This is a genomic window from Sulfitobacter dubius, assembly GCF_027214245.1.
In the GTDB taxonomy this organism is placed as follows: domain Bacteria; phylum Pseudomonadota; class Alphaproteobacteria; order Rhodobacterales; family Rhodobacteraceae; genus Sulfitobacter; species Sulfitobacter dubius_A.
In genome coordinates this window covers 1-55265 of the sequence record NZ_JAPWHM010000005.1, presented here as the reverse complement: position 1 = coordinate 55265, position 55265 = coordinate 1, and the positions used below count along the sequence as shown (strand labels likewise).

General features: G+C 61.8%; 59 protein-coding genes (1 of these 59 running past the window's edge). 34 read left to right on the top strand and 25 right to left on the bottom strand.

Annotation, left to right across the window (positions count from 1 at the left end; all coding sequences use genetic code 11):
• Positions 1–673: the 3' end of an SLC13 family permease gene (locus tag O4H31_RS13145; RefSeq protein ID WP_269346466.1), read on the top strand. It extends 1100 nt beyond the left edge of the window; 673 of the gene's 1773 nt are visible here — the last part of the coding sequence; its start codon lies beyond the left edge, outside the window; its stop codon occupies positions 671–673.
• Position 674: 1 nt separating this feature from the next.
• On the opposite strand, the gene O4H31_RS13140 is transcribed toward O4H31_RS13145, so the two are convergent.
• Positions 675–1709 carry a hypothetical protein gene (locus O4H31_RS13140; RefSeq protein WP_269346464.1) on the bottom strand — a complete coding sequence of 345 codons (1035 nt, stop codon included), beginning with the start codon at positions 1707–1709 and terminating at the stop codon, positions 675–677.
• A 320-nt stretch (positions 1710–2029) separates the two neighbouring features.
• Here O4H31_RS13140 and O4H31_RS13135 point away from each other — a divergent pair, with 320 nt between their 5' ends.
• Entirely contained in the window at positions 2030–3214 is a 1185-nt protein-coding gene (locus O4H31_RS13135) for a hypothetical protein (protein ID WP_269346462.1), read from the top strand.
• Positions 3215–3284: 70 nt separating this feature from the next.
• Here the strand turns inward: O4H31_RS13135 and O4H31_RS13130 are convergent, their stop codons facing one another.
• Positions 3285–4142, bottom strand: a complete 858-nt coding sequence (locus tag O4H31_RS13130) for a bile acid:sodium symporter family protein (RefSeq protein ID WP_269346460.1) — start codon at positions 4140–4142, stop codon at positions 3285–3287.
• A 79-nt stretch (positions 4143–4221) separates the two neighbouring features.
• The gene (locus O4H31_RS13125; protein WP_269346458.1) at positions 4222–5994 is read right to left on the bottom strand and encodes an SLC13 family permease; all 1773 of its coding nucleotides are present in this window, start codon (positions 5992–5994) and stop codon (positions 4222–4224) included.
• 119 nt (positions 5995–6113) lie between these two features.
• Between O4H31_RS13125 and O4H31_RS13120 the strand changes: the two genes are divergently transcribed.
• On the top strand, positions 6114–6854 hold the full coding sequence (locus tag O4H31_RS13120) for a YebC/PmpR family DNA-binding transcriptional regulator (RefSeq protein ID WP_093926813.1): 741 nt from the start codon (positions 6114–6116) through the stop codon (positions 6852–6854).
• Here the strand turns inward: O4H31_RS13120 and O4H31_RS13115 are convergent.
• Positions 6851–7732 carry a LysR family transcriptional regulator ArgP gene (locus tag O4H31_RS13115; protein WP_269346457.1) on the bottom strand — a complete coding sequence of 294 codons (882 nt, stop codon included), beginning with the start codon at positions 7730–7732 and terminating at the stop codon, positions 6851–6853. The genes O4H31_RS13120 and O4H31_RS13115 overlap by 4 nt on opposite strands.
• Positions 7733–7820: 88 nt before the next feature.
• Here O4H31_RS13115 and O4H31_RS13110 point away from each other — a divergent pair, with 88 nt between their 5' ends.
• From O4H31_RS13110 to O4H31_RS13085, 6 genes are all read left to right on the top strand, one after another.
• On the top strand, positions 7821–8420 hold the full coding sequence (locus tag O4H31_RS13110; RefSeq protein WP_269346456.1) for a LysE/ArgO family amino acid transporter: 600 nt from the start codon (positions 7821–7823) through the stop codon (positions 8418–8420).
• 55 nt (positions 8421–8475) lie between these two features.
• Positions 8476–9405: a DMT family transporter gene (locus O4H31_RS13105; RefSeq protein ID WP_269346455.1), complete on the top strand. Its 930-nt coding sequence runs from the start codon at positions 8476–8478 to the stop codon at positions 9403–9405.
• A gap of 93 nt (positions 9406–9498) precedes the next feature.
• Positions 9499–10074: a choline-responsive transcriptional repressor BetI gene (gene betI, locus O4H31_RS13100; RefSeq protein ID WP_093926810.1), complete on the top strand. Its 576-nt coding sequence runs from the start codon at positions 9499–9501 to the stop codon at positions 10072–10074.
• A gap of 76 nt (positions 10075–10150) precedes the next feature.
• The gene (betB, locus tag O4H31_RS13095; RefSeq protein ID WP_269346452.1) at positions 10151–11608 is read left to right on the top strand and encodes a betaine-aldehyde dehydrogenase; all 1458 of its coding nucleotides are present in this window, start codon (positions 10151–10153) and stop codon (positions 11606–11608) included.
• Between the two features lie 86 nt (positions 11609–11694).
• Positions 11695–13353 carry a choline dehydrogenase gene (gene betA, locus O4H31_RS13090; protein WP_269346449.1) on the top strand — a complete coding sequence of 553 codons (1659 nt, stop codon included), beginning with the start codon at positions 11695–11697 and terminating at the stop codon, positions 13351–13353.
• A gap of 61 nt (positions 13354–13414) precedes the next feature.
• Positions 13415–14089, top strand: coding sequence for a thermonuclease family protein (locus O4H31_RS13085; protein WP_269346447.1), 675 nt, complete (start codon positions 13415–13417; stop codon positions 14087–14089).
• Here O4H31_RS13085 and O4H31_RS13080 read toward each other — a convergent pair whose 3' ends face one another.
• Positions 14090–15490 (bottom strand): helix-turn-helix domain-containing protein, encoded by a 1401-nt coding sequence (locus O4H31_RS13080; protein WP_269346445.1) that lies wholly within the window; start codon positions 15488–15490, stop codon positions 14090–14092.
• Positions 15491–15575: 85 nt separating this feature from the next.
• On the bottom strand, positions 15576–16790 hold the full coding sequence (locus O4H31_RS13075; RefSeq protein ID WP_067935149.1) for a multidrug effflux MFS transporter: 1215 nt from the start codon (positions 16788–16790) through the stop codon (positions 15576–15578).
• 169 nt (positions 16791–16959) lie between these two features.
• Between O4H31_RS13075 and O4H31_RS13070 the strand changes: the two genes are divergently transcribed.
• The 7 genes from O4H31_RS13070 (at position 16960) to O4H31_RS13040 (ending at position 22747) form a co-directional block, all read left to right on the top strand.
• Positions 16960–18492, top strand: coding sequence for an acyl-CoA carboxylase subunit beta (locus tag O4H31_RS13070; protein ID WP_067630221.1), 1533 nt, complete (start codon positions 16960–16962; stop codon positions 18490–18492).
• Between the two features lie 105 nt (positions 18493–18597).
• Positions 18598–18852: a DUF7218 family protein gene (locus tag O4H31_RS13065; RefSeq protein WP_269346439.1), complete on the top strand. Its 255-nt coding sequence runs from the start codon at positions 18598–18600 to the stop codon at positions 18850–18852.
• Positions 18853–18884: 32 nt separating this feature from the next.
• Positions 18885–19250 (top strand): DUF6497 family protein, encoded by a 366-nt coding sequence (locus O4H31_RS13060; RefSeq protein WP_269346437.1) that lies wholly within the window; start codon positions 18885–18887, stop codon positions 19248–19250.
• Positions 19251–19464: 214 nt separating this feature from the next.
• Positions 19465–19605: a hypothetical protein gene (locus tag O4H31_RS13055; protein WP_162931863.1), complete on the top strand. Its 141-nt coding sequence runs from the start codon at positions 19465–19467 to the stop codon at positions 19603–19605.
• Positions 19606–19686: 81 nt separating this feature from the next.
• On the top strand, positions 19687–20034 hold the full coding sequence (locus O4H31_RS13050; RefSeq protein ID WP_067630248.1) for a hypothetical protein: 348 nt from the start codon (positions 19687–19689) through the stop codon (positions 20032–20034).
• Positions 20035–20356: 322 nt separating this feature from the next.
• The gene (locus O4H31_RS13045) at positions 20357–20563 is read left to right on the top strand and encodes a hypothetical protein (RefSeq protein ID WP_067630227.1); all 207 of its coding nucleotides are present in this window, start codon (positions 20357–20359) and stop codon (positions 20561–20563) included.
• Between the two features lie 138 nt (positions 20564–20701).
• On the top strand, positions 20702–22747 hold the full coding sequence (locus tag O4H31_RS13040; protein ID WP_269346433.1) for an acetyl-CoA carboxylase biotin carboxylase subunit: 2046 nt from the start codon (positions 20702–20704) through the stop codon (positions 22745–22747).
• A 42-nt stretch (positions 22748–22789) separates the two neighbouring features.
• Here the strand turns inward: O4H31_RS13040 and O4H31_RS13035 are convergent, their stop codons facing one another.
• Positions 22790–23245 (bottom strand): DUF4174 domain-containing protein, encoded by a 456-nt coding sequence (locus tag O4H31_RS13035; RefSeq protein WP_269346431.1) that lies wholly within the window; start codon positions 23243–23245, stop codon positions 22790–22792.
• Between the two features lie 165 nt (positions 23246–23410).
• Here O4H31_RS13035 and scpA point away from each other — a divergent pair, with 165 nt between their 5' ends.
• The 5 genes from scpA to O4H31_RS13010 all read left to right on the top strand — a co-directional run bounded on the left by scpA (position 23411) and on the right by O4H31_RS13010 (position 28250).
• Entirely contained in the window at positions 23411–25552 is a 2142-nt protein-coding gene (scpA, locus tag O4H31_RS13030; RefSeq protein ID WP_269346429.1) for a methylmalonyl-CoA mutase, read from the top strand.
• Positions 25552–26073 carry a GNAT family N-acetyltransferase gene (locus O4H31_RS13025; RefSeq protein ID WP_269346427.1) on the top strand — a complete coding sequence of 174 codons (522 nt, stop codon included), beginning with the start codon at positions 25552–25554 and terminating at the stop codon, positions 26071–26073. Before scpA ends, O4H31_RS13025 begins: the two co-directional genes overlap by 1 nt.
• 52 nt (positions 26074–26125) lie before the next feature.
• The gene (locus O4H31_RS13020; protein WP_269346425.1) at positions 26126–26806 is read left to right on the top strand and encodes a molecular chaperone DjiA; all 681 of its coding nucleotides are present in this window, start codon (positions 26126–26128) and stop codon (positions 26804–26806) included.
• The gene (locus O4H31_RS13015; protein ID WP_269346423.1) at positions 26806–27807 is read left to right on the top strand and encodes an endonuclease/exonuclease/phosphatase family protein; all 1002 of its coding nucleotides are present in this window, start codon (positions 26806–26808) and stop codon (positions 27805–27807) included. The genes O4H31_RS13020 and O4H31_RS13015 overlap by 1 nt, the downstream gene beginning before the upstream one ends.
• A 77-nt stretch (positions 27808–27884) precedes the next feature.
• Positions 27885–28250 (top strand): hypothetical protein, encoded by a 366-nt coding sequence (locus O4H31_RS13010; RefSeq protein ID WP_269346421.1) that lies wholly within the window; start codon positions 27885–27887, stop codon positions 28248–28250.
• Positions 28251–28256: 6 nt separating this feature from the next.
• On the opposite strand, the gene O4H31_RS13005 is transcribed toward O4H31_RS13010, so the two are convergent.
• From O4H31_RS13005 to O4H31_RS12990, 4 genes are all read right to left on the bottom strand, one after another.
• A complete protein-coding gene (locus O4H31_RS13005) occupies positions 28257–29840 on the bottom strand; it encodes a Ppx/GppA family phosphatase (protein WP_269346419.1) in 1584 nt (527 codons plus the stop codon).
• 84 nt (positions 29841–29924) lie between these two features.
• On the bottom strand, positions 29925–32099 hold the full coding sequence (locus tag O4H31_RS13000; protein ID WP_269346417.1) for an RNA degradosome polyphosphate kinase: 2175 nt from the start codon (positions 32097–32099) through the stop codon (positions 29925–29927).
• Positions 32100–32160: 61 nt separating this feature from the next.
• On the bottom strand, positions 32161–32841 hold the full coding sequence (locus O4H31_RS12995; RefSeq protein WP_269346415.1) for an HdaA/DnaA family protein: 681 nt from the start codon (positions 32839–32841) through the stop codon (positions 32161–32163).
• A 1-nt stretch (position 32842) separates the two neighbouring features.
• On the bottom strand, positions 32843–33925 hold the full coding sequence (locus O4H31_RS12990; protein ID WP_269346413.1) for an AI-2E family transporter: 1083 nt from the start codon (positions 33923–33925) through the stop codon (positions 32843–32845).
• A 245-nt stretch (positions 33926–34170) separates the two neighbouring features.
• Here O4H31_RS12990 and proS point away from each other — a divergent pair, with 245 nt between their 5' ends.
• From proS to O4H31_RS12970, 4 genes are read left to right on the top strand one after another with little or no spacing between them, the layout of a single operon-like run.
• On the top strand, positions 34171–35511 hold the full coding sequence (gene proS, locus O4H31_RS12985) for a proline--tRNA ligase (RefSeq protein WP_269346412.1): 1341 nt from the start codon (positions 34171–34173) through the stop codon (positions 35509–35511).
• An 8-nt stretch (positions 35512–35519) separates the two neighbouring features.
• Positions 35520–36026, top strand: a complete 507-nt coding sequence (locus O4H31_RS12980; protein WP_269346411.1) for a DUF2937 family protein — start codon at positions 35520–35522, stop codon at positions 36024–36026.
• A gap of 54 nt (positions 36027–36080) precedes the next feature.
• Positions 36081–37376, top strand: coding sequence for a lipoprotein-releasing ABC transporter permease subunit (locus tag O4H31_RS12975; RefSeq protein ID WP_269346410.1), 1296 nt, complete (start codon positions 36081–36083; stop codon positions 37374–37376).
• Positions 37369–38052: an ABC transporter ATP-binding protein gene (locus O4H31_RS12970; RefSeq protein WP_269346409.1), complete on the top strand. Its 684-nt coding sequence runs from the start codon at positions 37369–37371 to the stop codon at positions 38050–38052. Before O4H31_RS12975 ends, O4H31_RS12970 begins: the two co-directional genes overlap by 8 nt.
• 1 nt (position 38053) lies before the next feature.
• Here the strand turns inward: O4H31_RS12970 and O4H31_RS12965 are convergent, their stop codons facing one another.
• From O4H31_RS12965 to O4H31_RS12940, 6 genes are all read right to left on the bottom strand, one after another.
• Positions 38054–38731: a hypothetical protein gene (locus O4H31_RS12965; RefSeq protein WP_269346408.1), complete on the bottom strand. Its 678-nt coding sequence runs from the start codon at positions 38729–38731 to the stop codon at positions 38054–38056.
• 207 nt (positions 38732–38938) lie between these two features.
• On the bottom strand, positions 38939–39631 hold the full coding sequence (locus tag O4H31_RS12960; RefSeq protein ID WP_269346407.1) for a hypothetical protein: 693 nt from the start codon (positions 39629–39631) through the stop codon (positions 38939–38941).
• Positions 39624–41579, bottom strand: coding sequence for a DNA topoisomerase IV subunit B (gene parE, locus O4H31_RS12955; protein WP_269346406.1), 1956 nt, complete (start codon positions 41577–41579; stop codon positions 39624–39626). The genes O4H31_RS12960 and parE overlap by 8 nt, the downstream gene beginning before the upstream one ends.
• 96 nt (positions 41580–41675) lie before the next feature.
• On the bottom strand, positions 41676–42053 hold the full coding sequence (locus O4H31_RS12950) for a type II toxin-antitoxin system death-on-curing family toxin (protein ID WP_269346403.1): 378 nt from the start codon (positions 42051–42053) through the stop codon (positions 41676–41678).
• Positions 42050–42298, bottom strand: coding sequence for a hypothetical protein (locus O4H31_RS12945; RefSeq protein WP_067263649.1), 249 nt, complete (start codon positions 42296–42298; stop codon positions 42050–42052). The genes O4H31_RS12950 and O4H31_RS12945 overlap by 4 nt, the downstream gene beginning before the upstream one ends.
• A 47-nt stretch (positions 42299–42345) precedes the next feature.
• Positions 42346–43233, bottom strand: a complete 888-nt coding sequence (locus O4H31_RS12940; RefSeq protein WP_269346400.1) for an alpha/beta fold hydrolase — start codon at positions 43231–43233, stop codon at positions 42346–42348.
• A 148-nt stretch (positions 43234–43381) separates the two neighbouring features.
• Between O4H31_RS12940 and O4H31_RS12935 the strand changes: the two genes are divergently transcribed.
• On the top strand, positions 43382–44737 hold the full coding sequence (locus tag O4H31_RS12935) for an MATE family efflux transporter (protein WP_269346399.1): 1356 nt from the start codon (positions 43382–43384) through the stop codon (positions 44735–44737).
• A gap of 3 nt (positions 44738–44740) precedes the next feature.
• Here O4H31_RS12935 and O4H31_RS12930 read toward each other — a convergent pair whose 3' ends face one another.
• Both O4H31_RS12930 and O4H31_RS12925 read right to left on the bottom strand, forming a co-directional pair.
• On the bottom strand, positions 44741–45142 hold the full coding sequence (locus O4H31_RS12930; RefSeq protein WP_269346397.1) for a hypothetical protein: 402 nt from the start codon (positions 45140–45142) through the stop codon (positions 44741–44743).
• Positions 45143–45151: 9 nt separating this feature from the next.
• On the bottom strand, positions 45152–46354 hold the full coding sequence (locus O4H31_RS12925; protein WP_269346394.1) for a pyridoxal phosphate-dependent aminotransferase: 1203 nt from the start codon (positions 46352–46354) through the stop codon (positions 45152–45154).
• An 85-nt stretch (positions 46355–46439) separates the two neighbouring features.
• Here O4H31_RS12925 and O4H31_RS12920 point away from each other — a divergent pair, with 85 nt between their 5' ends.
• From O4H31_RS12920 to O4H31_RS12910, 3 genes are all read left to right on the top strand, one after another.
• Positions 46440–46841 (top strand): helix-turn-helix domain-containing protein, encoded by a 402-nt coding sequence (locus O4H31_RS12920; protein ID WP_067622907.1) that lies wholly within the window; start codon positions 46440–46442, stop codon positions 46839–46841.
• Positions 46834–47100: a succinate dehydrogenase assembly factor 2 gene (locus O4H31_RS12915; protein ID WP_067941403.1), complete on the top strand. Its 267-nt coding sequence runs from the start codon at positions 46834–46836 to the stop codon at positions 47098–47100. Before O4H31_RS12920 ends, O4H31_RS12915 begins: the two co-directional genes overlap by 8 nt.
• 84 nt (positions 47101–47184) lie before the next feature.
• Positions 47185–47685, top strand: a complete 501-nt coding sequence (locus tag O4H31_RS12910; protein ID WP_067622903.1) for a MarR family winged helix-turn-helix transcriptional regulator — start codon at positions 47185–47187, stop codon at positions 47683–47685.
• Here the strand turns inward: O4H31_RS12910 and O4H31_RS12905 are convergent.
• Positions 47679–48425, bottom strand: coding sequence for a DUF1194 domain-containing protein (locus O4H31_RS12905; protein WP_269346390.1), 747 nt, complete (start codon positions 48423–48425; stop codon positions 47679–47681). The two genes, O4H31_RS12910 and O4H31_RS12905, sit on opposite strands and share 7 nt — an antisense overlap.
• Positions 48426–48576: 151 nt before the next feature.
• Positions 48577–49011 (bottom strand): VOC family protein, encoded by a 435-nt coding sequence (locus O4H31_RS12900; RefSeq protein ID WP_269346389.1) that lies wholly within the window; start codon positions 49009–49011, stop codon positions 48577–48579.
• A gap of 260 nt (positions 49012–49271) precedes the next feature.
• Here O4H31_RS12900 and O4H31_RS12895 point away from each other — a divergent pair, with 260 nt between their 5' ends.
• The 4 genes from O4H31_RS12895 to O4H31_RS12880 all read left to right on the top strand — a co-directional run bounded on the left by O4H31_RS12895 (position 49272) and on the right by O4H31_RS12880 (position 52200).
• Complete coding sequence (locus O4H31_RS12895; RefSeq protein ID WP_269347201.1) at positions 49272–50105, top strand: thymidylate synthase; 834 nt, start codon at positions 49272–49274, stop codon at positions 50103–50105.
• Positions 50105–50584: a dihydrofolate reductase gene (locus O4H31_RS12890; RefSeq protein WP_269346388.1), complete on the top strand. Its 480-nt coding sequence runs from the start codon at positions 50105–50107 to the stop codon at positions 50582–50584. Before O4H31_RS12895 ends, O4H31_RS12890 begins: the two co-directional genes overlap by 1 nt.
• 42 nt (positions 50585–50626) lie before the next feature.
• Positions 50627–51811, top strand: a complete 1185-nt coding sequence (locus O4H31_RS12885) for a cytochrome P450 (RefSeq protein ID WP_269346386.1) — start codon at positions 50627–50629, stop codon at positions 51809–51811.
• 83 nt (positions 51812–51894) lie between these two features.
• The gene (locus O4H31_RS12880) at positions 51895–52200 is read left to right on the top strand and encodes a hypothetical protein (RefSeq protein WP_269346384.1); all 306 of its coding nucleotides are present in this window, start codon (positions 51895–51897) and stop codon (positions 52198–52200) included.
• Between the two features lie 54 nt (positions 52201–52254).
• Here the strand turns inward: O4H31_RS12880 and O4H31_RS12875 are convergent, their stop codons facing one another.
• The gene (locus O4H31_RS12875) at positions 52255–52461 is read right to left on the bottom strand and encodes a cold-shock protein (protein WP_067262111.1); all 207 of its coding nucleotides are present in this window, start codon (positions 52459–52461) and stop codon (positions 52255–52257) included.
• Positions 52462–52629: 168 nt separating this feature from the next.
• On the opposite strand from O4H31_RS12875, the gene O4H31_RS12870 reads away from it, so the two are divergent.
• Positions 52630–52950 (top strand): ArsC/Spx/MgsR family protein, encoded by a 321-nt coding sequence (locus tag O4H31_RS12870; protein WP_269347199.1) that lies wholly within the window; start codon positions 52630–52632, stop codon positions 52948–52950.
• Here the strand turns inward: O4H31_RS12870 and O4H31_RS12865 are convergent.
• From O4H31_RS12865 to O4H31_RS12855, 3 genes are read right to left on the bottom strand one after another with little or no spacing between them, the layout of a single operon-like run.
• Positions 52947–53480, bottom strand: a complete 534-nt coding sequence (locus O4H31_RS12865; RefSeq protein ID WP_269346382.1) for a DoxX family protein — start codon at positions 53478–53480, stop codon at positions 52947–52949. The genes O4H31_RS12870 and O4H31_RS12865 overlap by 4 nt on opposite strands.
• Positions 53477–54235 (bottom strand): DNA-binding domain-containing protein, encoded by a 759-nt coding sequence (locus tag O4H31_RS12860; protein ID WP_269346381.1) that lies wholly within the window; start codon positions 54233–54235, stop codon positions 53477–53479. The genes O4H31_RS12865 and O4H31_RS12860 overlap by 4 nt, the downstream gene beginning before the upstream one ends.
• A complete protein-coding gene (locus O4H31_RS12855) occupies positions 54232–55077 on the bottom strand; it encodes a DUF692 domain-containing protein (RefSeq protein ID WP_269346379.1) in 846 nt (281 codons plus the stop codon). The genes O4H31_RS12860 and O4H31_RS12855 overlap by 4 nt, the downstream gene beginning before the upstream one ends.
• Positions 55078–55265: the final 188 nt, after the last annotated feature.

Genomic DNA, 55265 nt, shown 5'->3' with positions numbered 1-55265 from the left:
GCTGGAAGGCGCGGCGGAGGATATTCAGCGTCTGGCCAGCGAGATGAACCTCGTCGACGTGACCCAACCCTCGGCCCGCGCATTTCGGCGGGGCCATGCGCCGATTGCCATCGCGGCGCTGGTGGGCATCGTCACTCTGGCGGCCTTCAACGTCGCGCCGATCTTGGCTTTGGCCGTGATCGCTGTGGCTGTGGTGCTGGTGACCGGCTGTATCGACGCAGAGGAGGCATTCTCTTTCGTGGAAGGGCGGTTGCTGGCGCTGATCTTTGCCATGTTGGCCGTGGGCGCTGCCCTGCAGAACTCAGGGGCGATTGCGCTGATCGTCGACAATATCGCGCCGGGGCTTGCCGAACTGCCGCCCTTCTGGATCATTCTGTCAGTGTTCCTGCTGACCACGACCTTGACCGAGATCGTCAGCAACAATGCCGTGGCGGTGATCATGACACCCATCGCCATCAGCCTCAGCACTGCGCTTGGCATGGACCCGCGCCCGCTGGTTGTGGCGGTGATGATCGCGGCCTCCTGCGCCTTTGCCACGCCTATCGGCTATCAGACCAATACGCTGGTCTACGGGCCGGGTGGGTATAAATTCACCGATTTCATGCGCATCGGGATCCCGCTGAACCTGAGCATGTCGCTGCTGGTAAGCGCGGTAATCCCGCTGTTTTGGTAACTCAGGCGCTGCGCTGTTTTTCGGTCTGGCCGACGATCGCGTCAAAGCCCGCCTGCGCCTCAAGGAAGTTGCGTGTCAGCGGCGCGGTAAGCTCGGATTGGTCCGAGAAATAGGCCCCAACCCGGCAGATATGCGCCGCGAATTCGGGGTGCACCCCTGCATCATCATAGCGCCGGATGCGGTCTTTGCTCAGCCAGCCACGTTTCTTGGCTTCCTTGCTGATCAGTTTAAGCCGCTGCACAGCATGGAAGGTCAGGTAAACCGAAAGGTAGTCAAGGTAGTCGGGCAGGGGAATGCCGCAGGTGGGATCGAAGGCGTCGATCACCACGTCGACCATGTCCTGCGGGGCGACGGGCCACGCCTCATCCCCGATCAGCCAAGCGATGTCTTCGGCGCCATGGCGCAACCCGGCATATTCAAAGTCGAACCAGCGCAATTTGTCATCCCGGCCAATTGCGGCATTGCCCGACCGGCAGTCCCACTTCACGAATTGCCGCGCCGGGGCGTTGATACGCTCATAGGCGGTGGTGCGGTCGAACTGGTCTGAAATGCCACCCCCGAGGTCCTTTAGAAAGTCCACCGCATCAACGAAGTTCAGTACCCAGTCGCGGTTGTTGCCCAGATGCGGCATGATGGCGTTCAACTCGGTCTGGCGCGCGGCGCCATGGATGCGGAATATGGCCGAGACGGCCTCTCCCGCCAGATCAAGCTGTACCGCTGGCGCGACCTGCGCGACCTCGACATTGAGGCGGCGTTTGCCGACATCGGATTGGAACATGATCTCACCCACCACGCCCAGACATTCGGGCAGGTCGCTGCAATGGCGGCCAAGTTCGGTCAGCACATGGGCTTCCAAATGGGTGCGGCGAAAGTTCGGGCGCAGGGTTGCGATGACGGTACGATCGGTCAGATGCAGCCGGAAACTTGACCGGTTCTCACCACCGGGGGCCGATACCCGTGCGACATCTTGGCCGAAATGTCTGCGCGCCGCTGCGACGATCTGCGCCTGAGCGCTTTGTTCCTTGGGTCGTGCCATGGGGCCTCCGCTGGTGTTTCGGTCTGTCTAGGCGCTTTGACGGTCGAGGGTACGGCGGGTTTTGGGCAAAACAAAGGCAATTTCAGCCTATCCGCCCGGAGTGATTCGCCGCCATTCGGCATGTTTGATCTATACCAAAGGACAATGCGTCTGCAGTGCGCGTTACTGTTTCGAGATTATGTCGACATCTGGCCTCATTCATCGGAAAAAATGGAAAGAATTTGCCGAAAGAGAATTGCGCCTGTTAGTTTCGCAAGTCTGTGGGGGACGTGGCGCTGCAAAGCGGTCGCGACTGCAAAAGTATATGAGGGATTGGTGTCATGGGTTACAGATTCTCTAAAGGTTGGAACAGTAAAGACGATAGCTGGTCCACCGATGGTGCGGCGGGCAGCGGTTGCGACGCCAGCGGTACAAAGTCCTATCACAACGGCGGGGTAGAGGGGTCCTCCTTCGCGAAATGGTATGACGAAAACCTGGCCGGGAAGTTCGACGGGAGCGATGACGGCAAGGGTTCTGGTTCTGGCGGCACCAAGGGTTCCGGCTCTGGTGGTACCAAAGGCACCGGTTCTGGCGGCACGAAGGGTTCTGGTTCGGGCGGCACTAAGGGCTCCGATTCTGGCGGCACGAAGGGCTCCGGTTCTGGTGGCACGAAGGGCTCCGGTTCTGGTGGCACGAAGGGCTCCGGTTCTGGCGGCACGAAGGGCTCCGGCTCTGGTGGTACGAAGGGCTCCGGTTCTGGCGGCACGAAGGGCTCCGGCTCTGGCGGTACGAAGGGTTCGGGTTCGGGCGGCACGAAGGGTTCTGGTTCTGGCGGCACGAAGGGCTCCGGCTCTGGTGGTACGAAGGGCTCCGGCTCATGCGGCACCAAGGGTTCTGGCTCGGGTGGCACGCAAGGCACCGATACAGGTGGTGACGAGAAGACGACGCTGAATTTCACGGTGGGCGACCCTGCGGAGATCAACGTATCAGTTACTGAAACCGATACCGGCACGCTGTTCTTCACGCTGTCGCAGGTTCAATTCGATGGAAACGAAGCAGAGATCGATGAAGTTTACTTCAACCTGACGGATGGCAGCGGGGTAGAGACGCTTTATTTCTATCCAACGGCGGGAAGTCGCGATGTGAGTGACATTCAGGCCGCGGACGATGGGGTGAACGGTGCCGGCGGCACCTTTGACGTAGGGTTGAAGTTCGACCCGGCGGCTGACGATCCGGATAATGGCGTCAAGTCGACGGACTTCACCCTTTCTTCAAACAGTGGATCGCTGTCCTTCGAAGACATCGACTTGGCCGGTATGCGTGTCGTCGTCGATGTTGATGAAAGCGGAGAGGGTGATGTGTTGGGCGTCACCGGAGGTGTTGATCCGCTGGATGCCGATCCCGACGCCGCCGACACATCCGACGGCGCGACCGCTCTTATGGACGCGCTCAGCCTTGCCTCCATGCCTTCGGAGGAAGACGAAGAGCCCGACCTTTGTGAGGACGACGCTTTCGACATGGCCTGATGGCCCGTCCCTTGAACAAGAAAGGCGCGTCCCTAGGGGCGCGCCTTTTGTTTGTGCGGTCTCCCCACTCTCAGCGCTTGCGAAACCAAAGCACAAAGGGCAGGGCGACCAGATACATGGTGATCCCATAGACCGCCGAGGGCAGGGCGTAGGCGCTGAACCCTGATGTTTGACCCGAGATCAAAGCGGCGAGGGTGATGCCCAGAGTGGCGTTCTGGATGCCCACCTCAATCGAGATCGTCTTGCGCGTCCGCCACGCCAGTCCTGCGGCCCCGGCGATGCCAAGCCCCAGCAGCATCAATGCCGCGTTCAGGCTGATAAGCGCAGGCCCTAGGCTGGCGAGGTTCTCGGTGAAGAGCCGCCAGTTCCCGGCAAGGGCAGCCAGCACAATCACCGCGAAAAGCAGCGCGGCGAGGGCCGATAGGCCCGGCTCAATTCGCGCGGCGAGGGTTGGAGCGCCATGGCGCAGCAGCAGCCCAAGCGCGACCGGCAGGGTGGTGATCAAGAACATCGCCAAGGCGAGTGCGGCGACCGAGACATCCGGCGCAGCGTCGCCCATGAAATGCCGCACGGCGATGGCGGTAAAGATCGGCACGGTCAGGATGCTCAGGAGCGAGACGACCGCCGTTAATGTCACCGAGAGCGCCACATCGCCCCGGGCAAATTTGCTGACCATGTTTGAGGTCACGCCGCCGGGACAAAAAGACAGGATCATCAGCCCCACCGCCAGCTCTCCACTGAGGTTGAAGGTCACGGCCACGGCCCAAGCGGCGGCGGGCACCAGCACCACTTGGCACAGCGCTCCCAGCCCAAAAGCGCGCGGGTATTTTGCCACGCGGGTGAAGTCATGGACCGTAAGGCCGACCCCCAGCGACAGCATGATAATCGCCAAAGACAGCGGCAGTACGACGTTGATTAGAATATCCATTTGTCCCCCCTAAAGCTGAAATCAGCCTAGGGGCGGCAAATGTGATCTGGCAAGCCTGACGCGCGCCGGGGGCGCAACGTCAGAGTGGCCAAAAGACGAGGATCGCAGGGATCGACACTGCGACGACTATGATCTCAAGCGGCAGCCCCATGCGCCAATAGTCGCCAAAGGAATAGCCGCCGGGGCCAAGAATCAGCGTGTTGTTCTTATGTCCAATCGGCGTGAGGAATGCCGAGGAGGCCGCCACCGCCACTGCCATCAGGAAGGGGTCGGGCGACACCCCGAGTGTCTGCGCCATCTGGATGCCCACGGGGGCCGCGACGATGGTTGTCGCGGTGTTGTTCAGCACATCCGACAGCGACATGGTTACCACCATCAGCACCGTCAGCACGACCCATGCGGGCAGCCCTTCGGTCAATCCGACAAGTGCGCCCGCAATCAGCTCGGTCCCGCCTGAGGTTTCCAGCGCCGCCCCCAGCGGGATCATCGACCCCAAAAGCACGATCACCGGCCATTCGATATGCGTGTAAAGCTCTGACAATGGCACAATTTTGGCCAGCACATAGCCAACCACGACAATCCCAAGCGCGATGGGCAGATAGATAAGTCCAAAGGAGGCCGCTGCCACCGCCCCGGCGAACATACCGATGGCGAGCCACGTCTTGCTGTCTTGGGTGACGGCAAGGCCACGGTCGGCCAGCGGCAGCACGCCCAGCCAGTCGGTGACATGGGCAACCGTATCGCGCGGGACCAGCAGTAGGAGAATGTCACCGGGCTTCAGCTCGGTCGTGCGCAATTGCGAGGTGATCTTGCGGCCTTGCCGAGACAGACCCAGAAGCACCGTGCGCTGACGCCACGAGAGGCCCACCGCCTGCGCCGTGCGACCGTTGAGGCGCGAGGCTTCGGTCACCACGACCTCGACAATCTCGACCCCGTCGCCATCGGCCAGCAGCAGATCTTCGCGGTCACTGTCCGCCAGCGCGAGGTTCAGCGTGCTGCGAAATTCGTCCAGCGCGTCGGGCGTGGCTTCCAGCACGATCGCGTCTCCGGCCTGCAGCACCACATTGCGCGCGGTGCCATAGCGCCGTTTGCCGTCCCGCATCAGCCCAAGGATCGCCACATCGGCCTTATGTGCTTCTTCCTGTAGCTCTGCCAAACGCTTGCCGATCTGCTTATTGCCTTCGGGCACGGTCAGCTCGGCGATATATTCCGCGATATCCTCGGGCTCGATCATGGCGTCTTCGCGGGCGGGGATCAAACGCCAGCCGATCAGCGCCACGAAGATCAGCCCGGCGATGGCCGCCAGACCGCCCACCGGGGCAAAATCGAACATCTTGAACGGCGCGCCCAGCGATTCCTGCCGGATTGACGCGATGATGATATTGGGGGGTGTGCCGATCAGCGTGGCCATGCCGCCAAGGATGGTGGCAAAGCTCAGCGGCATCAGGCTCAGCCCAGGCGCGCGGCCCGCTTTTCGGGCGGTTTGGATGTCCACCGGCATCAGCAAAGCCAAGGCCGCTACGTTGTTCATGAAGGCCGAGAGCACCCCACCTACAGCGCCCATAATGGAGATATGCGCCCCAAGCGAGCGCGAACTGTCCACCAGCGTGCGGGTGATCAACATCACCGCGCCCGAACGCACCAACCCAGCCGAGACCACCAGCACCAGCGCCACGATCAGCGTTGCCGGATGGCCAAAGCCGTCAAAGGCGTTTTCCGTGGGCACCACCCCCAGCACCACCCCGGCCATCAGTGCGCCAAAGGCCACGATGTCATAGCGAAAGCGACCCCAGAGCAGCAGGCCAAAGACCGCACCAAAGAGGGTAAAGAGAATAATCTGATCTGTGGTCATATATCCGGTCTAACGTGGTTGCCCCAAAGGAGGAAAGCTAAGCACAGGCCGGGTGGCTTGTTCCAGCGGTGATGCTGGCATATAGAGTGGCGCAAACGCATTGCCAGAACGAGGTATTCATGGCCGGTCACTCCAAATGGGCAAACATCCAGCATCGCAAGGGCCGTCAGGACAAGCTGCGCGCCAAGGTGTTTTCCAAACTTTCCAAGGAAATCACCATCGCGGCCAAGATGGGCGACCCCGACCCGGAAAAGAACCCGCGTCTGCGCATGGCCGTGAAAGAGGCCAAAGGCCAGTCCATGCCCAAAGACAACATCGAACGCGCCATCAAGAAAGCGATCGGCGGCGAGGGCGAGGATTACGAGGAAATCCGCTATGAGGGCTATGGCCCCAATGGCGTGGCGGTGATCGTCGAGGCGATGACCGACAACCGGAACCGCACCGCTTCGACCGTGCGTTCGACCTTTACCAAGAACGGCGGCAATCTGGGCGAGACAGGCTCGGTCGGCTTTATGTTCGAGCGCAAGGGCGAGGTGATCTACCCCGCTTCCGTGGGCGACGCCGACACCGTGATGATGGCGGCGATTGAGGCCGGGGCCGAGGATGTCGAAAGCTCCGAAGACGGCCACGTCATCTATTGCGCCGACACCGATCTCAACGAAGTCTCGACCGCGCTTGAGGCGGAACTGGGCGAATCGGAATCGACCAAGCTGATCTGGCGTCCGGTCACGACAACAGAGATGGATCTTGAGAACATGGAAAAGCTGATGAAGCTTGTCGATGCGCTTGAGGAAGACGACGATGTGCAGCGCGTCACAACCAATTTCGAGGCCTCCGACGAGGTTATGGCGCAGCTTTAACGCGGGCCTTGCACCAGCGCCTCGCGCGCCGCGGCCCTTATGGCGGCAGTGAGCGGGGCCAGCGCGGGGGCCATGATCCGCGCGACCTGCCAGTAAAGTGGCACATCCAGCGGCAGAGCCTCGTCGAGTGAGACGAGGCGGCCTTTCTCCATATCCTCAGCCACCAAAGGGGAAGGGTTCATGCCCCAGCCGAGCCCTTCGCGCGCCGCCGCCACGAAGCCGTGACTTGAGGGCAGGTGGTGGCTGGGCGGGGTCAGTCGCTGCCCGGTCTTATGCATCAGCCAACGCCCCTGCAATTGATCCTTGCGGTTAAAGGTCAGCATCGGCGCACGCGCCAGTGCCTCGGCGGTCATGCCATCTGCGAACCACCTTTCCACATAGGCGGGGCTTGCCGTCGCGTGATAGCGCAGCGCACCCAAAGCCAGCACATCGCAGCCCGGTGCGGCGCGGGCTTGTCCGGTCACGGCCGCGCTGACCTCTCCACGCCGCAGCCAATCGGCGGAGGTGTCTTGATCGTCAATCACCAGATCAAACAGCATATCCGGTATCTGCGCCAAGGCCGGGATAAGCCATGTCGCCAGAACATCCGCAGGCACCGCCAGCCGCAGCCGGGGCGGGGACGTGTTGCCGCTGACGCCCAATGCCCGCGCTTCAAGCAGGGCCACGTCTTCGGCGTGTTTGGCAAGGCGCTGGCCCATCGGCGTGCCGGTGCAGGGCTGACCGCGCAAGACCAGCGTGGTGCCGACCCGATCCTCAAGCGCCTTCACCCGTTGCGAGATGGCGGAGGGGGTGACCCCAAGCGCCGCCGCCGCCGCATCAAAGCTGCCAAGTCGCAGGATGCTTGCCAAAGCGGTCAGTTGGGCGCTGTCTAACTGCATAAGTTTTTCTAATCCAAGCGAAGACTATTGAATTTGAGTAATCTGTACCGCCGCGGTAGGCAAGTGCAACCCAAGACAGGACGCCCCAATGCTGACCTCCTTCCTCCCCGGCTTTGCGCTGAGCCTTACCCTCATCATGGCCATCGGCGCGCAGAACGCCTTTGTCCTGCGCCAAGGGCTGCGGCGTGAGCATGTGCTGGCGGTGGTATTGGTCTGCGCCACTTCGGATGCGATTCTGATCACGGCGGGCGTGGCGGGTTTCGGCGCGCTGGCCGAAGCGGCACCGTGGTTCGGGCCCCTGATGCGCTACGGCGGCGCGGCCTTCCTACTGTGGTACGGTTGGCGCAATGCCGTGTCGGCATGGCGGGGCGGTGAGGGGTTGGAGGCCGAAGGGCAGGCCACCCGCAGCTTAAGCAAGGCGATCCTGACCTTACTGGCACTGACCTGGCTGAACCCGCATGTCTATCTCGACACATTGGTGCTGCTTGGTTCAATCTCGGCGCAATATCCCGACCGCCTGAGCTTTGGCATCGGCGCAGCGCTGGCGAGTTTCGTGTTCTTCTTTGCCCTCGGCTATGGCGCGCGGCTTCTTGCGCCGCTTTTCGCCAAGCCCCGCAGTTGGCAGGTTTTGGACGCCGTCATCGCCGTGACCATGTGGGGGATTGCGATCAAATTGCTTGCGATGTGAATAAAAGTGCCGCGCCCATCTTGCCCTTGGCAGCACTTTGGGAAAGGGTCGCGGCATGACACAAAACCCCGCGACCGCCCCCGACATCCCCGTTCCCGCCAATCGCCCGCTAGTCGGGGTCTTTTGGATGCTGGTGACGGGGGCGTGTTTCATCGGCGTGACTGCGCTGGTCAAATACATGGGGCCGCGCCTGCCCTCGGCAGAAGCCGCATTCCTGCGCTACGCCATGGGGCTGGTGTTCATCTTGCCGATGCTGCGGTCGTTGTTGGCGACACCGGTCAGCAAACGGCAGTGGGGGCTGTTCGGGACGCGTGGTTTTTTCCACGCGGGCGGGGTGATCTTGTGGTTCTACGCCATGACCCGCCTGCCGATTGCTGAGGTGACGGCGATGAACTACCTTGCGCCGATCTACGTCACTGTCGGCGCTGCTATTTTTCTGGGCGAGAAGCTCGCGGCGCGGCGCATCGTGGCGGTCTGTCTGGGGCTGGCGGGGGCGGCGATCATCCTGCGGCCCGGCTTTCGCGAAGTCTCGACTGGGCATCTGGCGATGCTGCTAGCGGCGGTGGTGTTTGCGGGCTCCTACCTCTTGGCCAAAGTGCTGGCGGATGAGGCCCGCCCGGTGATGATCGTCACTATGCTGTCGATCTTCGTTACCATCGGGCTGGCGCCGTTTGCCTTTACCGTCTGGATCACCCCCACCGCGCAGGAGCTGCTGATCCTCGCGGGCGTCGCCTTTTTCGCCACGGCGGGGCATTTCACCATGACGCTGGCATTCGCCGCCGCCCCGGTGACGGTGACGCAGCCGGTGACATTCCTGCAACTGGTCTGGGCCACGATCCTTGGCGTGGTGGTCTTTGCCGAGCCGGTGGACATCTGGGTGGTGCTGGGCGGCGCGGTGATTTTGGGCTCGGTCACCTTTATCACATGGCGCGAAGCAATGCTGAAACGGCAGGTCACGCCGCCCTCCCACGCCACGAAATTCTGACCTGCCGCCCCGTCGGGGTGGTACTTGATTGACGAGTCAATAAAGATTCCCCTATCCTGAGGCGGTCAACACTGCCCCAAGGACCCGAATCCAATGCCCAAAGTCGGAATGGAACCCATTCGCCGCTCTGCGCTGGTCAAAGCCACCATCGCCGAGATTGGCGAAGCTCAGTCGCTGGATGTGACGGTGAGCCAGATCGCCAAGCGGGCGGGCATGTCGAGTGCTTTGGCGCATCACTATTTCGGCGGCAAGAATCAGATCTTCCTCGCCGCGATGCGTCATATCCTGTCGGAATATGCCGCCGGGGTGCGCGAAAGGCTGGCCACGGCCCGCACGCCGCATGACCGGGCAGCGGCGATCATCGTCGCCAGTTTCGACGACACCGGCTTTCACCCCGGCACGATCAGCGCGTGGATGACGCTTTACGCCCATGCCCGCACCAATCCCGAAACGCGGCGGCTGCTGACGGCTTATCAAAGCCGCCTGCGCTCGAACCTCACCCATGCGCTGCGCCCGATCAGCCCCCAACCCGAAGGCGACGCCGACACATTGGCGGCGCTGATTGATGGGCTCTATCTGCGCGCCGCACTGTCGGACAATGTCAGCGCTGCCGAAGCAATGACCCGCGCGCTCTATACCCTCGACCTGCTGCTGAAAGCGGGCCGCTGAACACGGCGGAGAAGGGCGGCATTGCCGCGCTCCGCCTCCTCGAACACTCCGCCCCTCAGGCAAGAAAGTATCTTTGATGTCCTATGATCCCCAGCCCACAGCCAGCCATTTCATCGACGGCGCCTATGTCGAAGACACGAACGGCACGCCGATCCCGGTGATCTATCCCGCCACGGGCGAGACGATCGCCACGCTCTATGCCGCTACGCCTGCAATCGTTGAACAAGCCATCACATCGGCCCGCAAGGCGCAGGCCGCATGGGCCGCGATGACAGGCACCGAGCGGGGGCGCATCCTGCGCCGCGCCGCCGACATGATCCGCGAGCGCAACCATGACCTGTCGGTGCTGGAGACCTATGACACCGGCAAACCCTATCAGGAGACCTCTGTCGCCGATGCCACCAGCGGGGCCGACGCGCTGGAGTACTTCGGCGGGCTGGCGGGCAGCCTGACGGGCGAGCATATCCAATTGGGCGAAGACTGGGTCTATACCCGCCGCGAGGCGCTTGGCCTTTGCGTGGGCATCGGCGCGTGGAACTATCCGACGCAGATCGCCTGCTGGAAAGCTGCGCCAGCGCTGGCCTGCGGCAATGCGATGATCTTCAAACCGTCCGAGACTACGCCGCTCTGTGCGCTGAAAGTGGCTGAGATACTCATTGAGGCTGGGCTGCCAGCGGGCCTGTTCAACGTGGTGCAGGGCATGGGCGAGGTGGGCCAGTCGCTGGTCACCGATGCCCGCGTCGACAAGGTGTCGCTGACTGGCTCCGTCCCGACGGGCCGCAAGGTCTATGCCGCGGCTGCCGAGGGCATCAAACACGTCACGATGGAATTGGGCGGCAAATCCCCTATGATCGTTTTTGAAGATGCGGATATCGACAACGCCGTGAGCGGCGCTATCTTGGGCAACTTCTATAGCTCCGGCCAGATTTGTTCGAACGGCACGCGGGTCTTTGTGCACCGCAACATCAAGGAGGCGTTTCTTGCGCGTCTGGCCGAGCGGTTGGATAACGCCGTGATCGGTGACCCGATGGACCCCGACACCAGCTTTGGCCCGATGGTCAGCGACCGCCAGATGCAGATTGCGCTGGACTATGTGGCGAAGGGCGAGGCCGAGGGTGCGCGGCTGGTCTATGGCGGCAAACGGATTGAACGCGACGGTTTCTACATGCAGCCCACCGTTTTCGCGGATGTCAAAGATGACATGGTCATCGCCCGCGAAGAGATTTTTGGCCCGGTCATGGCCGTGCTCGATTTTGAGGGCGAGGCCGAGGTCATGGCCCGTGCCAATGCCACGGAATTCGGTCTCGCCGCTGGTGTCTTTACCCAAAATCTGACCCGCGCACACCGCGTGGCCGCCGGGTTCGAGGCGGGCACCTGCTACATTAACACCTATAATGACGCGCCGGTCGAAGCGCCCTTTGGGGGCATGAAAAACTCCGGCGTGGGCCGCGAAAACTCTAAGGCGGCGATCAACCATTATAGCCAGTTGAAGTCGGTCTACGTCCGCATGGGCGATGTCGAAGCGCCGTTCTAAGCAACGGAAAATTAGGCCGCAGCGCATAAAGCCGACACCGTCGGGCGCTGCCCCGCACCCGTGCGGATTTGCGGAAGGTAAGTGGAATGGAAGCTGAATTTGTAATCGTCGGGGCGGGGTCTGCGGGCTGCGCCATGGCCTACCGTCTGGCCGAGGCGGGGCGCCGCGTGATCGTCATCGAACATGGCGGCAGCGACGCGGGGCCGTTTATCCAGATGCCCGCGGCGCTCAGCTATCCGATGAACATGCCGCGCTATGACTGGGGCTATAAGTCCGAGCCTGAGCCGCATTTGAACAACCGCGAGCTGGTCTGCCCGCGTGGCAAGGTGATCGGCGGCTCGTCGTCGATCAATGGCATGGTCTATGTGCGCGGCCATGCCAAGGATTTCGACCATTGGGAAGAAAGCGGCGCGCAGGGCTGGGGCTATGCCGACGTGTTGCCCTATTACAAACGCATGGAGACTTGGCACGAGAACGGCCATGGCGGGGATGCGGCATGGCGCGGCAAGGACGGGCCTTTGCATGTCAGCCGTGGGCCGCGCGCGAACCCTTTGTTTGACGCCTTTGTGCAGGCTGGGTCGCAGGCCGGGTACCAAATGACCGAGGATTACAACGGCGAGAAGCAAGAGGGCTTCGGCCCGATGGAGCAGACGGTCTGGAACGGGCGGCGCTGGTCGGCGGCGAACGCTTATCTGCGGCCTGCGCAAAAGACGGGCAACGTCACCTTGATCCGCGCGCTGGCGCAGCGCGTGGTGATCGAAGAGGGGCGTGCCGTGGGGGTCGAGGTCAAGCGCGGCAACCGCACAGAGGTTATCCGTGCGCAGCGCGAAGTGGTGCTGGCCGCGTCATCGATCAACTCGCCGAAACTGCTGATGCTGTCAGGGATCGGTCCGGCGGGTCATCTGGCGCAGCACGGTATCAATGTCGTCGCAGACCGTCCCGGCGTGGGGCAGAACCTACAAGACCATCTGGAGCTCTATATTCAGATGGCCTCCAGCCAGCCGATCACGCTCTATAAACATTGGAACTTGCTGTCGAAGGCTGTCATCGGCGCGCAGTGGCTGTTTACAAAGACCGGTATGGGGGCGTCGAACCAATTTGAATCCGCCGCCTTCATCCGCTCGAAGCCCGGCGTGGAATACCCTGATATTCAATACCATTTCCTGCCCATTGCCGTGCGTTACGACGGGCAGGCGGCAGCGGAGGGGCACGGGTTTCAAGCCCATACAGGGCCAATGCGCTCTAAGTCGCGGGGCGACATCACCCTGCGGTCAGCCGACCCGGCAGATGCGCCGAAAATCCACTTTAACTACATGTCGCATCCCGACGATTGGGAGGAGTTCCGCACCTGTATCCGCCTCACGCGTGAGATTTTCGCGCAGGAGGCTTTCAAGCCTTTCGTCAAACATGAGATCCAACCCGGTGCCGCGCTGCAATCGGACGCAGAGCTTGACAGTTTCATCGCTGAACATGCCGAGAGCGCCTATCACCCCTGCGGCACCTGCCGCATGGGCGCGGCCAACGATCCGAACGCCGTGGTCGATCCGCAGGCGCGGGTGATTGGGGTTGAAGGGCTGCGGGTGGCCGACAGTTCGATCTTTCCACGCATCACCAATGGCAACCTCAACGCGCCCTCGATCATGGTGGGAGAGAAGGTTTCGGACCTGTTGCTTGGCCGTGATCCGCTGCCCCGCGCCAATGAAGAACCTTGGATGCATCCGAACTGGCAGGTGGCGCAGCGTTGATCGTTAACCTCTCTTAATTCGGTCCCTTGAAGCTGGCGGGGCAGGGCGTCATACCTGCCCCATGTTAAAGATTTGTTCACTTTTCGCCCTCAGTCTCACGCTGAGTTTCCCAGCAGTATCGGCTGGGGCGCAGACCGTGTCGGGTGTGGTGCGCGTGATTGATGGGGATACCTTCGATCTTGGCGGCACGCGCATTCGCTTACACGGTATCGACGCGCTTGAGGCGAGCCAGACCTGCGAAACCGATGGCGGGCAGGCTTGGGCCTGCGGCGATTGGGCGACGAGAGAGGTGCGCGACAGATACCAAGGGGCCGAAGCGCACTGTGAAGCGCTGGACCGCGACCGATATGATCGCATCGTCGCCCGCTGCCATGTCGGCGGTGTCGACGTGGGGCAGGCGCTTGTGCAAGAGGGGCTGGCCTTTGCCTATCGGAAATATTCGATGGACTATGATCTGGAGGAAAAAGCAGCCTTTGTCGCAGGGCGTGGCATTCATGGGTTCAAGACCGTCTCTCCGGCCCGCTACCGCGTGACCCGCCGCAGCGGTTCAGAACCGGCCCGGCCTGAGGGGAGCTGCCAGATCAAAGGCAATATCAGCGCCAAGGGGATCAAGATTTACCATATGCCGGGGCAGGAATTTTACGGCCGCACCCGCATCAGCACCCACAAGGGAGAGCGTTGGTTCTGTTCCGAAGCAGAAGCCCGCGGTGCTGGCTGGCGGCGGGCGCGGCGCTGATCACTCCACCCGGTAGGGCAGGGTGTCGCGCAGATGCGGGTCGACCACCAACTGCCGTTCCAGCGGCGGGACGGAGCGTTGGTGGCAATCCCGTCGCTCGCAAATGCGGCAGGAAATGCCAATTGGTTCAAAGGCATCGCTGCGGGTGACATCCATCCCATCGGCATAGACGAGTGCCGCCGCATGGCGCACCTCGCACCCCAGCGAGATCGCATAACGCCGCACCGGCGCGCCGAACCGCCCCGCCGGCTTCGAGATGTCCCGCGCCAGACTGATATAACGCACCCCGTCCGGCGTTTCGGCCAATTGGCGCAAGAACCTTCCCGGCGTTTCAAACGCGCGGTGGACATTCCAAAGCGGACAGGCCCCGCCAAAACGCGCGAATTGCAAGCGGGTGGCAGAATGGCGCTTTGTGATCGTGCCCGCCTGATCGACCCGCACAAAGAAAAAGGGCACCCCCTTTGCGCCGGGCCGCTGGAGCGTCGAAAGCCGGTGCGCAACCTGCTCAATCGAGGCGCCAAAATGCCCGGCCAGCACCTCCAGATCATGGCGGCAGTCCTGTGCCTTTTGCAGGAATCGCCCATAAGGCAGCAGCGCCGCCCCGGCAAAATAATTGGCCAACCCGATCTTGGCGATATCCCGTGCGGCGGCACTGTGGAACCGGGCAAGATCAAGTGTTGCCTCCAACAGCGCGTCCTGCTGGGTCAGCGCCACCTGGAGCAACATTTGAAAGGTCTGTGTCTCAGGGGCCGCGCGGGCCGACAGATGCAGCGTTTTGCGGGCGGGATAATAGGCGCGCAGGCGGTCGTCATCCTCAAAGACCACGGTCACGCCAGCGCGTTCAAGCGCGGTTGCCGCGGTCGCCCGCGTATCGTTTCCGGTGCCCTCGCGGGTGGCGAAATGCTCTGCCGCGCGGTCGACGGCATCAATGTAATTGTCACAATAGTGAAAGAAATCCCGCACCTCCTCCCAAGGGGAGGGCATCGCCCGAGCGTCCTCGCGCCCCAAGGCTTCGTCCAGCGAGGCCAGTCGTTCATGCACCTGCCGGTAGCTTTGGTGCAGCGCGAGAAAGGCATGGGCCAGCCCCGGCGCGTTGGAGGCGGTGAGGCGCAGATCGGCCACCGGGGGTGTCTTTCCAGCGAAGATCGGATCGGCCAGCGCCTCGCGCAGATCGCTCACCAATCGCTCTCCATCTCCGCTGGAAAGTTCGGTCACGTCGAGCCTGAATTCCGACGCCAGTGCCAGCACCACATTGGTGCTAACGGGCCGGTTGTTGTTCTCCATTTGATTGAGATAGGGCAAGGAGACGCCAAGCCGGGCGGCGAAGTCTTTCTGCGTCAGCCCCGCGCGGGTGCGGGTCTCTCGCAGTTTCACACCGGCATAGAGTTTCTGGATCGCCATCCGCGCACCTTTGCAAATTTGCATTTCGCGGCAGCGTAGCTTTGCAAACCCCCGCTCGCAAGTCCAAGGCGGGGGTAGTGTTAGGTTAAAGCCCCAGGGCTTTCTCGCGCCGGATCACCACCCAGATGGAGGCGACCGAGGCGATGGCGGTCAGCAGCATCAACCATAATAGCGGATAGGCCCCGGTCTCTGGCGTGAGAAGGGCCCCGGCCAGCGCGCTCAGCGCCGCGCCACCGACGATCATAATCGCCCCGCCAAGCCCAGAGGCCGTGCCCGCCAGATGCGGGCGCACCGACAGCATCCCGGCCGTGGCGTTGGGAATGCACAGGCCATTGCCCAGCCCCACCAGCGTCATCAGCCCGAAAAAGCTGAGCGGGGAGCCGTATCCCGCAAGAAAGATCAGCAGCGACACCGTGCCGCCCACGGCATTTGAGATGCAGCCCCAGAGCACCAGCGTATTGACACCAAAGCGGGTCGCGGTGCGCGCGGTGATGAAGTTGCCGATGAAATAACCAATTGCGGGCGCGCCGAAATAAAGGCCCAGCACCGCAGGCTCCATCCCGAAAACCACGGTGCCCACGAAGGGCGCGCCGCCAAGATAGGCAAAGAAAGCGCCCGAGCAGAAGCCCGTCGCAAGCGCATAGCCCCAAAACCGCGGCGAGCGGAGCAGTTCAGGGTATTCGCCGAACTGCTGGCCCAGCGATTTGCCACTGGCGCGGGCGGTTTCGCCCAAATCCGCCCAAGCCACCCAGAACACCAGCCCGCCGAGGATCAGCATCGCCCAAAATGACGCTTGCCAGCCAAACCCCTGCTCCAACAAGCCGCCCAAAGCCGGGCTAATCATCGGCACCAGCGCCATGCCCATGGTGACATAGCCGATCATGGAAGCCGATTCGTCTTGGGTATAAAGGTCGCGGATCACCGCACGGCTCAGAACCATCCCGGTGGCGATCACGGCCTGCGCCATGCGAAAGACTAAAAACACGGCGATGTTCGGGGCCAACAAGCAGCCGACCGTGGCGGCAAGGAACAGGCCCAGCCCCCAAAGCATCACGCGCCGCCGCCCGAGGTTGTCGGATATCGGCCCAATGAAGATTTGCAGTATGCCACTGAAAAACAGGTAAAGCGGCACCGAAAGCTGAATCACCGCGTAATCCGTGCCGAAATGCTCTGCCATCTTCGGCAGGCTGGGCAGAAAGATGTTCATCACCATGGCCGAAAGCCCGGCCAGCAGGATCAGCGTTGAAATATGGGGCGGGGTCGTCCGATCTAGATACCGGACTTTTGGGATATCGCTCATGCAAATGCAAGTAGTCGGGGGCATGGGAAATGTCCATGTTAACTAGATTGTTTTGCAACTTTTCATTTTGCTTAAGCGCTGCTGTATTGAATTTGCAAATTTGCAAAATTGCTCTTTGGTCAGTTGCCCTCCTCCGATAGACTGGCCGAAATCACAATAGGGGTGCGTCATGAAAGACATTCTCGAACAACTGGAGCGGCGCCGCGAAGATGCGCGTTTGGGTGGCGGTCAGGCGCGGATCGATGCGCAGCACGGTCGCGGCAAGCTCACCGCACGGGAGCGTGTCGATCTGCTGCTCGACGAAGGCTCGTTCGAGGAATTCGACATGTTCGTCACCCACCGCTGCACCGATTTCGGCATGCAGGATCAAAAGCCCGCAGGTGATGGCGTGGTCACCGGTTGGGGCACGATCAACGGCCGCCTCGTCTATGTTTTCAGTCAGGATTTCACCGTCTTCGGCGGCTCCCTTTCGGAAACCCACGCTCAGAAAATATGCAAGATCATGGACATGGCGGTGCAGAACGGCGCGCCCGTGATCGGCATTAACGATTCCGGCGGCGCACGTATCCAAGAAGGCGTGGCAAGCCTCGCGGGCTATGCGGAGGTTTTCCAGCGCAACATCGAAGCCTCCGGGGTGATCCCGCAGATCAGTGTCATCATGGGCCCCTGCGCGGGTGGCGCGGTCTACTCGCCCGCGATGACCGACTTCATCTTCATGGTCAAAGACAGTTCTTACATGTTCGTCACTGGCCCCGACGTGGTGAAAACCGTCACCAACGAAGTCGTCACCGCCGAGGAATTGGGCGGCGCCTCGACCCACACGCGCAAATCCTCTGTCGCCGATGCAGCGTTCGAAAACGACGTCGAAGCGCTGGCCGAAGTGCGCCGCCTCGTCGATCTGCTGCCCGCCAACAACCGCGAAAAACCCCCGGTCCGCCCCTTCTTCGACGATCCCAACCGGATCGAACCCTCGCTCGACACGCTGGTGCCCTCCAACGCCAATACCCCCTATGATATGAAGGAACTGATCCTCAAACTGGCGGATGAGGGCGACTTTTACGAAATCCAAGAGGAATTCGCCAAGAACATCATCACCGGTTTCATTCGTCTTGAAGGCCGTACCGTCGGCGTGGTCGCCAACCAGCCGATGGTGCTGGCGGGCTGCCTCGACATCGATAGCTCGCGCAAAGCGGCCCGTTTCGTGCGGTTCTGCGATGCTTTCGAAATCCCGATCCTGACCCTCGTAGACGTGCCTGGCTTCCTGCCCGGCACCGGCCAGGAATTCGGCGGCGTCATCAAACACGGCGCGAAACTGCTCTTCGCCTATGGCGAGGCGACCGTGCCGATGGTCACCGTCATCACGCGCAAAGCCTATGGCGGCGCCTATGACGTAATGGCCTCCAAACACCTGCGCTCGGATTTCAACTACGCATGGCCCACCGCCGAAGTCGCCGTAATGGGGGCCAAAGGCGCGACAGAGATCATCCACCGCAAGGACCTGAACGATCCCGAAAAGATCGCCAAACACACGAAGGATTACGAGGACCGTTTCGCCAATCCCTTCGTCGCCGCCGAGCGCGGTTTCATCGACGAGGTGATCCAGCCCCGCAGCACCCGCAAACGGGTCGCCCGCGCTTTCGCGTCACTGCGCAACAAAAAAGTGCAGACCCCGTGGAAGAAACACGACAACATCCCGCTCTGAGCACCATCATGCAGCTTCATCCTTTCTTAAATACCGATCCCACCGAGGCCGCGCGCGGAACCCTCGGCGGACTGGGTGGTTTTCCTTGCAAAGGAGGGCCGGATCATGCCGAATTCATCGATCAAGGACGAAGAGACCTACAAATCTCTGCGCGAGGATGGGGCGAGCAAGGAGAAAGCCGCCCGCATCGCCAATGCGCAGGCCAACGACAGCCAGCATCCCGGCAAGAAGGGGGGCAAGCAGCCACCCTACGAGGATTGGATCAAAGACGACCTCTACGACCGGGCGCAGGAACTCGGGATCGAGGGGCGTTCGGATATGGACAAGGATGCACTGATCGACGCTTTGCGCGATCACTAGGTGCTCTGCTGCGCCGGGCTTGCCTGCCAGCTTTGCTGGCGGGGGGGCTCGCGTCTCCAGCTCGGGCGATTGACGTTCCCTCGGGGCAAGTGATTGACTTGCAAGAGGTTCTTGTTGAGGAACTGGGCGGTGAGACCTGGCTGCGCTTTCGGTTCATCGCGCCGCAGATCGCCAAAGGGCCGCAGGCCATCGCCTATGACCTCGCCGCTCCGGACATGGAGCATCTCTGCGCGGTGGTCGCCCTCCCTTACATGACCGAACATGCGCTTGCGGGGCAGGTGATCGTCGTCTCCCTTGCTGACCGCCCGGTGGAATTCGGCGCGGTCGACCCCGAGGCGACCCAATATTTCGAAGCTTTCCGCGCCCAAGATGACGCTTGCATCTGGGAGGGTTTGTGATGCGCAGGCAAGAACTTGCAAGAATCCGCCGATCCTCCGATTGGAATGATGCTTTGGAGTCACAACGCGACCGATTGCGCTTGCAACCGTATCCATTGCTATGTGAATCGCATATGATGCGGTCAAGGAATACCCACGTATCCCTTACCTCAGAACCCGGGCTTGGCCGGCATGTTGCCGCGTCAGGTTCATTTAACACTAATAGGAGATATATATGTCCAAGAGCATCAAGTTGCTGGCAGCTATCGGTTTCGTCGCAGCTGTTTCGGCCTGCGCACAGCAAGAAGAAGAGTTCGTCGTGGTTGAGCCCGAGCCCATCTCGGTTGAGCCCGTCTACACCGGCAAGTACAAATAATGCCGTTGCAGGGCAGGCGTTTGCGCCTGCCCTGATCCCAGCCACCCCTGCAACCGGGAGGGGTGTCTGATGCCCGCCTATATGTTAAAGCACCGCGGGTTCCCCGGGCGACTGCCCGGCACCGATTTCCAATTCACAATTCGCCGTCCGAACCCCAAGGGGGTCACGCCCATCACCCGGCGTGAGCGTCGCCCTGACCGCCGCGCTCCGGACCGTCGCGCTGACACCGCTTTTGTCAAAGCCCTGTGGGAAGCCTTTGGCGAGCATCCTTTCGAGCGTGGCAATCTGGATGCGGGCCGTCTGTCATGGCTCTTTGGCCGCGAGGTGCTGCCAGCCACCGATCCCTTTGATCCCGCCGATTACGAAGCTTTGCTCGTGCTTGATGTGGCCGCAGCCCGTGCCGCCTTCCCCGAAGCTTTCGAGGGTTGATCGGCATGATGTCGCCCCGCCTCTACGCAGATCAGCACAGCCTTGCCGAAGCCCGGCCGCCCCAAAGGGCGTGCTTGGCGCAGGCTCAGGCTTGGGGCAGGTTTTGCGTGGCTGGCGGCGCGTCTTTTGCTCTTCGTGCCGTCGGAAATGAAGACCATACCCCTTCCCCTAGCGGGCAGCTGCTGCGCAACCGCGCCGCGCTGCCCGACTTTTCGGCGGGGTGGTTTTCGCGCCACAGGGCAACGGGCCGGAAAACTGACCGGGAACTTGTCAAACGGCAGGGCGTTGGTCGGATAGTAGATAGCAGTGAAGGAACAGGCATATGTCAATTCGTAACATCATTCTCGCGCTTGGCGCGACAGCCGGTCTTGCCGCATGTGGCAACACCATTGGCGAACAGGGTTTGGGCGGCGCAGCCGTCGGCGCAGGTGCGGCAGCTGTCACAGGTGGGTCGCTGGCGCAGGGCGCAGCCATCGGCGCCGCAGCCAACGTCGGTTATTGCCAGCTTAACCCCGGCAAATGTAACTGATCTCGCCCCATTAACCGCTTTGCCTGCCATTGGCGCGGGCAGGGCGGTCTCCCCCTCCATCTTTATTTCTACAGGTACCCGCGCAGCTATGGCTGACGCGGCATTTTGCGTGGCCTGTTATCGTCAAAGGAACTGCTGATGTTTGACAAGATCCTCATTGCCAACCGGGGCGAAATCGCCTGCCGCGTGATCAAGACCGCCAAAAAGATGGGTCTGACCACCGTGGCGATCTATTCCGATGCGGATGCGCAGGCGCTGCATGTGGAAATGGCGGATGAGGCCATTCACATTGGCCCGCCCCCTGCGAACCAGTCCTATATCGTCATCGACAAGGTGATGGAGGCCGTGAAGCAATCCGGCGCGCAAGCGGTCCATCCGGGCTATGGTTTTCTCAGCGAAAACAGCAAGTTTGCCGAGGCGCTTGATGCTGTTGGCGTGGCTTTCGTCGGCCCGCCCGTTGGCGCCATTGAAAAGATGGGCGATAAGATCACCTCCAAAAAGATCGCGCAAGAGGCCGGGGTGTCGACCGTACCGGGCTATATGGGCCTGATCGAAGACGCAGATGAGGCGGTGAAGATTTCCAATGAGATCGGCTACCCGGTGATGCTCAAAGCCTCGGCAGGTGGCGGCGGCAAGGGCATGCGGATCGCTTGGAACGACGAAGAGGCTCGCGAAGGTTTCCAATCGTCCAAGAACGAAGCGGCAAACTCCTTTGGGGATGATCGGATTTTCATTGAGAAGTTCGTCACCCAGCCCCGCCACATCGAAATTCAGGTGCTCTGCGACGCGCAAGGCAATGGCATTTATCTGGGCGAGCGCGAGTGTTCGATCCAGCGCCGCAACCAAAAGGTCGTTGAAGAGGCCCCGAGCCCCTTCCTTGACGAAGAGACCCGCAAAGCCATGGGCGAGCAGGCCGTCGCTCTGGCGCAGGCCGTGGGCTATACCAGCGCGGGCACGGTGGAATTCATCGTCGATGGCGACAAGAACTTCTACTTCCTTGAGATGAACACCCGCCTTCAAGTGGAACACCCGGTGACGGAACTGATCACCGGCGTCGATCTGGTCGAACAGATGATCCGCGTCGCCAATGGCGAGAAGCTGTCGATCTCCCAAGACGATGTGACCCTGACCGGTTGGGCCATCGAAAACCGGCTCTACGCCGAAGACCCTTACCGAGGCTTCCTGCCCTCCATTGGCCGTCTGACCCGCTACCGCCCGCCGCAGGAAGTGGCCGCAGGGCCGCTGCTGGAGCAAGGCACATGGCAGGGCGATGCGCCAAGCGGCGAGATGGCCGTGCGCAACGATACCGGCGTCTATGAGGGCGGCGAGATTTCAATGTATTACGATCCGATGATCGCCAAGCTTTGCACATGGGCCCCGACCCGCGAAGAGGCGATTGAGAAGATGCGCGTGGCGCTCGACAGTTTCGAGGTTGAGGGCATCGGGCATAACCTGCCGTTTCTCTCTGCCGTGATGGATCACCCGAAGTTCGTGTCGGGCGAGATGACCACCGCCTTCATCGCCGAGGAATATCCCGAGGGTTTTGAAGGTGTTACCCTGCCCGAAGGCGAGCTGCGCCGCATCGCCGCCGCCTGTGCCGCCATGCACCGCGTAGGCGAAATTCGCCGCGCCCGTGTCTCGGGCCGGATGGACAACCACGAACGCAAGGTCGGCAGCGATTGGAACGTCAAGCTGCAGGGTGAAAACTTTGATGTGGTGACCAAGGCCGATCCCGAGGGGGCGACAGTAGCTTTCTCCGACGGCGGCGAAATGCGGGTCAGCGGCGATTGGACACCGGGCGACCAACTGGCCGAGATGACCGTGGATGGCGCGCCTCTGGTGCTGAAGGTCGGCAAAATCTCAGGCGGCTTCCGCATCCGCACCCGCGGCGCGGATCTGAAAGTCCATGTCCGCACCCCGCGTCAGGCGGAATTGGCGGCCCTCATGCCCGAGAAGCTGCCGCCCGACACCTCCAAGATGCTGCTCTGCCCGATGCCGGGCCTGGTGGTGAAACTCGACGTCGAGGTGGGCGATGAGGTTCAAGAAGGTCAAGCGCTCTGCACCATCGAGGCGATGAAGATGGAGAACATCCTGCGCGCCGAGAAGAAGGGCGTCGTCAGCAAGGTTAACGCTGGCGCGGGCGACAGCCTTGCGGTGGACGATGTGATCATGGAGTTCGAATAGGGTGCTATGCGCTGGCGATCAGGGCGGGCAGGGCGCGGGGCATCAACGGATGACGTCGCGCTCCTTTGCCTCTCTGATTTCACGCTGGCGCAGCGGCATCTTGTCGATGCTGCGGGTGATTTCGCGCACGTCCCATGGAAAGGGTTTGCGCAATTCAATCTGGCCTTCCTTGTCGACAAGCACCAGCATGAAGCCCCGCGGGCGCATTCGCAGCCTGAGCGCGCTGCGCGCGGCAGGGTCAGTATCGGTCAGCACGATGACATCACGCAGCCGCAACTCCTCCTCGCGGTCGCGGAGGTATTCCATCTGCGCGACATATGCCGGATCGTTCTCGGAATTGGCAAAGACCAGAACGGGCCGCTTTTTCCATTGGAAGGCGCTGAGATCGGCCATATCGGCGGGCAGGAACAGCGGATCCTCCATCGGGGTATCGGCCCCCTGGGCAATCGCCGTGGTGGCGATCAATCCTGCAAAAACTAGTGAGATCAAACGTTTCATCAAGGCTCCTGTCCCTTCAGATATAGGGGGCCTGTACCATTTTGCGAAGGGCAAAGCGCCGCAGGGGGCATTTATCCCCGTGAGCGCGCGCCCCGTGACAATTCAGCCGCCAGTGATGCGCAGGCCCATGCCTGCCACCCGGCGCTAAGGGAGAAGGACAAGCATATGACATCCGACCAAAAGGACGCCAAGACACGTTGGCAGGAACTGGCGACGGGCGAATTGCGCGGGCGCAGCCTCGACGATCTGACGTGGAAGACGTTGGAGGGGATCGACGTCCAGCCGCTTTACACTGCCGAGGATGTGAACGGGCTGGATCATCTGGGTGGCATCCCCGGCGAAGCGCCGTTTACGCGCGGTGTGAAAGCGACCATGTACGCGGGCCGCCCCTGGACGATCCGGCAATATGCGGGTTTTTCGACGGCGGAGGAATCCAACGCCTTCTACCGCCGTGCTTTGGCCGCCGGGCAGCAGGGTGTTTCGGTTGCTTTCGATCTGGCGACGCACCGGGGCTATGACAGCGATCACCCGCGCGTTGAGGGCGATGTGGGCAAGGCCGGTGTGGCCATCGACTCGGTCGAGGATATGAAGATCCTCTTTGACGGCATTCCGCTGGATCAGGTCTCGGTCTCCATGACGATGAACGGCGCCGTGATCCCGATCCTCGCCAATTTCATCGTGGCTGGCGAAGAGCAGGGCCACGACCGCGCCAAGCTCTCGGGGACGATCCAGAATGACATCCTCAAGGAATTCATGGTGCGCAACACCTATGTCTACCCGCCGGAGCCGTCAATGCGGATCATCGGGGACATCATCGAATATACTTCGGACCACATGCCGAAGTTCAACTCGATCTCGATCTCGGGCTACCACATGCAGGAGGCGGGCGCGAACCTCGTGCAGGAGCTGGCCTTTACCATCGCGGACGGGCGCGAATATGTGCGCACGGCCATTGCGGCGGGCATGGATGTGGACCGTTTTGCCCCGCGCCTGAGCTTCTTCTTCGCCATCGGCATGAACTTCTTCATGGAAGCCGCTAAGTTGCGTGCCGCGCGTTTGCTCTGGTCGCGGGTGATGGAGGAATTTGAGCCGAAAAACCCGAAGTCTTCCATGCTGCGGACCCATTGCCAGACCTCTGGCGTGAGCTTGGCCGAGCAGGACCCCTACAACAACGTCGTGCGCACGGCTTATGAGGCGCTGTCCGCCGTGCTGGGCGGTACGCAATCGCTGCACACCAACTCGCTTGATGAGGCAATCGGCCTGCCGACGGAGCATTCTGCCCGCATCGCTCGGAACACCCAGCTGATCCTGCAAGAAGAGACCGGCATCACTAACGTCGTCGATCCGCTCGCGGGCAGCTACTACGTCGAGAAACTGACCGCTGATCTGGCCGAAGCAGCGTGGAATCTGATCGAGGAAGTTGAAGAGATGGGCGGCATGACCAAGGCCGTGGCCTCTGGCATGCCGAAGCTCAGGATCGAGGAAGCCGCGGCGCAGCGTCAGGCGGGCATCGACCGCGGCACCGAGGTGATCGTCGGCGTGAACAAATACCGCCGCGACAAGGAAGAGCCGATCGACATCTTGGATGTCGACAACGTCAAGGTCCGCGCTGGTCAGGTGGCGCGGCTGGAGCGTATCCGGGCCGAGCGGGACGAGGACGCCTGCACCGCCGCCTTGGCGGAACTGACACGGCGGTCCGCCGAGGGCGGCAACCTGCTCGACGCGGCGGTCGAAGCCGCCCGCGCGCGCGCCACAGTGGGAGAGATCAGCATGGCGATGGAGAAAGAATTCGGGCGGCACCGGGCCGAGGTCAAAACCCTCTCAGGCGTCTATGGCGCGGCCTATGAGGGCGACGCGGGCTTTGCCGATATCCAGAAATCGGTCGATGAGTTCGCCGAGGCCGAGGGCCGCCGCCCGCGCATGCTGGTGGTCAAAATGGGCCAAGACGGGCACGATCGCGGGGCCAAGGTGATCGCCACCGCCTTCGCCGATATCGGCTTTGACGTGGATGTCGGCCCGCTTTTCCAGACCCCTGCCGAAGCGGCGCAGGATGCGGTGGACAACGACGTTCATGTTGTCGGCATCTCTAGCCAAGCGGCGGGGCACAAGACATTGGCACCGCAGCTTATTCAGGCGCTGAAGGATGCGGGGGCCGAGGATATTTTGGTGATCTGCGGCGGCGTCATTCCGCAACAGGATTACAAGTTTTTGCAGGACGCGGGCGTGAAGGCGATCTTTGGCCCGGGGACGAATATCCCGACGGCTGCGCAGGATATCCTCAAGCTGATCCGTGAGACCCGGAAGTGATGCAGGCTGAAACGGGCGCGGCCCAAACGGGCCGCGCGATCCGCCCGGCAGAGCCGCGCGATGCCGCGGCCGTGGCGGGCCTATGGAACGGTATGATCCGCGACAGCCTGTCGACCTTTACCACCGATGAAAAGACGCCACAGGATATCACCGCCCTGATCGCCACCCGCGCCGACGCTTTTTGGGTGGCCGAAGACGCAGGGCAAATCATGGGCTTTGTCACCTACGGCAGCTTTCGGGGCGGGCCGGGATATGCTGCGACGGTCGAGCATAGCATCGTGCTGGCGGACGCCGCACAGGGGCAGGGGCTGGGCCGCGGCTTGATGACGCGGGCGGAGGAGGCGGCTGCGGGGGAGGGCCATCATGTGATGGTCGCCGCGATCAGCAGCGCCAATCCGGGCGCTGTGACTTTCCATGAAAAACTGGGCTTTGCGCAGGTGGGCCGGATGCCCGAGGTCGGGCGCAAACACGGCCAATGGCTTGATCTGATCTTGATGCAAAAAACCCTGTCAGCATCCTGACTTCCCCGGTGCCAGCGGTTAAGCTGGGGGCCGAATACCAAAAGGTCAGCCCATGTCGATCTGGACGCGCATCTCCGAAGCTTTGTCAGCCCTCACCGCGGGCGAGGGGCTGTCGGCTGTCTTTGACCGTCTGCGCAGCCCGCCCGAACGCTCGGTTGCCTTTACCATCGCAGTCATCGCCTTGGGTGCGAAAATGGCCAAGGCCGATGGGCTGGTGACCCGCGATGAGGTAACGGCCTTTCGCGAAGTGTTCCAGATTGCCGAAGGGGACCAAGACGGTGCTGCGCGGGTCTTTAACCTTGCGCGGCAGGATGTCACCGGGTTTGAGGAATACGCGAAACGCATCGCTAGCATGTTCAACGACCAGCCCGAGATGCTGCATGATCTGATGGAGGGGCTGTTTCACATCGCCATGGCCGATGGCATCTATCATCCGAATGAAAACGCCTTTCTCGAAGATGTGGCTGCGATCTTTGGTTTGGGTGAAGAGGCTTTTGCCTCGCTCAAAGCGCGGTTCGTGCCCGACAGCTCGCCCTTGCCGCGCACGGTTCTGGGCATCGGCCCCCATGCCACGCTCGAAGAAGCCCGTAAGGCCTGGCGGCGGTTGGTGCGGGAGAACCACCCCGATGCGCTGGTAGCGCGCGGCCTACCGCAAGAGGCCATTAAAATGGCCGAGAAACGCATGATCGACATCAACCGCGCGTGGGAAACGATCTCGGGCAAACACGCTTGATGCGCATCGCGACCTACAATGTTGAGTGGTTCGCGAGCCTGTTTGACAGCGACAATCAGCTTTACGACGACGGCGAATGGTCGTCGCGCTATCAGGTGACGCGCGCGCAGCAAACGGCGGCTCTGGGGGTGGTTTTCGCGGCGCTGGATGCGGATGCGGTGATGGTGATCGAGGCGCCAAACCATGGGCGGCGGCAGTCGACTGTGGCCGCGCTTGAGCATTTCGCCGCGCGGTTTTCCCTACGCGCGCGGGAGGCCGTCATGGGGTTTTCCAACGATACAGAGCAAGAGATTGCGCTGCTTTATGACCCCGATAAGCTCACGGCCCGCCACGCGCCGCAGTCGGCAACCGGTGCTCCGCGCTTTGATCAGACACTACGGATTGATCTTGACGTGGATGCGACAGAGGATGCCGTGGCCTTCTCCAAACCGCCGCTGGAGTTGGAGGTGACCACGAAGACCGGGTTCGCCTTTCAGATGATCGGCGCGCACCTGAAATCCAAAGCGCCCCATGGGGCCAAGTCCGCCGCCGATGTGCTGCGCATCGCCATCGCCAACCGGCGCAAGCAATTGGCGCAGGCGATCTGGCTCAGGCGGCGGATCGACATGCATCTGGCAGCGGATCGGCCCGTGATGGTGATGGGTGATTTGAACGACGGGCCGGGGCTGGATGAATTCGAAAGCCTGTTTGGGCGGTCTTCGGTCGAGATCGTCTTGGGGGAAGGGGCGGCGGCGCTCTTTGACCCGCATGCCAGACAGGCGCTTAGCCGACGTTTGGGGGCCTCTCCCACCAGCGCGCGGTTTTGGATAGTGCCCGAAGAACGCTTCCTTCAGGCGCTATTGGACTACATCATGGTCAGCCCGCAAATTCAGGCTCGGGATGCCCGCTGGCGCATCTGGCACCCGATGGATGATCCCGCCTGCTGGCAGAACGTGGCGCTGCGCGATGCGCTGCTGGCGGCGTCAGATCACTTCCCGGTCACGCTGGATGCCGACCTTTAGGCGGGCTTGTGCCAGCGCAACGCCGCAGGACTGGAAATCCCGATTGCGCCGCCTACATGTGTTGCATGACACGTTTCATGCCCCTTATCGCCCTCTGCACGATGCTGCCGCTTGCGGCCCATGCGCAGGAGGACACCGAAGAACGCGGCCTCGGCTTGATGGAGCGCGGCGCGCAGATGTTCATGGACGGGATCATGGATGAGATGGGCCCGGTTATGGAAGGCTTCGAAGGGTTTACCGAAGCCATGCGCCCCGCCCTGCGTGATTTCGCGCGGGAGATGGGGCCGAAGCTGACGGAACTGCTGGATGAGGTTGAAGACTGGAGCGCATACCAGGCGCCCGAGATGCAGCCCAACGGCGATATCATCATTCGCCGCAAGCCGGATCATCCAATGGTGCCGCCCGAAACCCCGACCGAGCCTGCACCCCAGATCGACCTGTAGCGCAGACTATTTCGCGGCGCGCTTGCCGGTGCGCACATGCACTTCGGCTTCGAGTGATTTGGCAAGCGAGTTCAGCCGCGCCTCTGCAACTTCGCCAAAGAGGGGCACCATGTCAGGTGTCAGCCACAGTTCCAATTGCTTTTTCTTGGGGAACCAGCGCAACTCGCCGCGTTGCTCGTTTTTGTCCATCCACAGCATCGCGCCAAAGCGCATGGCTTTGCCCAATATCTCGGCCTCCAACCGGGTCTTTTCGTCGACCATCTCATAAAGGTCTTCGAACCGGGTGTTTTCCCGTTTGTTGGAGTAGCGGTGCAGCAGGGCAAGCCCGAGATAGATGCGTTCCGCGTGCTTCAGCCCGCCAAGGTTGGCGCGGGTGGCGTTGTCAAAACAGGTCTCGGCGCGGTAGTCGGGATGCGCGCGCCAGCTAACGTCATGGAGCAAGCAGGCCGCTTTGACCAACCGCCTGCGCGCATGGGGGGCAGAGCGGTAGAGCGGCAGGATGAAGTTATAGAGCACCTTACCAAAGCCGGGCATCCGCGCGTCTTTGGCCTCGGCGAAATAGCAGGCTTCGATCAGTGGGTCGCGGTCGCGCAGACGTTGCGGCATCTGCTCATAGAGCATGCCTTCGCGGATGCCGTAACTGGAAATGGCGATATCTTTGGGGCGGAAGGTTTTGACCAGACGGCTCAGCACCTCGGCGGCATAGGGCACCAGCGACATCCGGCTGGACGACACGTTACAGGCATTGCGCAGTTCTTCGAGATCAGAGGCTTGGATGAATTTCACCGTTTCGCGGACCGAGGTGACGGTCATGCGGTATTCATGCAGCACATGCAGCGGATAGCCCCGGCGGTACATGTCGATCCGCGCAATCGCTCGCCATGAGCCGCCCACAAGAAACAGCCGGTCACGCTGGTTGCCCATCTTTTCCTGAAGGCCGGTGATGACCTCTTTGATATGGGCATGCCGCCCCTTGGCACCGCCCTTGAGATCGCGCAATTTCAGCGGCCCGAGTTGCGAGGTCACCCGCCGCCCGACACGCCCACCGGAGATTTCTGCCAGTTCCATCGACGAGCCGCCGATGTCGCAGACAAGGCCGTATGCGCCAGGCCAGCCCAGCAGCACCCCTTGGGCCGAGAGCCGCGCCTCTTCCTCGCCGTCGATCACCCAGATGCGCAGGCCGGTTTCGCGCAGCACATCGGCGCAGAACTCGCGCCCATCGCTGGCATCGCGCACCGCTGCGGTGGCCACGACCGTGAGTTCCGACAGGCCCATGCCATCGGCAAGCTTGCTGAACCGGCGCAGCGCCGAGAGGGCACGTGCGCGGCCTTCGGGCGACAGATGGCCGGTCTCGGACATGCCAGCGCCCAAGGCGCACATGATCTTTTCGTTATAGAAATAGGCCGGAGAGCGGGCCGCGCCGTCGAACACCACAAGGCGGACAGAGTTCGAGCCCACATCCACCACGCCCACCCGCGCCAGCGCGCGCGCACCCGGATCTTGAAACAATGGTTTCGCGAAAAGGCCCAGTTCCGCCACGCCGGTCTCAGGGACGGGGGCGGCTCGGGAAGGGTCGGTCTGGTCTGCCATCAATGCTCCTGCGGGCCATCCGTTTGAGGGGATAATTGGCGCAGGGGGGCGGTGAGGTCAATTGCTAACGGGCCGCTTGCCCGGTCAATCCTCGGTATGGGTCAGCTTGGGCACATCCGACGCCCCCGCGCTGCCGCGCCCCGAGAGCGAGGGGTTTTCCATAAAGAAGCGGTGACAGTTAAACGCGAACGTCCCCTCCGGCACGGCGGGCCGGGTGAATTTACCATCCGGCCCCATGACCCAGCTTTGCGCCACGTCAGCCAGATTGGCCGCCATGATCTGGCTGGTGATCTGCGCCTTGACGGTGGGGTTCTCGATCTCGACCAAAGTCTCGACCCGGCGGTTCAGGTTGCGGCCCATCCAGTCCGCGGAAGACATGAAGACCCGCGCCTTTTTATGCGGCAGCCCATGGCCATTGCCGAAACAGACGATGCGGCTGTGTTCCAGAAAACGCCCGATGATGGATTTGACCCGGATGTTGTCCGACAGCCCCTTAACGCCGGGGCGCAGCCCGCAGATGCCGCGAATGACAAGGCTGATTTCCACCCCGGCTTGGCTGGCATCATATAGCGCATCGATCACCTCGGCGTCGATCAGGGCGTTCATCTTGGCCCAGATCACGGCAGGCCGCCCGGCGCGGGCATGGTCAGCCTCGGTGGCGATCATCTCAAGCAGGCGCGGCTTGAGCGTGGTGGGGGAGATGGCAAGGTTTTCCAACTGCTCGGGCGGGGCATAGCCGGACAGGAAGTTGAAAACTTTCGTGGCATCGCGCCCAAGGCTCGAGTCGCAGGTGAAAAGCGACAGATCCGTATAAATCCGCGCGGTAATCGGGTGATAGTTGCCGGTGCCGTAATGGGTGTAGGTCACCAGTTGATCGCCCTCGCGGCGCACCACGGTCGAGATCTTGGCGTGGGTCTTGAGGTCGAGAAAACCATAAACCACATGCGCGCCCGCGCGTTCCAAACGGCGCGACTGGCGGATATTGGCGGCCTCATCAAAGCGGGCTTTCAGTTCAACCAAGGCGGTGACGGATTTACCATCCTCGGCGGCCTCGCAGAGCGCACTGACAATCGGGCTATCGCGTGAGGTGCGGTAGAGCGTCTGTTTGATCGCCACCACATCCGGATCCCGCGCTGCTTGCGCAAGGAAGCGCACCACCATGTCGAAAGTCTCGTAAGGATGGTGCAGCAGCATGTCTTTTTGCCGGATCGCGGCGAACATATCGCCATCGTGGTCACTGACCCGCTCGGGCACCCGCGGGGTGAACTGCGGCCAAAGCAGGTCGGGCCGGGCGTCGGTCACGAGTTTTGACAGGTCGGCAATGCCCAACATGCCTTCGATTTCGATCACGTCTTGGGGCCGCACGCAAAGCTCGCGCATGACGACGGATTTCAGCTTTTCCGGGGCGCCAGCGGAATGGGTCAGCCGCACGACTTCACCACGGCGGCGGCGCTTGAGCGCGACTTCGAATTCTCGCACGAGGTCTTCGGCCTCGTCTTCCACTTCAAGGTCGCTGTCGCGCAGCACGCGGAATTCGAAATGCGCTTTGAGTTTGTAGCCCGGAAAGAGGTTGGGGATGTTGATGATCAACAGGTCTTCGAGCGGCAGGTAGCGCAGGCAACCATCGGGCGCGGGCAGAGGCACGAAGCGGTCGATCTGGCCGGGGATCGGCAGCAGCGCTTGCAGGGGGCGTTTGTCGCGGCTGCGTTCCAGTTGCAGCGCCAGCGCATAGCCGGTGTTGGGGATGAAGGGGAAGGGATGTGCCGGGTCGATGGCCAGCGGCGACAGCACGGCGAAAACTTGGTTGAGAAAGACCCCTTCGAGATGTTTGTGGTCCGCCTCGGTCAGGTCCGCGGCACGTTCGAGCATGATGTTCTGGTCGTCCATCTCGGCCATCAGATCGACCAGCACGCGCTGCTGGGACATCATCAAGTTGCGCGCGTCTTCGTTGATCAGCACCAATTGTTCACCGGGGCTCAGCCCATCGGCGGCGGCGGTGGTATTGCCCGCTTGGGCCAGTTCGCGCAGCCCCGCGACCCGCACGGTATAGAATTCATCAAGGTTGGTGGCCGAAATCGACAGAAAGCGCAGCCGTTCCAGCAGCGGTACACGCGGGTTCTCGGCCTCTTCCAGCACCCGCCAGTTAAAGTCGAGCCAGCTTAGCTCACGGTTAAAGAAACGGCCCGGCCCGGCGGTATCAAGCTCGGGCAGATCGGTGGCGGGTGGAAAGGGCGCTTGCAGGAAATCAGCTTGGGTCATGCGGGCCTCATGACATTGGAATGTAACGGGTTTGCGAATGCGAACGTTAATTATTCCAGTATCACGTGCGGGGCGGGGCGATGTCCAGCACCTGCGCGGCCAGTGCGCGGGTCAACGGGCGCTTCTGCGCAAGGCTGGCAGCATCCAGCCGGTCGACCAGCGCGATGGCGGCGGCAAAGGAACGGTTCATCCGGGTCATCAGGTAGTTGATCAGTTCCGGTTTCGGCGTCAACTGCCGGTCGGCCAGAAGCTTGACCAGCAGCGCCGAGAGCAGCGCGTCGTCCGGTGCTTCCATTTCAACCATTGTGGCGCCGCGCATCCGGCTGACCAGATCGGGCAGCGTCAGCCCCCAATGGGCCACGGGGCCGGTGCCGGTGAGCAAGAGCGCCTGACCTTCGGCCAACACGAGGTTGTGCAAGTGAAAGAGCGCCGTTTGCGCCGCCGCGTCTCCGGCGATCAGATGCACATCCTCGACGGCGAGGGGGCCGCGGGCGAGGGTGGGAATGTCGGCCTCCAGCAGCTCGGCAGCACTGATGATGCGGGCGCCCGACAGGTCCGCCCAAACATGCGTCAGATGCGTTTTGCCCGACCCTTGCGGCCCGGTCAGCGCCAGCTTGCCGCCGGCCCAACCCCGCCAGCCGTCGATCATCGCCATCGCCATGGCGTTGGAGGGGGCGACAAAGAAAGCATCGCGGCCCAGAGCCGTCCGGCTGGGCAGGTTCAACCCGAGTTGGTGGGCCATGTTAGCGGATGTCCTCGTCGACCATCGTTTCAGGCTCACGGCCCATGTAAAGCACACTTTCACGGTACCGCGCCGTGGCGAAGCGCGCGATGACGCCAATGGCGGCGGCCACAGGCACGGCGACCAGCAGCCCGACGAAGCCAAAGAGTGTGCCAAAGACCGACAGCGCCAGCAGCAGCCAGACCGGGTGCAGCCCGACGGAGTTGCCGACCAGCTTCGGGGTTAGCAGATTGCCCTCGACGATCTGGCCCAGCACGAAGATGCCGGCGACCAGCCCAATTGAAAGCCAATCACCCCAGAACTGAAACAGGGCCAGACCAATCGCCAGCGCCCCACCGATCAATGCGCCGAGGTAGGGGATGAAGGTCACCAGCCCCGCGACAAAGCCGACGACGAGGCCGAACTGCAGCCCCACCAGCATCAGAGCCACGGCGTAATAGGTGCCAAGGATCAGGCAGACCGTGCCCATGCCGCGTACGAAGGAGGCGAGTGTCGCATCGATCTCCCGCGCCAATTGCCGGATCGTCGGCGCATGGTCGCGCGGCAGCAGCCGGTCAATGGCAGCAACCATGCGGTCCCAGTCGAGCAGCAGATAGACGGCGACCACGGGGACGATAACGAACAAGAGCAGGATGTTGATCAGCGAGGCAAAGGAGGCCAGTGCGGTTTGAAACAGCTCACCACCGCGTTCTTGGATCGTCGTGCCCAAGGTGGTCAGCGAAGTGCGCAGCGTCGAATCGTCATCCAAAATCGACGGGAAACGGTCGGTGATGAAATCAGTGAAATTGCGAGTGACCTTGGGCGCGGTCTCGATCAGGTTGACGGTTTGGTTCACCAGCGTCGGGATGACCAAAAGCGCCATCAGCACGAAGATCAAAAGAGCCGCCACGGTGATCAGCGCGGTGGCCATCACACGGCTCAGCCCCAGTCGCTCCAGCCGGTCGGCGACCGGATCGAGGAAATAGGCAATCGCCCCGCCGAGCAGAAAGGGCAGCAGCACGTCGCCCATGAACCACAGTGCCACCATGAACACCGCCGCAGCGATGCCCCAGTATTTCAGTTGGTCTCGGATTGGCAGGGCCATGATGCTCTCCGGCAGGGAATGTTCTCACATCGCCCATGTGGCGTTTCGTTTCAAGTCTTGGCTGCTTGACTGGGGGGAGATCGGGCGACCATCAGGACAGCACGTCGTCCGTTGTGTACAGGCCGCTCGAGAGATGGGCGCCGTGCGCCGCGGGCGGCCAAACTCTTGCGCGGCCTGTGCGATGTGATTGTCTCGCCCCCTGACATGCACTAGTCAGGGGGCAATTCGCTCAATGAGGAAACACCATGCGTCTGTCCCAATATTTTCTGCCCGTGCTGAAGGAAAACCCTGCCGAGGCGCAGATCGTCAGCCACCGGTTGATGCTGCGGGCGGGGATGATCAAGCAATCCAGCGCGGGGATCTATTCTTGGTTGCCGCTGGGCTACAAGGTGCTGCGCAAGGTCGAAGAGATCGTGCACCAAGAGCAACAGCGCGTGGGCCATATCCCGATGCTGATGCCGACGCTGCAATCGGCGGACCTGTGGAAGGAATCGGGCCGCTATGACGCTTACGGCCCCGAGATGCTACGCATCCGCGACCGTCAGGACCGCGACATGCTGTACGGTCCCACCAACGAAGAGATGATCACCGACATCTTCCGCAGCCATGTCGGCTCTTACAAAGACCTGCCGCTGACGCTTTACCACATCCAGTGGAAATTCCGCGACGAGATCCGCCCGCGTTTCGGCGTAATGCGGGGCCGCGAGTTCCTGATGAAAGATGGCTATAACTTCGACCTCACCAAAGAGGACGCGCTGCACGCCTATAACCGCCATCTGGTCAGCTACCTGCGCACCTATGAGCGGATGGGCCTTCAGGCCATCCCGATGCGCGCCGACTCCGGCCCCATCGGCGGCGATGACACGCATGAATTCCTCGTGCTGGCCGAGACGGGTGAATCGGAAGTCTTCTATGACAGCGAGATCACCGATCTGACCTTCGGCGACCGCGAGATTGACCCCAATGATCACGACGCCTGCCGCGCCGTGCTGGATGAATTCACCTCGCGCTACGCCCGCACCGATGAAACCCACGACCCCGAGCTTTTCGCCAAAGTGCCCGAAGACCGCCAGCGCACCGCGCGCGGCATCGAAGTTGGGCAGATTTTCTACTTCGGCACGAAATATTCCGACGCGATGAATGCCAAGGTGCAAGGCCCTGACGGCAAACAGGTGCCGGTCCATATGGGCAGCCACGGCATCGGCGTCAGCCGTCTGCTGGGCGCGATCATTGAGGCCAGCCATGACGACAAGGGTATCATCTGGCCCGAAGGCGTGACACCGTTCCACGCAGGTATCGTCAACCTCAAGCAAGGCGACGACGAAGCCGATGCGGCCTGCGATGCGCTTTATAAGAGCCTCAAGGCGCTGGGCCTCGATCCGCTTTATGACGACCGCAAAGGCGGCGCTGGTATGAAATTTGCGACGATGGACCTGATCGGTCTGCCATGGCGCATTACCGTCGGTCCGCGCGGGTTGAAAAACGGCGTGGTCGAACTCACCAGCCGCCGTACGGGTGAAAGCGAAGAGCTGCCGCCCGAACAGGCGGTCGAAAAGCTGGCGAAAATCTACGCCGGTATCGTCTGAGCGCCGCGATGATCCTGCGGGCGCTGACATTGGCCGGTGGGATCATAGGGGCAGGAGTTGCCGCGCAAGGCCCGGGGTTTACCCGGGCCTATGTGTTTGAGCTAGAAGCCGCAGAGCGAACGCTCTCCGGTGTTGTAGCGCATTTTGATGCTGCCGCCCGCTCCGCCGGGCTTGACCGAGAGGCCGCGCTTGCGCGGCTGCGTGGGTCGGCCTTGTTGGAACGCCGACGTATCGATCTGACCCGCAACGTCGAAAGGCACATGGCGCTTGAGGCGCAGGTGCCGCGACTGCAAACGGCGGGTCCGTTCCTGCGCAGTTATTTCCTGTTACGCGCACCTGACGCAGAAGCGTTGCGCGCAACCGTGCAGAAGTTTTCGCCCACCGCGCCGCGCAGCCGTGCCGAATTGATCTTCGCCACCATAGGCTTCATCGCCGGAGCCGCCTTTGCGCGGCTGCTCCTCTGGCTGCCCACATGGCCCGCGCGCTTCCGCCGCCGCCGGGCATTGCGTTCTTGACCCTTCTGGGGCAAAGCCTCAGGTTGCGCGCACCTCAGACCGGAGCCCTCCCGCATGGCCAGCAAACCCACACGCACCGCCCCATTCGCGGCCTTTGAATGGATGATCGCATGGCGCTACCTACGCGCCCGCCGCGCCGAGGGCGGGGTGAGCGTCATGACATGGATCAGCCTCATTGGCATCACGCTCGCGGTCTTCGCACTGATTGCCACGCTGTCGGTCCGCTCGGGCTTCCGGGCTGAATTCGTCGATACGATCCTCGGAGCCAATGCCCATGTCACGGTCTACACCATGGGCGAGGTGCAGGAAAACGGCCAGATCGACCGCACCATCGCCAACTACACCGAGATGGCCGCCGAGGTCGCAAAAGTGCCCGGCGTGACCCGCGTGGCCCCCTTGGTGCGCCAGCAGGTCATGGCGAACCGGCGTCAGTCCAACGCAGGCGTTGAGGTCTTTGGCATCGTGTCGGATGATCTGATGACCATCCCCGGCATCCAACCTTCCGAGCGCTCTTTCGGTGACATTGGCCGGTTTGAGGAAGGCATCGCCATCGGCAGCGGCGTGGCGCAGAGCTTGGGCGTGCAGGTTGGTGACACGATCAAGCTGATCTCGCCCAATGGGGTGAAAACCGCCTTTGGCACCAGCCCGCGGGTGAACGGTTATGAAGTGGTCTATATCTTCTCTGCCGGGCGCTATGATATTGATAAGACACGTGTCTATCTGCCGATCGCCGAGGCGCAGAGCTTTTTCAACCGCGAGGGCGTGGCGGATGAGTTGGAGGTTATGGTCGAAGACCCCGAAAGCGTTGACGCCATGGCGCCGGCGCTGATGCAGGCGGCGGGCGATCGCGCACAGGTCTGGACATGGCGCGATGCGTCCGGCTCGTTCCTTTCGGCGCTGGATATCGAGGACCGGGTGATGTTCGTGATCCTCTCGGTGCTGGTGTTGATCGCCGCGATGAACATCGTCTCGGGCCTGATCATGCTGGTCAAGAATAAGGGCCGCGACATTGGTATTCTGCGCACTATGGGGCTGTCCGAAGGCTCGGTGCTGCGGGTGTTCTTTATCTGCGGCGCGTTCACGGGGATCATCGGCACCGCCGCAGGCGTGGTGCTGGGCGTGCTCTTTGCGATCTACGTCGACCAAATTTTCGCCTTTGTGAACTACCTCAGCGGCGGCAATGCTTGGGACGCCTCGATCCGGGGCATCTACTTCTTGCCTGCCAAATTGCAGCTGGCCGATGTGCTCTCCGCCGTGGCCCTGTCACTGGGCCTGAGCTTCATCGTGACGATCTTTCCCGCCCGCCGTGCGGCGCGGATGAACCCTGTGGAGGCTCTGCGCTATGAATGATCCCGTCCTGCGCCTGAGCGGCATTTCCAAGGCCTACAACCCCGGCAAGCCCAACGAGGTGCAGGTGCTGCGCGACATCAATCTGGAGGTCGCTCCCGGTGAAGTCGTGGCACTGGTCGCGCCTTCGGGCGCGGGCAAGTCGACCCTGCTGCATATCGCGGGGTTGCTGGATACGGCAGACAGCGGCACGGTGGAGATCGCGGGCGATGATCTGACCGGCCAGAGCGACCGCAAGCGCACTGGCGTGCGACGGGCGGATGTCGGCTTCATCTATCAGTTCCACCACTTGCTGCCCGAGTTCACCGCGCTGGAAAACATCGTGCTGCCGCAGCTTGCCAATGGCGTGGCCCGCAAGGTGGCCGAGGCGCGGGCGCGTGATCTCTTGGCACAGGTGGGCATCGCCGAGCGGGCCGACCACCGCCCCGCCGCCATGTCGGGCGGTGAGCAGCAGCGGGTGGCCTTCTGCCGGGCGCTAGCCAATGCGCCGCGTTTGTTGCTGGCAGACGAGCCCACAGGCAACCTCGACCCCTCGACCTCGGATCAGGTGTTTGCGGCGCTGATGGCGCTGGTGCGCGGCACGGGGCTTTCGGCGGTGATCGCCACGCATAACCTTGAACTGGCCGCGCGGATGGACCGACAGATCCGGCTTGAGGCGGGGCAATTGGTGCCGGTCTAAATCAGCCGCAGATATTGTCCAACTCAACCCCATCCCACGGCAGGCTCACGTCATAGGGGCGGCTTTGGGGCAGGGGGGCGACGGGCATGACCTCCGAGAGCATCGCATGCAGCCGCTGGGTGCGTGGCGCCTGCGGGTCGAGCGCGCGGCAGCAGACGAATTCCTCTACGATTGAGCCCTGCTGCTCATAGCCGAAATCAAGAAAGCGCGGCTGCGTGTCGACTTCGAAGAGGTAGGGATCGGGGCTGGTGAACTGCTCTGAGGCTGCGCGCAGGGGCGAATAGCCGGTAAGCTTGCGGTTCTGCCATTGCCAGACATGGGTGATCTCATGCGCCAGCAGCATCGCCGCGATCAACCCAATGCGGTCGGGGTGATCGGGGAGGTAGTCTTCGAGGTACCAATCCTTGTCGAATAGCAGGTTGTTCCACAGGGCCACGGCGGCGGGTTTGGAGGTCACGGTGTCACCTTCCTGCGGCGGTAGGATGCGCTCGCGGCAGGTGGTGCGTGGGCGCGGCTTGCGGGTGAAGGTAACGGCGCGGGTGGGGGCGCCGTCATGCAGGCGGACACGGGTATAGTCGACGGAATTGCCGTGGATGGTGGAGAGATAGGCGCGCTCGTTCTCCGTCAGCGGACGGCCGCAGGCGGTGAGGAGGAGAAGAAGGAGGAGGGCGCGGATCATAGGGCGAGTTAGGACCGGTGCGGGCGGCGGATCAAGGGGAAAGATTGGGCTGGGTGCTGACGTTGCGGGCAACTGCTGCTGCGGTCCCGACCTGTCGTTCTGTGGAAGCCCCGTCCCCATGGGGGGAAGGGAAGGGCTATGCGCCAAAGTCGCATGGGATACGGAACAGGTGTGGCTGGGAAACGCTCCATAAACATATGAGATAAGCTAAGAGAATACGCTTTCGACAACCCGGAAAAACAAGTCAATACTCGGTATCGAGAGAAGGGCGTACCCCGCAAGAACCATAATTAACGAAACTAGAAGCCAAGTTTTTCGCGTTTTGACATAAGTCACATAGTGGTCGATAGCGAGACACCGCACTAATCCACTAAATTTTTCTATCGCAGCTTTGTAAGAGTAATTGACGATTGTGTGATCGGTGATTTGCTGCTTGAAGCTTTCCCATTGTCTGAGTTCATCGTTACCGTAAAGAGTGGTATGACCATGGCTTTCAATGCGACCATATACTTCAATAAAGTCTCTAGGTGTAAAAACGCTCTGGACAAACGCGATGTATTCGCTCTGCGATTTTGCTTGTTTCAATACGAACGGTCGGCGCCAAATAAAGAGCAGTTGTCCTAATCCTAAAAAGATTAATCCAAAATACGCGAATCTTAATCGCGAGCCATCCTCTAGAAAGTATGAGCTGTCTTCAGCCCCGATGAGTTCGCTGAAGCCGAATTGATCCAATAACGCATCGTTGAAAATGATTAGATAAGCGAAGATTGGAACGATTGCGAAGGCTTTTGATAGTGGCCCCTCAAATAAAGTGACGTAATCATCCCATCTGAAATTATACCAAAAACTACCGAACCGATACTTTACGTTGGAGCAATAGCTATTTGCCCCCTCAAACATCCAACTCCTCCACAAACTGCGCGTTCTGCTGAATATAAGCAAACCGCATCTCCGGCTTTTTCCCCATCAGCCGCTCGACCAGATCCCCGGTCTCGCCCGGCACGTCCTCGTCCACGGTCACGCGGATCAGCTTGCGGGTTTCGGGGTCCATCGTGGTCTCTTTCAGGTCCTTCGCGTCCATCTCGCCCAGACCCTTGAAGCGGCTGACATCGATTTTGCCTTTGCCGCCGAGACCCTTCTCCAACCACATGTTTTTCTCTGCCTCATCAAGGCAATAGACCCGTTTCGCCCCCTGCGTCAGGCGAAACAGCGGTGGGCAGGCGAGGTACAGATGCCCCGCGTCGATCAGCGGGCGCATTTGGGTAAAGAAAAACGTCATCAATAGCGACGCGATATGCGCGCCGTCGACGTCGGCGTCGGTCATGATGATGATCTTGTCATAGCGCAGATCGTCGAGGTTAAATTTCGTGCCCATGCCGACGCCAAGCGCCTCGCAGAGGTCGTTGATCTCGGCGTTGGTGGTGATCTTGCTGGAGGCTGCCCCGAGCACGTTCAGGATTTTACCCTTGAGCGGCAGCAGCGCCTGGGTGTTGCGATTGCGCGCGCCCTTGCCGGAGCCGCCGGCGCTGTCGCCCTCGACGATGAACAACTCGGTGCCTTCGCGGGTCTTGCTGGTGCAGTCGGTCAGCTTGCCGGGCAGACGCAGCTTTTTGGTGGCGGATTTGCGGGCGGTTTCCTTTTCCTGCTTGCGGCGCATCCGCTCCTCGGCGCGCAGGACGAGGAAATCGAGGATCGCACCGGCGGATTTCGTGTCTGCCGCCAGCCAGTTGTCAAAGTGGTCGCGCACGGCGTTCTCAACCAAACGTGCGGCCTCGGTCGTGGCGAGGCGGTCTTTGGTCTGGCCCACGAATTCTGGCTCGCGGATGAAGCAAGACACCAGCGCGCAGCCGCCCGTAATCAGGTCTTCGCGGGTGATGTCCTTGGCCTTGCGGTTGTTCGCCAGCTCGCCGTAAGCGCGAATGCCCTTGAGGATCGCGGCCCAGAAGCCGCCCTCATGTGTGCCGCCTTCGGGCGTCGGGACGGTGTTACAGTAGGACTGGATGAAGCCGTCGCGGGCAGGGGTCCAGTTGATCGCCCATTCCACCTTGCCCGGCACGCCAAAGCGTTCTTGGAACTCGACCGTTCCGGCAAAGGGGTTTTCGGCATAGGTGGTTGATTTGCCCAAGGTTTCGCGCAGGTAATCAGCCAGACCGCCGGGGAAATGAAAGGTCGCCTCCATGGGCGTATCGCCGTCTTCGATCTCGGACTTCCAGCGGATTTCGACGCCGGAGAAGAGATAGGCCTTGGAGCGGACCATCTTTAGCAAGCGAGCGGGTTTGAAACGGTGGGCGCCGAAAATCTGCTCATCCGCGTGGAAAGTCACCGTGGTGCCGCGCCGGTTGGGCGCCGCGCCGATCTTCTCTACCGGGCCTTGCGGGATGCCGCGGGAGAAGCGTTGTTCGAACAGTTCGCGGTTGCGCGCGACCTGCACGACCATGGAATCAGACAGCGCGTTAACCACAGATGCACCAACCCCGTGCAGACCGCCCGAGGTCTGATAGGCCTTGCCCGAGAACTTGCCGCCCGCGTGCAGCGTGCAGAGGATCACTTCAAGCGCGGATTTGTCGGGAAACTTCGGGTGCGGGTCGATCGGGATGCCGCGGCCGTTGTCGCGAATGGTGACCGAATAATCGGCGTTCAGCTCCACTTCGATCCGGTTGGCATGGCCCGCCACCGCTTCGTCCATCGAGTTGTCGAGCACTTCGGCCACAAGGTGGTGCAGGGCGCGTTCATCGGTGCCGCCGATATACATGCCGGGGCGCTTGCGGACAGGCTCCAGCCCCTCCAGCACTTCGATGGAGGAGGCATCGTATTCGGTGGGTTCCTGGCCGGAAAGAAGATCGGTCATGCGGGCCTGCTCTTTGTTTGTGGGTGGGGGCCATTTTGACAGCCCCGCGCGCCGGGGGCAATCGCGGGTTTGTCTTGTCGGGCGGATTTAACCCGGTCAGCCGGCTTTGGCGCGCAGCCAATCGGCAAGGGTCTCTTCGTCGATGCGGCCTTGGGCCACTTCGCGGATCAGGTCGCCTGCCTCGATGGTGTCGTGGGCGATGCGGATACCATTGAGATGCAAGCAAACGATCATGGTTTTATAGGCAGTGCGCTTATTCGCGTCATTAAAGACATGACCGGTGGCCACGGCCACGCAATAGGCAGCGGCAAGATCAAAGGTATCCGCGATCATCCCGTAGACCAGCCTGTTGTCCACCCGTGCCAGCGCCCCATCAAGAGATTTGTCCAGCGCCCGACCAGCAAGCTCTCCGGGGTTCAGGACAGCATCATGAATGGTTTCGACAAGGTCGGCGTTCAGAAGGACATAGGTCATTTGTCTTTGAGGTAGTCGAGCACGGGCTGGGTTTGCTCACGGGTGGCGGCAATGCTCTCCATCACCTCATCCAGCGTGGCCACGCGCGGCTCCTCCTGCAGGGTCGCCTCGGCTGGTACGAAATACCCCACACAACGTGAGTTCTTCATCACCGCCACGGGTTTGCCACCAGAGCGTTCCAATACCTTATGCGGTTCGCGCATTTCGGTCATGGTGGCGATGTGGTTGGTGTGAATGCGGGTCATGGCGCGGCTCCTGAATGCACATCTCAATATACATTTGGTTGCGCATTTTACAAGGGCCGCTGCCTGCACCAGTCGAGGACCGCCGCCGCCACCTCTGACGGCTTTTGGTGGTGCAACCAGTGGTCCGCGCCTTCTATCTCAACACGGGTAAGGTCTGGCGCGAAGGTTTCCAGCCCCGCGGTGGCTTCGGGCAAAAGGGCGGTATCCTCTACCCCCCAGATCAGCAGATGCGGGCAGTTCACGCGCAAACGTTCAACTGGGAATTCTGGCAGGTCGCGCAGGGGTTTGCCGGGAGACGCGACTTGCAGGGGGGAGGCGCGATACCAGTTGATCATCGCCCTCAGCCGCCCCGGACGCCCCCATTCCGCGCGGTAATCCTCAAGCCGCTCTGTGGTCAGCCAACTCAGGTCCATATGCGCCGAAAAGAGTTTTAGCAGCCCGGCGAAATCGTCTTTGGCCAGCCTCACCGCGCTGCCTTCGGCGCGCAGCGCGTTGATATATTGCGAGGCGCGCGACTGTGCACCGCCTGCGGCCATGGCACGCTGAAAAGGCACGGGATGCACGCCGTTGAGAATGATCAGCCGGGCCACCAATTCGGGCCGGAACATCGCCAGCGCGTAGCCCACCGAAGCGCCCCAGTCATGCGCCAAAACCGTCACCGACCTGTCCCCGATCAACGCGGCCATATCGGACATAAGGTGCGCCATCGCGTAGGGCTCAATTCCCTCGGGTGCGCTGCTTTGACCATAGCCGCGCTGGTCGGGGGCGATGCAGCGAAAGTGTTGGCAAAGCAGCGGGGCCAGATCGCGCCATGCGCCGCCATATTCGGGAAAGCCATGGAGCATGAGCAGCGGTGGCAGGCTTTCATCTCCCCAATGGCGTATGAAAATCTCCTGACCGTTCACGTGGCGGGTTTCGGTCCGTGTTGGTTCCATCGCGAGCCCTCCTGCCATCAGCTTTGCCGCTCAGGGTCGCAGACGCAAGGAATTCATGGCAAAATCAGGGCAAGAAAGCCCCGCAAACCCATGACAGAGCGCAAAAACCGGACTTTCCCTTTGCAGCGCCCCGGCGTAAGGCTTGCCCATGACCAAAGTAATGACCAACCGCAATCACGTCCGGGCGATCCTGACGCTTGGCCTGCCGCTGATCGGCGGGCATCTGGCACAGATGGCCATCGGGGTGACCGATACGGTCATGCTGGGCTGGTATTCGGTCGAGGCGCTGGCGGCGGTTGTTCTGGGCAGCACCTATTTCTTCGTGCTGTTCATCTTCGGTTCGGGCTTTGCCATGGCGGTGATGCCGCTGGTGGCCGCCTATGACGCCGAGGATGATGAGATTGGCCTGCGCCGCGCCACGCGCATGGGGCTGTGGCTGTCGGTGGGTTTTGCGATGATCGCGCTGCCCGCGATGATCTGGTCACCTGCGGTGCTGGACCTTCTGGGGCAGGGGCCCAACCTTGCCGATACGGCGGGGGATTACCTAAAAGTCGCGGGCTGGGGGATTGTGCCCGCGCTGCTGGTGATGGTGCTGAAATCCTACCTTGCCGCCTTGGAGCGGACGCAGGTCGTGCTGTGGATCACCCTGCTGGCGGCCGTGATCAACGCGATGGCGAACTACGCGCTGATTTTCGGCAACTGGGGCGCGCCGGAGCTTGGCGTGATGGGCGCGGCGGTGGCCTCGGTCACGACGCAATGCGTCTCGCTGATCGGGGTGGTGATCTATGTGCTGATCGCCCTGCCGCAGCACAGCCTATTCGTGCGGCTGTGGCGGGTTGATACGCAGATGCTGGTGCGGGTCTTTACGCTGGGTCTGCCGATTGGTCTGACGACGCTGAGCGAAGTCGGTCTGTTTGCGGCCTCTTCGTTGATGATGGGCTGGCTTGGGACGATCCCGCTGGCGGCGCATGGGATTGCGATCCAGCTCGCCTCTCTGACCTTCATGGTGCATCTGGGGCTGAGCAATGTCGCCACGATCCGCGCGGGCAATGCCTATGGCCGCCGCGACGTGCCGCATATGAAGCGCGGCGCGGTGATCGTGACGGGGCTCTCGCTGGTCTTTGCGCTGATCACTATGGTCGGTTTTGTGGGCTGGCCCGAGCCGTTGATCTCGGTTTTCATGCAAGAGGATGAGCCTGCGCGTGTTGAGATTCTTGCCATCGGCACCGGCCTTCTGGTCATGGCCGCGCTGTTTCAACTGGTCGACGGGGCGCAGGTGGTGGCGCTTGGCCTGCTGCGCGGGGTGCAGGATACCAAGATCCCGATGGTGATGGCCGCGATCAGCTATTGGGTGGTCGGGATGCCCTGCTCCTATTTCCTTGGCTTTACGCTGGGGTTCGGAGCGATGGGCATTTGGGCCGGTCTGGTGGCCGGGCTGGGCGTCGCGGGGCTGCTGCTCAACGCGCGGTTCTGGGGCGTCACGGTCAAGTCACTGGCCGGGTAACTCTCAGCCCCGATCCATCCGATCCGCCTTTTTGCGCACCAGCGTGCTGCGCAGATCATGCATTGCCAGCAACAGGTCATCGGTCACCGCATCCAACTCGGCATCCGTGGCTCGCGATTGCACCCATTGCGTGGTGAGGTTCAAATGATCCACCGCGCGGCGGATGTCGTCAATCTCTCGGGCGGCAAGGGTTTCGCGGCGGGCCTTTGTCCAGCGGGCAATCTCGGTCTGATCCGCTTCTGTCAAACGGTGCTGCCCATGGGGCTTTACCTCACCGTTACGGATGTTGATGACGGCGATCTGCTCCATCTCGATCCGGCGCTGGCGGTTCGCGGCATCCAGCCGAAACACCGCCGCGCCATTCTCGCGGACCCTGAAGTAATAGTTGGGAAGATCGCCTGCCATGGTTCGCCTTTACGTCAGCCCGGCGCAGAAGGTCTGGATGCGGGTGCATGCCTCTTTCAGCGCCTCGTCAGACGTAGCGTAGCTGACGCGGAAATTCGGCGAAAGACCGAAGGCCGCGCCAAAGACGACCGCCACGCCGGTTTCCTCAAGCAGCGCGGTGGCAAAAGTCTCATCATCCGTGATCTGGGTGCCCGCCGCCGAGGTCTTGCCGATCAGCCCGGCGATGGAGGGATAGACGTAAAACGCCCCCTCGGGCGTGGGGCAGGTGATCCCCTCAATGGCCGAGAGCATCTCAACCACCAGATTGCGGCGGCGCACGAACATCTCGTTGTTTTCAGCGATGTAATCCTGCGTGCCATTCAGCGCCTCAACCGCAGCCCACTGGCTGACCGAGCAGGGGTTTGACGTGCTTTGCGATTGAATCTTGCGCATCGCGCCGATCAGCTTTTCCGGGCCTGCGGCATAGCCGATGCGCCAGCCGGTCATGGCATAGGCTTTGGACACGCCGTTGACGGTCAGCGTGCGGTCGTAAAGCGCGGGTTCGACCTCGGCCGGGGTGCAGAACGCGAAGCCGTCATAGGCGAGGTGCTCGTACATATCGTCACTCATCACCCAGACATGCGGGTGGCGCATCAATACGTCCGTCAGAGCCTTCAGCTCCTCCCGGCTGTAGCCCGCCCCGGTGGGGTTCGAAGGGGAGTTGAAGATGAACCACTTTGTATTAGCTGTGATCGCCTCTTCCAGCGCCTCTGGGGTGAGCTTAAAGTTGTTCTCCAGTGTCGCAGGCGCGATCACGGGCGTGCCGCCTGCCAAGAGCACCATGTCGGGATAGCTGACCCAATAGGGCGCGGGGATCACGACCTCTTCGCCGGGGTTCATCGTGGCCATCAGCGCGTTGTAGAGGATCTGCTTGCCGCCCGTCCCGACGCTGACCTGCGCGGGCGTGTAGTCCAGCCCGTTGTCGCGTTTGAACTTGGCGCAGATCGCCTGTTTCAACTCAGGGATGCCATCCACGGGGGTGTATTTCGTCTTGCCTGCGGTGATCGCGGCGACAGCGGCGTCCTTGATATTCTGCGGCGTGTCGAAATCCGGCTCGCCCGCGCCAAGCGCGATGATGTCGCGCCCCGCGGCCTTGAGTTCTGCCGCCTTGGTGGTAACGGCGATGGTGGGCGACGGTTTGACCCGATCAAGGGTCGCGGACAGCAGTTCCATTTCAGCCTCGGGTTGCTTATGAATATCCCCACGTTCATAGGGGGCGTCCCCGCACCCGGCAAGGGTGTCTGGCAGGAGATAAAGCATGACCGACGAGATTGACTGGTACGGCCCCGAGGCCGCCACCTTTGGCGACCGGGTCGCGGCGGCCCGCGAACAGACTGGCATGACACAGGCGATGCTGGCCAAACGGCTCGGCGTGCGTCTGGCGACTTTGCGCGGCTGGGAAGAAGACCTGTCCGAGCCGCGCGCCAACCGGCTTTCGATGCTGGCGGGGCTGCTCAATGTCTCTATGATGTGGCTGATCAATGGCGAAGGCGAGGGGGTCGATGCCCCCGAAGCGGGCGAGACCGCGCGCCGCGTCGATCTTGAGGAAGTGCTGGCCGACATGCGCGCCCTGCGCAGCGACCTGCTGAAAAAGGCCGAGACTGTCGGCAAAATGGAAAAGCGCATTCGGCGCCTTATGACGGAGCCCGCAGATGCCTGAGGTCCATGAACACCGGTTAAAACGCCTGCAAATGCGCTCCATGCGCCGGGGCATCAAAGAGATGGACCTGATCCTATCGGCCTATGCCGAGGCGCGGCTGCCGCAGATGGATGACGCGGGGCTTACGCTCTATGATCAGATGCTCAATGAGAATGACCACGACCTCTATCTTTGGGTGAGCGGACAGGCCGAGGCCCCCGCCGACTATGCAGCATTGGTCACGGATATCCGCGGGCAATTGGCCGAGGCGCGGGGCTGATTCAAAAAACCCGAAAGGGTTTAACGAATTATTCTGATTTTTCAGCGAGTTTCCGGTTCGAACAAGGTGAACCGGAGATTTCGCATGAGCATTCAAGACCCCGCTGCGCAGCCGATGGCCATAAAGGGTTTTATGGCAGGCTATCTTGAGTCCCTGTCCTTGGTCGAGCGGTTGCACCGCTTGCTGCTGGACGTGATCAAGGACGAATTCGAACGTGTCGGCGTGTTAGAGATCAACGCCGTGCAGGCGCTGCTTTTGTTCAACATCGGCGATAACGAGGTGACCGCGGGCGAGCTGAAAAGCCGCGGCTACTATCAGGGCAGCAACGTCAGCTACAACCTCAAGAAGCTGGTCGAAATGGGCTATATGCACCACCAGCGCTGCGAGATTGACCGCCGATCCGTCCGCGTTCGGCTGACCGAAAAGGGGCGCTATATCCGCGATGTGGTGGCCGAGCTTTTCTCGCGCCATGCCGATGGGATGGAACACAAGGGCGTGCTGGGCGATGCGGGGATCGAAGATATCACCCGCTCTCTCAAACGGATGGAACGGTATTGGACGGATCAGATCCGCTATATCTACTGATCACGGGCAGGGGGGATGAGGTGGGAGTAGACCCTCCCCTCCACTTCCCGCAAGAGCTTGCGTGTCATGGCGCGGGCGTAGTCCTCAAACCCCTCAGCGGTTTCAACGAATGCGCCGGGGCCGAGCATGACTTCAGCCCGGTAGTATGACGCCAGCGCGCCGACCTCGCCCTGCCGACTGTCGCCAAGCGCCGGGTCTTCCGCGCCGATCACCAAACCGTTGATGGTCAGATCCTGCGACCCAAGGGGCGGGGCTTGCAACCTGTCGCGTATATCCCGGGGCCGCGGACCGAAGTTCGAGATGCCATCGCCCGAGATATCCAGCGTGTGTTTCTGGCAGGCGGCGCGCGTCGCCAACTGGCGCGCGCCAAACTGCATCGCATCCCCCAATGCCGTGCCGGGAGACGCCGCGCGCCGCACGGTGCTGCGCAAAAGGGTGATGGCCCCCTCAAGTGCCGCCGCGTCGCTCAACGGGGTCCAAGGCAAGATCACCCTCTGGTCACTGGACCCGCTCCATTCATAGATCATCAGGTCGACGCCATGCTCCGGCAGCGCCAGCAGGGCGTCCCGCACACGCGGATCGTTCAGCGCGTCGGCCAAACCACCGATCTGCAACCGATACTCTCGGGCATCGACCGAACCAGAGACATCCAGCCCCAAGACAAGCGCCTGCCGACAAGCGGCCTCGGCCGATTGGACGGCATTGATCGTGAGAAAAAGGGCGAGGGCCGCGCGGATCATCCCAGCGATCCGCTCAGCCGCGGCGGCCCCTTCTTGGGGGCGACCGAAGAGGGCACATCACGCACCGGGCGCCGCGCGAGACGACAAAGGGCCGTCCGCGCTGCGCCCATGGGCGCAAGCATCAGCGCCAGCAGGGCACGGATGAAGAGCCTTACCAATGGCCGCTATTTTCCATGCTGGCCCAAGGTTCCTGCGCGGGCAGGGCGTCACCCTCTTGCAGCAGTTCGACCGAGATATTGTCGGGCGAGCGGACAAAGGCCATGCGCCCGTCGCGCGGCGGGCGGTTGATGGTCACGCCGTTGTCTTGCAGGTGTTGGCAGGTCTCATAGATATTCTCAACCGTATAGGCGAGGTGGCCGAAATGGCGGCTGTCACTGGGCAGCGCGTCATCGCCATCCCAGTTATAGGTCAGCTCCACATCCGCATGGCCATCATCCATGCCCGGCGGGCAGAGGAAAACCAGCGTGAACCGGCCCCCATCGTTGTCGATCCGGCGCCGCTCCACAAGGCCCAGAAGTTTGTAAAATGCGATAGAGGTGTCCAGATCCTTCACGCGCACCATTGTGTGCAGGTATTTGATGGGCATCGGTTTTCCTTCAGTTGGGCCGCTTGGGACAGGATTGGAACACCCTGATCGGGCCGAAAATTCGTCGTCAAAAAGTCGTCACAAAACGGGAGGCGGAAAAATATGCCCGCCGCGCTTTGATAGAGAGTTTAGGCGCGAAACCACCGGTGTCAAAGGCGGCAACGGCATTGCCGGTCGATTGCCCCCGCAAAGCTCGCCTTGAGGCGCGCGGCGCGGAAGGGTATGCAATGACAAATGCCACGGATAACGGGGGGGCCTGCGTGAAACAGTACCATGATGCGCTGCGCGAAGTGCTGGAGCAGGGGGTGACCTCGACCGACCGCACGGGAACGGGGACGATCTCTCATTTCGGGATGCAACAGCGCTACCGGATGGCCGATGGCTTCCCGCTGGTGACGACGAAGAAGCTGCATCTGAAATCCATCGTGCATGAGCTTTTGTGGTTCCTCTCGGGCGACACGAACATTGGCTACCTCAAGGAAAATGGCGTTCGCATCTGGGACGAATGGGCGGATGAGAACGGTGATCTCGGCCCGGTCTATGGCCATCAATGGCGGCGTTTTCCGATGGTGGGTGAGCCGATGCCGCAGCCCGATGGGACGGTGCTGCATCAGGCCGGGCAGGTCGACCAGATCGCCAAACTGGTCGAGGCGATCCGCAAGACCCCCGATAGCCGCCGCCTAATCGTTTCGGCGTGGAATCCGGGCGAGGTGGACCAGATGGCGCTGCCGCCCTGCCATACGCTATGGCAGGTGCGCATCGCGGGCGGCAAGCTGCATTTGCAGCTTTATCAGCGCTCTGCGGATATGTTCCTTGGCGTGCCGTTCAACATCGCTTCCTACGCACTGCTGCTGGAGATGTTGGCCCATGTCACCGGCTACGCACCGGGCGATTTCGTGCATTCGATGGGCGACGCGCATATCTACTCCAACCATCTGGAACAGGTGCAGACCCAACTTGCGCGCACCCCCAAGCCGCTGCCAAAGCTGCGGATCAACCGCGAGGTGAACTCGATCTTTGATTTCCGCTATGAGGATTTCACCTTCGAAGGCTATGACCCCGACCCCGCAATCAAAGCGCCGGTGGCCGTCTGATGCTGAGCCTGATCGTCGCCCGCGCCCGCAATGGTGCCATTGGCAAAGACGGGGATATCCCTTGGTCGCTGCCCGAAGACCTGAAATTCTTTCAGCGCGAAACCACCGGTGGTGCCATCATCATGGGACGCCGTACTTGGGAAAGCCTGCCGTTCAAGCCGTTGAAAAACCGTCTGAATTGCGTGGTCTCCAGTACCGGTATTGAGGGCGTCCATGTGGCGCGCGACCCGCAGGCGGCCTTGGGCCATTGCGCGGCTGAGGGGTATCGCCGGGTCTACGGCATTGGCGGCGAAGGCATCTACCGCGCGCTTCTGCCCTTGGCGGATCGGCTCTTGGTGACCGAAGTCGACGTGGAAATCGACGCGGCAGACGCATTTTTCCCCGAGTTTGACCCTGAAGAATGGATTGAGCTTGGCAATCTCTGCCTGCGCGCGACGGGCCCGCGCGCCATCGCACGGGAGTGGCTGCGCCGCCGGTGACAACCATTGACATAGGCCGCGCGCCGCGCATCACTGCAGCTTATGTTTGATCTGTCCGCACCGCCCGAGGGGTTTGTCGAAAACCCATTCCCCCATTACGACCGCCTGCTGCGCGAGACCCCGGTGCTGCGCCAGCCCGATGGCTCTGTGCTGATCTGCCGCCACGCGGACCTGAACGCGATTTACCGCGACACCACGCTTTATATCTCGGACAAAAAGCTGGCCTTTGCGCCGAAATTCGGCCCCGGCAGCCCCTTGTTTGAGCATCACACCACAAGCCTCGTGTTCAATGATCCACCGTTGCACACCCGGGTGCGGCGGATCATGACATCGGCACTGACGCCGAAGGCGCTGGCACGGATGGAGCCGGGGTTGATCGACACGGTCGACCGTCTGCTGGAAGGGCTGGGCCCCACGCCGGACCTGATAGACGACTATGCCAGTTGCATCCCGGTGCAGATCATCGGCAACCTGCTGGACGTTCCGATGGAAGAACGCGGCCCCCTTCGGGACTGGTCTCTGGCAATTCTCGGTGCGCTGGAGCCTACCTTGAGCGAAGCGGAGCTGGAGGCGGGCCATACTGCGGTGCGCGCTTTCAAAACCTACCTGCAAGACCTCATCGCCCGACGCCGGGCTGAACCGGGGGATCCTGAAACCGACGTGCTGACGCGGCTCATTGCCGGAGATGACGGCGGCCAGTTGACCGAGATCGAGTTGATTCAAAACTGCATATTTATTCTCAATGCAGGCCATGAGACGACAACCAACCTGATCGGAAGTGCCCTCGCGCTGCTCCATGACCACCCGGATCAAAAGGCGCGATTGTTGGCGGAGCCCGCGCTGATCGGCCCCTGTATCGAAGAGGTGCTGCGCTTCCGCTCGCCCAATCAGTTCGGCAACCGCGAGACCACGGCTCCCGTCACGATCGGCGGGGTGGAGATTGCCGCGGGGACCAACCTGCATCTTTGCATCGGAGCGGCCAACCGCGACCCTGAAGTCTTTAAGAATCCGACGAAATTCGATATCGGGCGCAAACCCAATCGGCATCTGGCCTTTGCCGGTGGTCCGCATGTTTGCGTGGGCCTGACCTTGGCCCGGATGGAAGGGAAAATTGCCCTCCAACGCTTTCTGAACCGCTACCCGGACTATGAAATCAGCGCAGCGCGTCAGGGCGGCGGGCGCATCCGTTTTCACGGCTATGCGACGCTTCCGGCGCGGTTAAGTTAAAGACGCACTGCCATAAATGACTGGACTTGATGAAAGTGCCCCGGCAATCTTCGTTCATATTGTATATAATTGCGAGGATTATCATGCGTCTAACGACAGCTATTGCCGCGGCGGTAGGACTGCTTTCTGCGGGCCTGGCCGGTCAGGCTTCGGCCGACCCTAAGGTCTATGTCTACCCTAGCAGCGCGAATTATTGCCCGGCTGGCTTGCAGCCGGTGACGCTTGGCGGCGCGATTGGCTGCGGGACACCGAACCAGCCCATGACCTATGCAGAGGTCAAAGCGCATCCGGTTGTTCACCGCCATCGCCACCCGCACCGCGCAGTGACACTGCGCCGCTCAGCCCGCGTGCCTTGCCCGGTCGGGGCAAAGGGCTGTTCGTATCAGTGAACTCCCAAGCAACGCCCGGCGCGGGACGCCGGGTGTTCTTTTGCGATATCGTGGCTAGAGCAGGGCGAGATCGGTGGCCATCTGCCGACCGTCGCGGCCTTCGGTCAGCTCGTAGCTGACCTTTTGATCATCCGCCAAGCCGGTCAGGCCAGAGCGTTCGACCGCTGAAATATGAACAAATACATCGTTACCGCCGCTCTCGGGGGCGATGAACCCGTAGCCTTTGGTGGTGTTAAACCATTTCACGGTGCCAGTTGGCATAATCTCCGCGCCTCCTTTGTCTTTGCGTATCTGCGTCGAGCAGAATGGCGAAAGCGATTGAATTGCGACCCGCCATAATAGAAAGATCGCGCGGACTTGGAAAAAATCAAGCGATCAGGTGCGAAACCCGCAATTGGGGGCGCGATCGCGTGGCTGAGGGAGACGGATGTGCTAATTTATGGGCTGAAAAACTGTGACAGCTGTCGCAAGGCGAAAAAGGCGCTGCCAGAGGCGCAGTTGGTCGATGTTCGGGAGGCGGGCGTGCCGAGGGCGGTTTTGACGCAGGCCCATGAGCAATTTGGTTCGGCCTTGCTCAACACCCGCTCCACCACCTGGAGGGGGCTGGATGAGGAGGCGCGCAAGCAGACGCCGCTCGTCCTGATAGAAGCTCATCCAGCGCTGATGAAACGACCTCTGATCTCGGTGGGTGACAAGCTATTTCTAGGTTGGAACAAAGAGATAGAAGCTGACGTTCATGCGATGCTTTAACTTCGGCCTGCAATCAGCCGGTCCAGTGACAATGGGCCGGCACCTTTGACGACGAGCACCAAAAGCAAGAACACCCAGAGCGCCCGCTGGTCAAGGATATGGGCATCGGGAAAGCGGTCGAACCACGCGCCAAGCGCGCTGCCATGGCCGTAAAGATCGGTGAGGGATTGCACCACGACAAAGCCCACCATCGCCAGTGCCGCCAGTCGGGTCAGCAGGCCAATAACGATGAGCAGCGGCAAGATAAATTCCGCCACCGTTCCGGCGACGACGACGAGCCAATGGAACACTCCAAGCGCATCACTGTCATAGCCCACGGCCTCAAACACGCGGGGGAAGATTTGCGCATAGGCTCCGGTGGATGGGGTAAAGATGCCCAAGGGGCCGGGCCCGAGTTTGGTCAGCCCAGCATTCAGGAAATAGACCAGCAATACCGCGGCAAAGAGGAACCGGGCGAGGGTCGGAAGCAGCCAGTCGGCCCGCTCCAGACGGTCGGCGGCGTTGCGGTATAGGGTAAGAAGCCGGGTCATTTGCTGTCCTCCACAGAAATTGCGCTGAAGACACCGTGGCTCAGTGCGAGCGTCAGGGCCGCGGCGAGGTCAAACGCGGGCTGGGCGCCCACCGTGGCGTCATGGGCCGCCCCGAAGGGCAAGCCGTCGGCGAGGTGGGAGAGCCAGTGCGCCGCACTGGGCGGCAGCAGATGCGGCGCGGGATCATAGGCGGGGCGGGTGATTACAACATCCTGCGCTGCGCTGCGGGGCTTGGGCGCGTCCTCAGTGAAGTTATAGCGCCAGATGTCGAAAAGCGGCCAGTCTGACCGCAAGATGCGGGTAGCAGGCGCGATGGTGAGCCTTGCCCCCATCACTGCATCGGGGCCAAGCGTTTCGAAGACCTTCGGATCAAGCGGAACCGCGTCAGCCGCGTGGTAGGAGGCACGCAGAGCAAGGTCGAGCCGTGCCGCATCGGCGAGGTAGCCAATCTTAGCCAAAGGGGCGAAAGCCGCGATAAAGGCGGGTAAATCCGTGCCGTAATGCATCATCATCGGAGATGTCGGCGGATGTGCCCGGACGTAGAGCGGGGCCAGTTCGGCAAAGTTTCGGGCGCCGATCAGCTTGCGCACAAGGGGAAAGGCCACTTCGAGCGCGGCGATCAGGGAATGCGTGACGTTGTTGCGATAGACGCCATAGCGCGCTCCTGCCGGTTGCCCCCAGCCATCGCGCAGCCCATCGGGTGCGGGCCGTGACGGATCAAGCAGGGCCGCGCGAAAGCTGTGTTGGTCGGTCACACCAGCACCTCAGCGGCGCGGGTGGCTTCGGCCCGAAGGACGGGCCAGTCGGGCACGTCATTGTCCCACTCGACCAGCACCGGCTTTGGCCCGGTTTGGGCCAGCGTGTAGCTTAGCAGGTCCCAAACAGGATCGACGACCGGTTTGCCATGGCTGTCGATCAAAAGCGGCGCGCCGTGATCGTCAGTGTCGTCATCATGGCCGCCCACATGAATCTCGCCCACATGGTCTGTCGGAAAGGCGTCGATGTAGCCCTGTGGCGACAGCCCGAGATTGGTGGCCGAAATGAAGACATTGTTGACATCCAGCAAGAGTCCGCAGGAGGTGCGCGCTATAATCTCTGTCAAAAAGTCCGTTTCAGACAAGTCGGATTCCGCGAATGCAAGGTAGCTGGAGGGGTTTTCCAGCAGCATTTGCCGACCCAAGACGTCTTGGACTTGGTTGATATGTAACGCCACACGGGTCAGCGTTTCCTCGGTGTAGGGCAGCGGAAGGAGATCGTTGAGATACTCCATCCCATGGGTCGACCACGCCAGATGTTCGGAGAAGGACGCCGGCTGCGTCCGGTCACAGAGGGTCTTGAGCCGTGCCAGATGGGCCGCGTCTAGCGGCCCTTCGCCCCCGATCGACAGGCCGACGCCATGGACCGACAGGGCGAAACGTTCCTGCAAGGCGCGCAGCTGCGCATGGGGGCGGCCGCCGTCGCCCATGTAGTTTTCGGCATGCACCTCGATCCAGCGGACTGGGCCGGGATCGGCCATCAAGCCATCGAAATGTCGAGACTTGAAGCCGACGCCGGGGGCATTGGGCAGCCTTGTATCAGGGGGGGTATCGTCGCGCATATCGGCCTCCGGCGTGTTGCGGGGCGGGGTTGCGGGGGGGGGTGGCGCGCGGCGCGGCATTTTTTTATCGGGGCAAAACCCGGGGAGCGGCTACCAAAAACCGGGGCGCGCGGGGCCGGGGGGCCGCGCTCAATCGGGCGCGCGGGCCCGCCCCTCGGCGGGGGCGGGCCGCGGCCGGGGAGGTGCCG

Coding starts and splice junctions, on each gene's coding strand:
- O4H31_RS13140 (WP_269346464.1), bottom strand. CDS start 1,709: ATGGCACGACCCAAGGAACAAAGCGCTCAGGCGCAGATCGTCGCAGCG.
- O4H31_RS13135 (WP_269346462.1), top strand. CDS start 2,030: ATGGGTTACAGATTCTCTAAAGGTTGGAACAGTAAAGACGATAGCTGG.
- O4H31_RS13130 (WP_269346460.1), bottom strand. CDS start 4,142: ATGGATATTCTAATCAACGTCGTACTGCCGCTGTCTTTGGCGATTATC.
- O4H31_RS13125 (WP_269346458.1), bottom strand. CDS start 5,994: ATGACCACAGATCAGATTATTCTCTTTACCCTCTTTGGTGCGGTCTTT.
- O4H31_RS13120 (WP_093926813.1), top strand. CDS start 6,114: ATGGCCGGTCACTCCAAATGGGCAAACATCCAGCATCGCAAGGGCCGT.
- O4H31_RS13115 (WP_269346457.1), bottom strand. CDS start 7,732: ATGCAGTTAGACAGCGCCCAACTGACCGCTTTGGCAAGCATCCTGCGA.
- O4H31_RS13110 (WP_269346456.1), top strand. CDS start 7,821: ATGCTGACCTCCTTCCTCCCCGGCTTTGCGCTGAGCCTTACCCTCATC.
- O4H31_RS13105 (WP_269346455.1), top strand. CDS start 8,476: ATGACACAAAACCCCGCGACCGCCCCCGACATCCCCGTTCCCGCCAAT.
- betI (WP_093926810.1), top strand. CDS start 9,499: ATGCCCAAAGTCGGAATGGAACCCATTCGCCGCTCTGCGCTGGTCAAA.
- betB (WP_269346452.1), top strand. CDS start 10,151: ATGTCCTATGATCCCCAGCCCACAGCCAGCCATTTCATCGACGGCGCC.
- betA (WP_269346449.1), top strand. CDS start 11,695: ATGGAAGCTGAATTTGTAATCGTCGGGGCGGGGTCTGCGGGCTGCGCC.
- O4H31_RS13085 (WP_269346447.1), top strand. CDS start 13,415: ATGTTAAAGATTTGTTCACTTTTCGCCCTCAGTCTCACGCTGAGTTTC.
- O4H31_RS13080 (WP_269346445.1), bottom strand. CDS start 15,490: ATGGCGATCCAGAAACTCTATGCCGGTGTGAAACTGCGAGAGACCCGC.
- O4H31_RS13075 (WP_067935149.1), bottom strand. CDS start 16,790: ATGAGCGATATCCCAAAAGTCCGGTATCTAGATCGGACGACCCCGCCC.
- O4H31_RS13070 (WP_067630221.1), top strand. CDS start 16,960: ATGAAAGACATTCTCGAACAACTGGAGCGGCGCCGCGAAGATGCGCGT.
- O4H31_RS13065 (WP_269346439.1), top strand. CDS start 18,598: ATGCCGAATTCATCGATCAAGGACGAAGAGACCTACAAATCTCTGCGC.
- O4H31_RS13055 (WP_162931863.1), top strand. CDS start 19,465: ATGTCCAAGAGCATCAAGTTGCTGGCAGCTATCGGTTTCGTCGCAGCT.
- O4H31_RS13050 (WP_067630248.1), top strand. CDS start 19,687: ATGTTAAAGCACCGCGGGTTCCCCGGGCGACTGCCCGGCACCGATTTC.
- O4H31_RS13045 (WP_067630227.1), top strand. CDS start 20,357: ATGTCAATTCGTAACATCATTCTCGCGCTTGGCGCGACAGCCGGTCTT.
- O4H31_RS13040 (WP_269346433.1), top strand. CDS start 20,702: ATGTTTGACAAGATCCTCATTGCCAACCGGGGCGAAATCGCCTGCCGC.
- O4H31_RS13035 (WP_269346431.1), bottom strand. CDS start 23,245: ATGAAACGTTTGATCTCACTAGTTTTTGCAGGATTGATCGCCACCACG.
- scpA (WP_269346429.1), top strand. CDS start 23,411: ATGACATCCGACCAAAAGGACGCCAAGACACGTTGGCAGGAACTGGCG.
- O4H31_RS13025 (WP_269346427.1), top strand. CDS start 25,552: ATGCAGGCTGAAACGGGCGCGGCCCAAACGGGCCGCGCGATCCGCCCG.
- O4H31_RS13020 (WP_269346425.1), top strand. CDS start 26,126: ATGTCGATCTGGACGCGCATCTCCGAAGCTTTGTCAGCCCTCACCGCG.
- O4H31_RS13015 (WP_269346423.1), top strand. CDS start 26,806: ATGCGCATCGCGACCTACAATGTTGAGTGGTTCGCGAGCCTGTTTGAC.
- O4H31_RS13010 (WP_269346421.1), top strand. CDS start 27,885: ATGCCCCTTATCGCCCTCTGCACGATGCTGCCGCTTGCGGCCCATGCG.
- O4H31_RS13005 (WP_269346419.1), bottom strand. CDS start 29,840: ATGGCAGACCAGACCGACCCTTCCCGAGCCGCCCCCGTCCCTGAGACC.
- O4H31_RS13000 (WP_269346417.1), bottom strand. CDS start 32,099: ATGACCCAAGCTGATTTCCTGCAAGCGCCCTTTCCACCCGCCACCGAT.
- O4H31_RS12995 (WP_269346415.1), bottom strand. CDS start 32,841: ATGGCCCACCAACTCGGGTTGAACCTGCCCAGCCGGACGGCTCTGGGC.
- O4H31_RS12990 (WP_269346413.1), bottom strand. CDS start 33,925: ATGGCCCTGCCAATCCGAGACCAACTGAAATACTGGGGCATCGCTGCG.
- proS (WP_269346412.1), top strand. CDS start 34,171: ATGCGTCTGTCCCAATATTTTCTGCCCGTGCTGAAGGAAAACCCTGCC.
- O4H31_RS12980 (WP_269346411.1), top strand. CDS start 35,520: ATGATCCTGCGGGCGCTGACATTGGCCGGTGGGATCATAGGGGCAGGA.
- O4H31_RS12975 (WP_269346410.1), top strand. CDS start 36,081: ATGGCCAGCAAACCCACACGCACCGCCCCATTCGCGGCCTTTGAATGG.
- O4H31_RS12970 (WP_269346409.1), top strand. CDS start 37,369: ATGAATGATCCCGTCCTGCGCCTGAGCGGCATTTCCAAGGCCTACAAC.
- O4H31_RS12965 (WP_269346408.1), bottom strand. CDS start 38,731: ATGATCCGCGCCCTCCTCCTTCTTCTCCTCCTCACCGCCTGCGGCCGT.
- O4H31_RS12960 (WP_269346407.1), bottom strand. CDS start 39,631: ATGTTTGAGGGGGCAAATAGCTATTGCTCCAACGTAAAGTATCGGTTC.
- parE (WP_269346406.1), bottom strand. CDS start 41,579: ATGACCGATCTTCTTTCCGGCCAGGAACCCACCGAATACGATGCCTCC.
- O4H31_RS12950 (WP_269346403.1), bottom strand. CDS start 42,053: ATGACCTATGTCCTTCTGAACGCCGACCTTGTCGAAACCATTCATGAT.
- O4H31_RS12945 (WP_067263649.1), bottom strand. CDS start 42,298: ATGACCCGCATTCACACCAACCACATCGCCACCATGACCGAAATGCGC.
- O4H31_RS12940 (WP_269346400.1), bottom strand. CDS start 43,233: ATGGAACCAACACGGACCGAAACCCGCCACGTGAACGGTCAGGAGATT.
- O4H31_RS12935 (WP_269346399.1), top strand. CDS start 43,382: ATGACCAAAGTAATGACCAACCGCAATCACGTCCGGGCGATCCTGACG.
- O4H31_RS12930 (WP_269346397.1), bottom strand. CDS start 45,142: ATGGCAGGCGATCTTCCCAACTATTACTTCAGGGTCCGCGAGAATGGC.
- O4H31_RS12925 (WP_269346394.1), bottom strand. CDS start 46,354: ATGGAACTGCTGTCCGCGACCCTTGATCGGGTCAAACCGTCGCCCACC.
- O4H31_RS12920 (WP_067622907.1), top strand. CDS start 46,440: ATGACCGACGAGATTGACTGGTACGGCCCCGAGGCCGCCACCTTTGGC.
- O4H31_RS12915 (WP_067941403.1), top strand. CDS start 46,834: ATGCCTGAGGTCCATGAACACCGGTTAAAACGCCTGCAAATGCGCTCC.
- O4H31_RS12910 (WP_067622903.1), top strand. CDS start 47,185: ATGAGCATTCAAGACCCCGCTGCGCAGCCGATGGCCATAAAGGGTTTT.
- O4H31_RS12905 (WP_269346390.1), bottom strand. CDS start 48,425: ATGATCCGCGCGGCCCTCGCCCTTTTTCTCACGATCAATGCCGTCCAA.
- O4H31_RS12900 (WP_269346389.1), bottom strand. CDS start 49,011: ATGCCCATCAAATACCTGCACACAATGGTGCGCGTGAAGGATCTGGAC.
- O4H31_RS12890 (WP_269346388.1), top strand. CDS start 50,105: ATGCTGAGCCTGATCGTCGCCCGCGCCCGCAATGGTGCCATTGGCAAA.
- O4H31_RS12885 (WP_269346386.1), top strand. CDS start 50,627: ATGTTTGATCTGTCCGCACCGCCCGAGGGGTTTGTCGAAAACCCATTC.
- O4H31_RS12880 (WP_269346384.1), top strand. CDS start 51,895: ATGCGTCTAACGACAGCTATTGCCGCGGCGGTAGGACTGCTTTCTGCG.
- O4H31_RS12875 (WP_067262111.1), bottom strand. CDS start 52,461: ATGCCAACTGGCACCGTGAAATGGTTTAACACCACCAAAGGCTACGGG.
- O4H31_RS12865 (WP_269346382.1), bottom strand. CDS start 53,480: ATGACCCGGCTTCTTACCCTATACCGCAACGCCGCCGACCGTCTGGAG.
- O4H31_RS12855 (WP_269346379.1), bottom strand. CDS start 55,077: ATGCGCGACGATACCCCCCCTGATACAAGGCTGCCCAATGCCCCCGGC.